General features: G+C 72.5%; 43 protein-coding genes, 1 other RNA gene and 1 pseudogene (2 of these 45 only partly in view). 29 read left to right on the top strand and 16 right to left on the bottom strand.

What is annotated here, in order from left to right; translation table 11 throughout:
• Nucleotides 1–170, top strand: partial view of an AraC family transcriptional regulator gene (locus tag DEI86_RS00810; protein WP_111048566.1) — the 3' portion only. 790 nt of this gene lie to the left of the window's left edge; only the last 170 of its 960 coding nucleotides appear in the window; its start codon lies off the left edge, out of view; its stop codon occupies nt 168–170.
• 21 nt (nt 171–191) lie between these two features.
• Entirely contained in the window at nt 192–1,154 is a 963-nt protein-coding gene (locus DEI86_RS00805) for a helix-turn-helix domain-containing protein (protein ID WP_111048565.1), read from the top strand.
• A 48-nt stretch (nt 1,155–1,202) separates the two neighbouring features.
• On the opposite strand, the gene DEI86_RS00800 is transcribed toward DEI86_RS00805, so the two are convergent.
• The gene (locus DEI86_RS00800; RefSeq protein ID WP_111048564.1) at nt 1,203–2,069 is read right to left on the bottom strand and encodes an oxidoreductase; all 867 of its coding nucleotides are present in this window, start codon (nt 2,067–2,069) and stop codon (nt 1,203–1,205) included.
• Between the two features lie 165 nt (nt 2,070–2,234).
• On the opposite strand from DEI86_RS00800, the gene DEI86_RS00795 reads away from it, so the two are divergent.
• Nucleotides 2,235–3,143: a helix-turn-helix domain-containing protein gene (locus tag DEI86_RS00795; RefSeq protein ID WP_111048563.1), complete on the top strand. Its 909-nt coding sequence runs from the start codon at nt 2,235–2,237 to the stop codon at nt 3,141–3,143.
• On the opposite strand, the gene DEI86_RS00790 is transcribed toward DEI86_RS00795, so the two are convergent.
• A complete protein-coding gene (locus DEI86_RS00790) occupies nt 3,130–4,602 on the bottom strand; it encodes an aminotransferase class I/II-fold pyridoxal phosphate-dependent enzyme (protein WP_111048562.1) in 1,473 nt (490 codons plus the stop codon). The two genes, DEI86_RS00795 and DEI86_RS00790, sit on opposite strands and share 14 nt — an antisense overlap.
• A 192-nt stretch (nt 4,603–4,794) precedes the next feature.
• On the opposite strand from DEI86_RS00790, the gene DEI86_RS00785 reads away from it, so the two are divergent.
• Nucleotides 4,795–5,877, top strand: a complete 1,083-nt coding sequence (locus DEI86_RS00785; protein WP_258376425.1) for a glycerate kinase — start codon at nt 4,795–4,797, stop codon at nt 5,875–5,877.
• A 25-nt stretch (nt 5,878–5,902) separates the two neighbouring features.
• Here DEI86_RS00785 and DEI86_RS00780 read toward each other — a convergent pair whose 3' ends face one another.
• Nucleotides 5,903–6,202 (bottom strand): glutaredoxin family protein, encoded by a 300-nt coding sequence (locus DEI86_RS00780; protein ID WP_181434645.1) that lies wholly within the window; start codon nt 6,200–6,202, stop codon nt 5,903–5,905.
• A gap of 10 nt (nt 6,203–6,212) precedes the next feature.
• Complete coding sequence (locus DEI86_RS16395; RefSeq protein ID WP_181439665.1) at nt 6,213–8,195, bottom strand: sugar phosphate isomerase/epimerase and 4-hydroxyphenylpyruvate domain-containing protein; 1,983 nt, start codon at nt 8,193–8,195, stop codon at nt 6,213–6,215.
• A 320-nt stretch (nt 8,196–8,515) separates the two neighbouring features.
• Between DEI86_RS16395 and DEI86_RS00770 the strand changes: the two genes are divergently transcribed.
• Nucleotides 8,516–9,772: an FAD-dependent oxidoreductase gene (locus DEI86_RS00770; RefSeq protein WP_111036373.1), complete on the top strand. Its 1,257-nt coding sequence runs from the start codon at nt 8,516–8,518 to the stop codon at nt 9,770–9,772.
• Between the two features lie 19 nt (nt 9,773–9,791).
• Here DEI86_RS00770 and DEI86_RS00765 read toward each other — a convergent pair whose 3' ends face one another.
• Nucleotides 9,792–10,667, bottom strand: coding sequence for a UbiA family prenyltransferase (locus tag DEI86_RS00765; protein WP_111048561.1), 876 nt, complete (start codon nt 10,665–10,667; stop codon nt 9,792–9,794).
• Nucleotides 10,668–10,801: 134 nt separating this feature from the next.
• On the opposite strand from DEI86_RS00765, the gene DEI86_RS00760 reads away from it, so the two are divergent.
• The 3 genes from DEI86_RS00760 to DEI86_RS00750 are packed head-to-tail and all read left to right on the top strand — an operon-like array spanning nt 10,802 to nt 13,523.
• A complete protein-coding gene (locus DEI86_RS00760) occupies nt 10,802–11,875 on the top strand; it encodes a heavy metal-binding domain-containing protein (RefSeq protein WP_111012525.1) in 1,074 nt (357 codons plus the stop codon).
• Nucleotides 11,872–12,696 carry a heavy metal-binding domain-containing protein gene (locus tag DEI86_RS00755; RefSeq protein ID WP_111008766.1) on the top strand — a complete coding sequence of 275 codons (825 nt, stop codon included), beginning with the start codon at nt 11,872–11,874 and terminating at the stop codon, nt 12,694–12,696. The genes DEI86_RS00760 and DEI86_RS00755 overlap by 4 nt, the downstream gene beginning before the upstream one ends.
• Nucleotides 12,693–13,523 carry a hypothetical protein gene (locus DEI86_RS00750; RefSeq protein ID WP_111036375.1) on the top strand — a complete coding sequence of 277 codons (831 nt, stop codon included), beginning with the start codon at nt 12,693–12,695 and terminating at the stop codon, nt 13,521–13,523. The genes DEI86_RS00755 and DEI86_RS00750 overlap by 4 nt, the downstream gene beginning before the upstream one ends.
• 21 nt (nt 13,524–13,544) lie before the next feature.
• On the opposite strand, the gene DEI86_RS00745 is transcribed toward DEI86_RS00750, so the two are convergent.
• Together DEI86_RS00745 and DEI86_RS00740 are read right to left on the bottom strand one after the other, a co-directional pair.
• Nucleotides 13,545–14,765 (bottom strand): toxic anion resistance protein, encoded by a 1,221-nt coding sequence (locus tag DEI86_RS00745; RefSeq protein ID WP_111048560.1) that lies wholly within the window; start codon nt 14,763–14,765, stop codon nt 13,545–13,547.
• Between the two features lie 181 nt (nt 14,766–14,946).
• Complete coding sequence (locus DEI86_RS00740) at nt 14,947–17,145, bottom strand: glycoside hydrolase family 36 protein (RefSeq protein ID WP_146244840.1); 2,199 nt, start codon at nt 17,143–17,145, stop codon at nt 14,947–14,949.
• 279 nt (nt 17,146–17,424) lie between these two features.
• On the opposite strand from DEI86_RS00740, the gene DEI86_RS00735 reads away from it, so the two are divergent.
• The 5 genes and pseudogenes from DEI86_RS00735 (at nt 17,425) to DEI86_RS00715 (ending at nt 24,544) form a co-directional block, all read left to right on the top strand.
• Nucleotides 17,425–18,774, top strand: coding sequence for a sugar ABC transporter substrate-binding protein (locus DEI86_RS00735; protein ID WP_111008770.1), 1,350 nt, complete (start codon nt 17,425–17,427; stop codon nt 18,772–18,774).
• Nucleotides 18,761–19,654: pseudogene (locus DEI86_RS16955) on the top strand (carbohydrate ABC transporter permease); the annotation flags it as partial. The gene DEI86_RS00735 and the pseudogene DEI86_RS16955, both read left to right, overlap by 14 nt.
• 226 nt (nt 19,655–19,880) lie before the next feature.
• Nucleotides 19,881–20,693, top strand: coding sequence for a carbohydrate ABC transporter permease (locus DEI86_RS00725; RefSeq protein ID WP_111012837.1), 813 nt, complete (start codon nt 19,881–19,883; stop codon nt 20,691–20,693).
• A gap of 31 nt (nt 20,694–20,724) precedes the next feature.
• On the top strand, nt 20,725–21,753 hold the full coding sequence (locus DEI86_RS00720; protein ID WP_111025996.1) for a LacI family DNA-binding transcriptional regulator: 1,029 nt from the start codon (nt 20,725–20,727) through the stop codon (nt 21,751–21,753).
• A 133-nt stretch (nt 21,754–21,886) separates the two neighbouring features.
• Nucleotides 21,887–24,544, top strand: coding sequence for a phosphoenolpyruvate carboxylase (locus DEI86_RS00715; protein ID WP_111048558.1), 2,658 nt, complete (start codon nt 21,887–21,889; stop codon nt 24,542–24,544).
• Between the two features lie 91 nt (nt 24,545–24,635).
• On the opposite strand, the gene DEI86_RS00710 is transcribed toward DEI86_RS00715, so the two are convergent.
• A complete protein-coding gene (locus DEI86_RS00710; RefSeq protein ID WP_181439664.1) occupies nt 24,636–25,943 on the bottom strand; it encodes a PP2C family protein-serine/threonine phosphatase in 1,308 nt (435 codons plus the stop codon).
• 195 nt (nt 25,944–26,138) lie between these two features.
• Between DEI86_RS00710 and DEI86_RS00705 the strand changes: the two genes are divergently transcribed.
• From DEI86_RS00705 to rnpB, 5 genes are all read left to right on the top strand, one after another.
• On the top strand, nt 26,139–27,710 hold the full coding sequence (locus tag DEI86_RS00705) for a protease pro-enzyme activation domain-containing protein (RefSeq protein ID WP_111048556.1): 1,572 nt from the start codon (nt 26,139–26,141) through the stop codon (nt 27,708–27,710).
• 89 nt (nt 27,711–27,799) lie between these two features.
• The gene (locus tag DEI86_RS00700; RefSeq protein WP_111048555.1) at nt 27,800–28,909 is read left to right on the top strand and encodes a hypothetical protein; all 1,110 of its coding nucleotides are present in this window, start codon (nt 27,800–27,802) and stop codon (nt 28,907–28,909) included.
• Between the two features lie 148 nt (nt 28,910–29,057).
• Entirely contained in the window at nt 29,058–29,939 is an 882-nt protein-coding gene (locus DEI86_RS00695; protein WP_111048554.1) for a Nif3-like dinuclear metal center hexameric protein, read from the top strand.
• Entirely contained in the window at nt 29,936–30,670 is a 735-nt protein-coding gene (locus DEI86_RS00690; RefSeq protein ID WP_111008777.1) for a zinc ribbon domain-containing protein, read from the top strand. Before DEI86_RS00695 ends, DEI86_RS00690 begins: the two co-directional genes overlap by 4 nt.
• A 95-nt stretch (nt 30,671–30,765) precedes the next feature.
• Nucleotides 30,766–31,130: RNase P RNA component class A (gene rnpB / locus DEI86_RS00685), an RNA gene on the top strand.
• Between the two features lie 152 nt (nt 31,131–31,282).
• Here rnpB and ppgK read toward each other — a convergent pair.
• Nucleotides 31,283–32,035: a polyphosphate--glucose phosphotransferase gene (ppgK, locus tag DEI86_RS00680; protein WP_111008778.1), complete on the bottom strand. Its 753-nt coding sequence runs from the start codon at nt 32,033–32,035 to the stop codon at nt 31,283–31,285.
• Between the two features lie 29 nt (nt 32,036–32,064).
• On the bottom strand, nt 32,065–32,928 hold the full coding sequence (gene map, locus DEI86_RS00675; protein ID WP_111008779.1) for a type I methionyl aminopeptidase: 864 nt from the start codon (nt 32,926–32,928) through the stop codon (nt 32,065–32,067).
• Between the two features lie 56 nt (nt 32,929–32,984).
• On the opposite strand from map, the gene DEI86_RS00670 reads away from it, so the two are divergent.
• Entirely contained in the window at nt 32,985–33,170 is a 186-nt protein-coding gene (locus tag DEI86_RS00670) for an SPOR domain-containing protein (protein WP_111012513.1), read from the top strand.
• Between the two features lie 201 nt (nt 33,171–33,371).
• Nucleotides 33,372–33,530 carry a hypothetical protein gene (locus DEI86_RS16390; RefSeq protein WP_181434642.1) on the top strand — a complete coding sequence of 53 codons (159 nt, stop codon included), beginning with the start codon at nt 33,372–33,374 and terminating at the stop codon, nt 33,528–33,530.
• A gap of 69 nt (nt 33,531–33,599) precedes the next feature.
• On the opposite strand, the gene DEI86_RS00665 is transcribed toward DEI86_RS16390, so the two are convergent.
• Nucleotides 33,600–35,363: an NAD+ synthase gene (locus DEI86_RS00665; protein ID WP_111012836.1), complete on the bottom strand. Its 1,764-nt coding sequence runs from the start codon at nt 35,361–35,363 to the stop codon at nt 33,600–33,602.
• Between the two features lie 38 nt (nt 35,364–35,401).
• Between DEI86_RS00665 and DEI86_RS00660 the strand changes: the two genes are divergently transcribed.
• From DEI86_RS00660 to DEI86_RS00640, 5 genes are all read left to right on the top strand, one after another.
• A complete protein-coding gene (locus tag DEI86_RS00660; RefSeq protein WP_111008781.1) occupies nt 35,402–36,739 on the top strand; it encodes a glutamine synthetase family protein in 1,338 nt (445 codons plus the stop codon).
• 77 nt (nt 36,740–36,816) lie between these two features.
• On the top strand, nt 36,817–39,777 hold the full coding sequence (locus DEI86_RS00655) for a bifunctional [glutamine synthetase] adenylyltransferase/[glutamine synthetase]-adenylyl-L-tyrosine phosphorylase (protein ID WP_111048553.1): 2,961 nt from the start codon (nt 36,817–36,819) through the stop codon (nt 39,775–39,777).
• A gap of 564 nt (nt 39,778–40,341) precedes the next feature.
• Entirely contained in the window at nt 40,342–41,919 is a 1,578-nt protein-coding gene (locus DEI86_RS00650; RefSeq protein WP_111012511.1) for a glycosyltransferase, read from the top strand.
• Complete coding sequence (locus DEI86_RS00645) at nt 41,912–43,471, top strand: glycoside hydrolase family 26 protein (protein ID WP_111036388.1); 1,560 nt, start codon at nt 41,912–41,914, stop codon at nt 43,469–43,471. The genes DEI86_RS00650 and DEI86_RS00645 overlap by 8 nt, the downstream gene beginning before the upstream one ends.
• Entirely contained in the window at nt 43,468–44,901 is a 1,434-nt protein-coding gene (locus DEI86_RS00640; RefSeq protein WP_111048552.1) for a UDP-glucose/GDP-mannose dehydrogenase family protein, read from the top strand. Before DEI86_RS00645 ends, DEI86_RS00640 begins: the two co-directional genes overlap by 4 nt.
• A gap of 217 nt (nt 44,902–45,118) precedes the next feature.
• Here DEI86_RS00640 and glnA read toward each other — a convergent pair whose 3' ends face one another.
• Nucleotides 45,119–46,543, bottom strand: a complete 1,425-nt coding sequence (gene glnA, locus DEI86_RS00635) for a type I glutamate--ammonia ligase (protein WP_111008786.1) — start codon at nt 46,541–46,543, stop codon at nt 45,119–45,121.
• Between the two features lie 138 nt (nt 46,544–46,681).
• Here glnA and DEI86_RS00630 point away from each other — a divergent pair, with 138 nt between their 5' ends.
• A complete protein-coding gene (locus DEI86_RS00630; RefSeq protein ID WP_111012509.1) occupies nt 46,682–47,122 on the top strand; it encodes an RDD family protein in 441 nt (146 codons plus the stop codon).
• A gap of 202 nt (nt 47,123–47,324) precedes the next feature.
• Here DEI86_RS00630 and DEI86_RS00625 read toward each other — a convergent pair whose 3' ends face one another.
• From DEI86_RS00625 to DEI86_RS00600, 4 genes are all read right to left on the bottom strand, one after another.
• Nucleotides 47,325–48,038, bottom strand: coding sequence for a DUF4191 domain-containing protein (locus DEI86_RS00625; RefSeq protein ID WP_111008788.1), 714 nt, complete (start codon nt 48,036–48,038; stop codon nt 47,325–47,327).
• 1,374 nt (nt 48,039–49,412) lie between these two features.
• A complete protein-coding gene (gene sucB / locus DEI86_RS00610; protein WP_111048549.1) occupies nt 49,413–50,942 on the bottom strand; it encodes a 2-oxoglutarate dehydrogenase, E2 component, dihydrolipoamide succinyltransferase in 1,530 nt (509 codons plus the stop codon).
• A gap of 70 nt (nt 50,943–51,012) precedes the next feature.
• On the bottom strand, nt 51,013–52,386 hold the full coding sequence (gene lpdA / locus DEI86_RS00605) for a dihydrolipoyl dehydrogenase (protein ID WP_111048548.1): 1,374 nt from the start codon (nt 52,384–52,386) through the stop codon (nt 51,013–51,015).
• Between the two features lie 146 nt (nt 52,387–52,532).
• Nucleotides 52,533–54,023: a leucyl aminopeptidase gene (locus DEI86_RS00600; protein ID WP_111048547.1), complete on the bottom strand. Its 1,491-nt coding sequence runs from the start codon at nt 54,021–54,023 to the stop codon at nt 52,533–52,535.
• Between the two features lie 105 nt (nt 54,024–54,128).
• On the opposite strand from DEI86_RS00600, the gene DEI86_RS00595 reads away from it, so the two are divergent.
• The 3 genes from DEI86_RS00595 to DEI86_RS00585 all read left to right on the top strand — a co-directional run.
• Nucleotides 54,129–55,067, top strand: coding sequence for a proteasome assembly chaperone family protein (locus DEI86_RS00595; RefSeq protein ID WP_375342158.1), 939 nt, complete (start codon nt 54,129–54,131; stop codon nt 55,065–55,067).
• Nucleotides 55,068–55,132: 65 nt separating this feature from the next.
• A complete protein-coding gene (locus DEI86_RS00590) occupies nt 55,133–56,473 on the top strand; it encodes a nitrate/nitrite transporter (RefSeq protein ID WP_111048545.1) in 1,341 nt (446 codons plus the stop codon).
• A 284-nt stretch (nt 56,474–56,757) separates the two neighbouring features.
• A protein-coding gene (locus DEI86_RS00585) for an RNA polymerase sigma factor (RefSeq protein ID WP_111048544.1) crosses the window boundary here: on the top strand, nt 56,758–57,671 show its 5' portion. It continues 406 nt past the right edge of the window; 914 of the gene's 1,320 nt are visible here — the first part of the coding sequence; the start codon lies at nt 56,758–56,760; its stop codon lies beyond the right edge, outside the window.

The following is a 57,671-nucleotide window of genomic DNA, read 5'->3' as shown; positions in this document are numbered from 1 at the left end:
GCGCGCGACTCGCCGGGGCGCACCGGGACCTCATCGCCGCCGAGCCGGGTGACGACGGGCTCATCGACACGATCGCGGCGCGCTGGGGACACGCGTCACCGCGACGGTTCGCGACGCGGTACCGTGCCGTGTACACCGTCGGTCCCGAGGACACCCTCAGGGCCGAGTGAGCAGGACACCCTCCTTCCGCGATGCGCAACGTCTTCTTCAGCTCCGGGCGGTCCGTCCGTGTCGACACCGACTCGGCGGACCGTGCCCTCGTCGCGCTCCGGGACGCCTTCGACGTCGAGCGCGTCGAGGTCGACGACGGGCCGTTCCGGTTCCGGCAGGAGGTCACCGGGCAGGGGCGGTTCGCGGTCGCCCGGGTCCGCGTGCAGGGTCGGCTGGTCATGGAGTCCCAGCCGCTGCCGTTCTGGTCCGTCATCGCGCTCGACGCCGGACGGGTCGAGGTGAGCACCGCCGCCGGCACCCTCGTCCGGTCCGACGCCACGCCGCTCCTGTTCCCCCGCGACGGACGCAAGCGCGTGGTCTGGGAGGACGCCGAGTTCCGCCAGATCGTGCTCCGCGAGGAGGACGCGCGCCGGGAGTTCGACACGATGGGGTTGCCGCCCGGTGCCCTGCGCGTGCACGACGCACCGGACGGCGAGGTCGCCCGACTGCACTGGCAGGCCGTCGCCGACCACGTGCGGCAGGTCACCGCGAGCGGGATGCTCGTCGACAGCCCGATCGTGCGCGCGGCCACGTTCCACGTCCTGGTCGCCGCGTTCGTCGAGGCCTTCGTCGACCGGCAGGCCACTCCCGTGCCGGTCGACCCGGGAGCGGGTTCGCCCATCGGCGTGCGCCGGGCCCTGCAGTTCATCCAGGCCCACGCCGCCGAAGAGCTGTCCGTCGACGAGATCGCGGCCTCAGCCGGGATGAGTCCCCGGGGTCTGCAGGCGGCGTTCCTCCGGCAGCTCGGCCACAGCCCGATGACCGCGCTCCGTCGTGAGCGACTCCGGCGAGCCCACGAGGCACTCCTGCTCGCGCGGGACGGCTCCGGCACGACGGTCGCCGCGGTGGCCGCGCACTGGCGGTTCAGCAACCCCGGCCGGTTCGCCACGCAGTACCTCCGCGAGTACGGGCGGTCGCCCCGCGAGACCCTGCGCGCCGACTGACGACGGCGTGCCCGGGGCGCCCGGGAGACCCGCCGCCAGCCCGTTCGGTCAGCCAGCGATCGCGTCGAGTTCGCGGACGGCGTCCTCCGGCAGGTCGAGCGCCGCGCCCGCCACGTTCTCGCGCAGGTGGGCGACCGAGGACGTACCGGGGATGAGCAGCACGTTCGGTGACCGCTGCAGCAGCCAGGCGAGCGACACGGCCATCGGGGTCGCGTCGAGGCGGTCAGCGACCGAGGCGAGCACGTCGGACTGCAGGGGCGTGAACCCGCCGAGCGGGAAGTAGGGGACGTAGGCCGCACGGTGCTCCGCGAGCAGGTCCACGAAGGCGTCGTCCTGTCGATTCGCGATGTTGTAGAAGTTCTGCACCGTGACGACCGGGGCGATCGCTCGGGCCTCGTCGTACTGCTCGCGGCTCACCGTGCTCAGCCCGAGGTGGCGGATGAGCCCCTGCTGCTGCAGGTCGGCCAACGCGGCGAAGCGCTCCCCGATCGATCCCGGCTCGGGGGAGTCGAAGCCCCCGACGCGCAGGTTGACGACGTCGAGGGTGTCGACGCCGAGCCGCTCGAGGTTGTCGTGGACCTGGGTGCGGAGCTGGTCCGGTTCGTTCGCGTGGATCCAGGCACCGTCGTCGCCACGGACGGAGCCGACCTTCGTGACGATGGCCAGCTGCTCCGGGTAGGGATGCAGGGCCTCCCGGATCAGCTCGTTGGTCACGAACGGTCCGTAGAAGTCCGCGGTGTCGATGTGCGTGACGCCGAGCTCGACGACGGTGCGGAGCACCGCGATCGCCTCGTCGTGGTCGCGGGCCGGGCCGAACACGTTCGGACCGGCGAGCTGCATCGCGCCGTACCCGAAGCGGGTGAGTTCGAGGTCGTCGGCCAGGCGGTAGGTGCCGCCGGGAAGTGTGGTGGTCATGATGGGTCCTCTCCGGACGAGGACGTGCCGGCCGGGGCTGGCGCGGTCGTCCCCTCGTCCGTGGACCATGCTGGCCGTGTCGCCCGTCCGGCGGGAACGTCCCTGCGTTCCTGGGGACGGCAGGACCAGGAACGCGGTCCGGGAGGACGACTAGCGTTGCCGGACATGGACGACGGCAACCCGCTCGGCGAGTACCTCCGCGCGCGACGGGAGCAGGTCCGACCCGAGGACGTCGGTCTCACCGTCCGCGGCCTCCGCCGCGTCCCCGGGCTCCGGCGTGAGGAGGTCGCGATGCTCGCCGGCGTCAGCGCCGACTACTACCTGCGGCTCGAACAGGGTCGCGACCGCAACCCGTCGGCCCAGGTGCTCGCGGCGCTGGCCGACGCGCTCCGCCTGGACGCGCCCGCGACCGATCACCTCATGTCGCTCGCGGCGCAGCGCGCACACCGTGCTCCGACCCGTCGCACCGGACCGGACCGGGTCCCCTCCGGGGTCGCGATGCTCCTCGAGTCCCTCGGTATCCCCGCGTTCGTCGAGACCCGGACGTTCGACGTGCTCGCCGCAAACCGGCACGCGTCAGCCCTCGCCCCTGGCTTCCGGCCCGGGCGGAACCGCCTGCTCGACGTGTTCCTCGACCCGGCCGAGCGGGAGCTCTGGTGCGACTGGGACCGCGCGGTCGCCCGCCTCGTCGCCGGGTTCCGCGCCTCCGTGGGAGCGGCGACGGACGATCCCCGGTGCGTCGAGGTCGTCGGGGAGCTGTCGCTCCGCAGTCCGCTGTTCCGCACGCTGTGGGCGCGCCACGACGTCCGCCCGGTCGAGGGTGCCCCCACCGAACTCGTCCACCCCGAGGTCGGGCCGATGACGCTGCTGCGCGAGAAGCTCGCGGTCACCGGCACGGACGGTCAGGTGCTCGTCCTGTACCACGCGGAGCCGGGGTCGACATCGGAGGCCGCGCTCGCGCTGCTCGGATCGCTCGCCGCGACGACGGCGCCCGCGACGACGACGACCGCCGCTGCGGCCGGGCCCGTCGCTGCGGCCGGGCCCGCCGCAGCGGAGGACCTCACTCGACCATGACCCGGATCGTGCCGAGGCTGCCGTCGGTCGGGTCGGGGAGCACCATGCCCGCCTCGAGCCCGCTCCTGAGGTAGTCGATCACCTCGGCGGTCAGGCGTTCCCCGGGCACGTACGCGGGGACGCCGGGCGGGTACGGGGTCGCCTGCTCGGCGGCGATCCGCCCCGCGGCCTCCTCGGCGGGGACGTTCTCGCACTCGCCGAAGAACGCCCGGCGCGGGCTGACGACGGACTCGAGCAGCAGCTTCGACGGGTCGGGGATCCGCACCTCGGGCGACCGTGGCAGCTCCGACGCCGACGCGGCCAGGGACTCGAGCCCGTGCACGAGCCGGTCGGTCGTGAACGCGTCGTCGGCGACCGAGATGTCGATGCCGAGGTGCCGGTGGTCCGACAGGCCGAGGTCGATGCGGTGGTGCTCGCGGAGCCAGTCGAGTCCCTGGTACCCGGTGATCCCGAGCTCGTGGACGTCGAGGAGCATCCGCATCGGGTCGAGCTGGTGCGACGCCTCGGCGCCGAGGAGCTCGTCACGGAGCACGTGGATCCCGTCGATCGCCTCGATGCGGTCCCGCGTGCGGTCGGCCAGGTCGACGGCGCTCCGGATGAGGCCCGCCCCGTCCCGCACCATGTGCCGACGCCAGCCGTCCATCGCCGCGTAGATGAGCACGTTCGGGCTCGTCGTCATGAGCATGTCCGCGCACGCCCACAGGTGGTCGTGGTCGACGAGGTCGCCCTTGAGGTGGAGCACGGACCCCTGCTCGAACCCGAGACCCATCTTGTGCACGCTCGTCACGCACACGTCCGCGCCGGCGTTCATCGCCCACGTCGGCAGGAGTTCCGAGAACGGCAGGTGTGCTCCCCAGGCCTCGTCGACGATGAGCGGCTTGCCGAACTCGTGGCACACGGCGGCGATGCCCTCGATGTCCGCGCAGGTGCCGTAGGGCGTCGGGCTCACCACGAGCGCGCCCGCGGCGTCGGGGTGCTCCTGCCACACGGCGCGGTAGTCCTCGGGGGAGGCCGGGTGCGAGATGTGCTGGTCCGTGTCGAAGCGCGGCGTCACCCAGTACGGCTGGAGTCCGGAGAACACCAGGCCCGCGGTCACGGACTTGTGCGCGTCCCGCGGCACGATGATCCCGCCGTCGACACCCGCCACGGCGAGCATCGCGGCCTTGACCGACAAGGAGCTGCCGCAGGTCGAGAAGAACACGCTGTCGGCGTGCACCGCCTGGGCCATGAGGGCCTCGGCCGTGGGCAGGTAGCCGTTCGACGAGGTCCGGTCGTCGAGGCCGCCGCTCTCGAGCACGTCGTCGCGGAACGGGTCCTTGCCGAGCACGGCGAGGGTGTCCGCGTCGATCCCGCGGCCCTGCCGGTGCCCGGGCGGCGAGAACCCGTAGCGGTCGCGGCCGTGGTAGTCCCGGAGGGCGTCGAGGAACGGTGCGTCGGCCTGGTCGAGTTCGTCGCTCATGCCTCCCGTCTACCGTCCGCCCGGCGACCACGACCCAGGAACCGTCCCGGGCCCTCGCCCGAGGGACGCACCAGCGCGCGTGAGGAACGCACCAGCGCGCGCCCGAGGGACGCACCAGCGCGCCGGCAGTAGCGTGTGCCACGTGAGCGACGGCGCGAGCGGCGGCAGCGGACCCGACCGGGGTCGGCCCTGATGCGCGTGCTCGTCGCTCCGGACGCGTTCAAGGGCACGGCGTCGGCGGCGTCCATCGCCCGTGCGCTCGCCCACGGATGGCGCGCCGAGCGGCCCGGTGACGTCCTCGACCTCGCACCCATGGCCGACGGCGGCGAGGGCACGATCGACGCCTTCGCCACCGCGTTCCCCGACGCCGAGCGCGTCCCGGTCGTCGTGCGCGGCCCCGACGACCGGCCGGTGCACGCCGAGTGGCTCCGGCTCCCGGACGGCCGAGGCCTGGTCGAACTGGCGTCGACGAGCGGCATCACCCTGCTCGACCACCCCCGGCCGGACGCCGCCCACACGCACGGCTTCGGGGCCGCGATCGCCGCCGCACTCGGGGCGGGAGCGCGCGGAGTCGTCCTCGCCATCGGGGGGAGCGCCTCGACGGACGGCGGTCTCGGCGTGCTGCGGGAACTCGGACTCCGCCTGCGCCCACCGCTGGGGCCGGACGACACCGGCGGTGCCGCGCTCGACCGGATCGAGGCCGTGGACCGCGCCACGCTCCGTCCGACCCCGGAGGGCGTCCGGATCCTGACCGACGTCACCGCCCCGCTGCTCGGGCCCCGGGGCGCCGCCGCCGTGTTCGGACCGCAGAAGGGCATCACACCGGATCGCGTCCCCGTGCACGAGTCACGGTTGCGCCGATGGGCCTCGATGTTCCCCGACGTCGACCCGGACACCCCGGGAGCGGGAGCCGCGGGCGGCACCGGGTTCGGCCTCCTGGCCTGGGGCGGGACCATCGCACTCGGCGGCGAGGCGGTGGCCGAGGTCCTCGACCTGGCCGACAGCGTGCTCCACGCGGACCTCGTCGTCACCGGCGAGGGACGGTTCGACGGTCAGACCGCGGGCGGCAAGGTCGTGGCCGTCGTGCAGGCGCTCGCCGCGGCCGCACGGCGCCCGGTCGCGCTGGTGGCGGGGGAGATCGCCGTGGACCCGCGTGGGTTCGCGCACGCCGTGGCGCTCACCGACCTGACGGACCGGGCGTCGGCGATGCGGGGCGCGCTCGCGTGGTCTCGCACGGCCGGGGCGCGGCTGGCGGTGGCAGCGAGCGCCGCATGAGCGGCGCGCGCGCCACGTCCGTGGGTCAGGCCACCGGCTCCACGACGCCGGCCGTCGCGAGCTCCTCGGTCAGCTCGGCGTCCGACGGCTCGACCACGTGCCGGCCGTTCGGGAACACGATGACGGGGATGCTCTTCCGGCCGCTGATCGCCTCGGCCCGGGTGGCGCCGTCCGCCACCGCCTCGAGGTCGACGTACTCGTAGTCCACCGCGAGCCGGTCGAGCAACGCCTTGGAACGACGGCAGTCCGAGCACCAGGCAGCGCCGTACATGGTGACGCGGTCGGGAGTGGTCAGGCGGGCGTCGGGTGCTGCGGCATCGGTCATGCCCCCGACGTTACGCGCGACGTGTCCGCCGCGCGACCCCGCGGCGGTCGACCCCGCGGCGCTGTCCGTGGTGCTCGACCATCGCCGCGACGACCGCCGCGTCGCCGACCCCGGAGCCGTCGTACCCGCCCCGCCGCTCGACGACCTCGAACACGACGCCACCGAGCGGTTCGACCACGGCGTGCAGGTACGTCCCGGATGCGTCCACGTCCACGAGCACGGCGGCGTCGCGGAGCCGCGTCACCGTGACCTCGTCCAGGCCGGTCCGCGCGGCGAGGTCGTCGTGGTAGTTCGGCGGCGTCGGCAGGAACCGCACCCCGGAGTCCCGCATCCGGGTCACCGTGCCCACCACGTCCGCGCTCGCGAGCGCGACGAGTGTCGGTGACGGCGCGTCGGACGAGGGCGCTGGGGTCGTCACCGCGATCCGGACGGTCGGACCGGACGTCGTCGTCGCCCCGGTCGCGAAGAGCCGCCGTCGCGCCAACCCGTCCGTCCTCGGGGCGTCCGCGGCCGCGGGACCGTCCACCCCGAGCACGGCCCGCAGGAAGCCGGTCGTCTCGTCCGTGCGGTCCCACGGCACGGTGATCCCGACCAGGTCCACACCGAGCAGGTCCGACGCCGCCGCGGACGCCCGTTCGCCGGTCGGTGCGAAGTCCCGGGACCAGGACGGTGTCCCGTCCGCGCTGCGGCCACCGAACGCCACGCCGGTGCCCTCCGGGGTGGGCACCACGTACTCGTCGGTCCCCTCCGGCACGGACCCGTGGGGCAGCACCGGCGCCCCGAGCGCCCGGGCCCGCGTCGCTGCCGCCGCCGCGTCCACCACCCCGAGGCCGACCGCCGCGACCCGCGCGGCCAGCCCGGCCTGCGCGCCGTCGACGACGACCCGGAGGCCGCCCGCCTCGAACAACTCCGTCCGACCGGTCCGGTGCCGCCCCACGCAGGCGAGACCGGCGCGGCGGAGCAGCGCGACGAGCGCTCCCTCCGCGTCCGGCGCGAGCACGACGTGGGTCGTGACCGGCTCCGGGACGGCGGGCAGGGCCTCCAGACCGTGCGCTGACCATCCGACCGCCGCCGGCCGGGAGGACCGACCCGGCTCCTCGGCGCCGCGCCCGGTGTCGCCCCGTTCGTCCATGTCGTGCCGCGGGTCCGCGTCCACGCGGGCCCGGTCGGGCGCCGACCGCAGGACCCGCGTCGCGTCCTCGAGTGCCCGCAGCGACCGGCGCGCCGCCCGTGCCGTGACCGTCGGGTCGGTCTGCCGGTACACGTCGTTGAACACCTCGAGCGACAGCGTCCCCGCGAACCCGGTGTCGAGCACGTGCGACAGGAACCCGGCCAGGTCCCAGTCGCCCTCGCCCGGGAACAGCCGATGGTGCCGGCTCCAGCGCAACACGTCCATGTCGAGCACCGGCGCGTCCGCCACCTGGCACGACATGATCCGCTCACCGGGGATCTCCGCGATCGTGCCGAGGTCCGTGCCGCGGGCCAGGATGTGGAAGCTGTCGAGACAGATGCCGAGCGCCGGGTGGTCGACCTCGCGGACGATCCGCCAGGCGTGGTCGTAGGTCGACACGTTCCGGCCCCAGGCGAGCGCCTCGTACGCGACCGTCACCCCGTTCCGCTCCGCGAGCTCCGCCAACGCCCCGAGCTGGTCCACCGCCAGGGCGTCGTCGTCCGACACGGCCGTCGCGACGTTGGAACACAGCAGCATCGTGGAGATCCCGAGCCGGTGCATGAGGGCGAACCGCTGCTCCGCGCGCCGCAGGTTCGCACGGAACACGTCGTCCGGCACCTGCTCGAGGTCCCGGAACGGCTGGTAGACGTCGAGCTCGAGACCGAGGTCACGCGCGCGTGCGGCGACCTGCTCCGGACGCAGCCACCCCGTCACGAGGTCCTGCTCGAACAACTCGACGCCTCGGAACCCGGCGGCGCTCACTGCCTCGAGCTTCTCCTCGAGCCCGCCACCGAGGCTCACCGTCGCGATCGCGGCCCTCACGACCGGACCTCCGCGGGGACGTGCACGGACCGGGGCGGCACCGCGGCGCCCGCACGCACGCGCGCCGAGGGAGGCGGCACGGCCGTGGGCAGCACGGAAGGGGCGTGCGTCGTCATCTGGTGCTCCCGTTCGGGTTCGGGGCGTGTGGGGACGGGTCGAGCGACGCTGCTCGTGTCCGGACCGGACCGGCTGCCGGATTCGGGGTCCGGACGGGTCGAAGGCGAGCATGGTCTGCCCGTGTGGCTGAAGATAGCCCGTCCGGACCACCGAGGTAAAGCGGCCCGGCACGGCCGTGCGGTCCCGTCACTAGGCTCGGCGACATGTCGCAGGAGCGCACGGACGTCCTCGTCGTCGGCGGCGGTCCGGTCGGCCTCTTCCTCGCCGCGCTCCTGGCGCAGGCCGGCGTCGACGTCGCGGTGTGGGAACGGCGCGCCGGAGCGCCGTCCGGTTCCCGCGCGATCGGGATCCACCCGCCGTCGCTCGACGCGCTCGCCGCGGTCGGCGCGACGGCACCGGTGCTCGCGGAGGCGGCGCGGGTGGACCGCGGAACGGCGCGGAACGGGGGGCGTCCGATCGGCTCGCTGTCGTTCGCCCGAGCGTCGTCGACCCATCCGTTCGTCGCGACCCTCGACCAGCACCGCACGGAGGCGATCCTCCGGGAGCGTCTCGCGGCCCTCGCCCCGGGATCGCTCCGCACGGGCACGACACTCACCGCACTCGAACGACGGCGGGACCGCGTCACCGCGCAGGGGAACGGCCCGGAGGGGCCCGTCACGCTGACCGCACGGTTCGTCGTCGGAGCGGACGGCGCCCGGAGCGTCGTCCGCGACCGCATCGGGGTCCGCAGCCACGGGCGGGACTACCGCGACCGGTACGTCATGGGCGACTTCGCGGACGCCGAACCCCCGTGCTCCGGTCGCGGCGGCTCGGGCCCGTCGCCCGCGACCACCGCACTCGTCGACGTCGGTCGGCACGGGGTCGTCGAGTCGTTCCCGCTGCCCGGCGGTCGCCGCCGGTACGTCGTGCTCCGCTCGGACCCCGCGGACCGGCACGCGCTGGACGGCGCGTCACTGGATCGGGACGCGCGCGCGCCGGGCCGGCCGCTCGACCCGGACGACCCCGACCCCCGCGCCGCCGCACACCTGGCGCGGACGATCCGGGAGCGCACCGGCACCGAGGCGGACCCGGAGACCTGCACCATGCTCAGTCCGTTCCGGGTGCGCCGCCGCACCGCCGAGCGGGTCGGGGTGGGCCGGGTCGTGCTCGTCGGCGACGCCGCCCACGAGATCAGTCCGATCGGCGGGCAGGGCATGAACCTGGGATGGCTCGACGCGGCCGCGCTCGCACCGATCCTCGCCCAGGCCGTGGCCACCGGCAGCGCCGGCCCATGGCCCGAGTACGCGCGGCACCGACAGGCCGCGGCGCGTCGGGCCGCGCGGCAGGCCGAGCTGAACATGGCGCTCGGGCGACCGGCTGCGGGCCCCGCGCTCGCGGTCCGGGAGGCCCTGCTCCGGACGCTCCTGGCCCTGCCGACCGCGGACGCCCTGGCCCGCGTCTACGCCATGCGGTGGGCCTGAGGGCGAGGTCCCAGGCGGGTCACGCCGCGAGTCGTGCGCCGGAGAGCGCCAGCTGCACCACGACCACGAGCGACGCGATGATGACGAGGCGGAACAGCGTGCGCGTCGGGGGACCGGTGAGCACGAGGCGGATGCCCACCGCGGCGAGGACGACCACCGTGACCGCGCCCGCGACCGCCAGGGCGAGCGCCGGACCCCGCGCGGGGTCGTCGCCGGTCGTCTGTCCGACGAGCACGAGCCCGTCCGCCACGACGAGCGCGGCGAACGCCAGGACGCCCGACGCGTGCAGCCCCAGACGATGCGGGAATCCCCGGACCCCGGTGGCGGCGTCGTCGACGAGGTCCGGCAGCACGTTCGTGCAGTGGATCGCGACGCCGAACACCGCGCCGGTGGCGATCGCCCAGGGCGCCGGCCACATCGCTGGCATCCCGCCGGGCCCGAGGCCGCTGTCGGCGGACACCGCCACGACCGGCAGCAGCCCGAACGCGACGACGAACGGGGCGACGGACCACACGCGGCGCTTGAGTCCGGCGTCGTACGCCCACCCCGCGGCGACGAGGACGAGGTGCGCGGCACCCGCGACCAGTCCGAGCGGTACGGACAGCAGCACCGCGGCGACGGCGGTGCCGATCGCCGCGCGGCGGACCGTCGTGACGGGCACGAGCCCGCGCGCGACGGGCTTGTCGCTGCGGCCGACGGCACGGTCGCGGTCGGCGTCGATCCAGTCGTTCGCCAGGCCGATCGACAGCTGGCCCGCGAACACCGCGAGCGCGACGAGGAGCACGCTCCACACCGGGTGTCCGACGGCGACGGCGATCACCGTGGCGAGCACGGTCACGGCCACGGTCGGACCCGGGTGCGACGCGGCGAGGAGCAGACGCACCCGGGAGGTCACGGCGCCAGCCTACGGACTGCCCGGAACCTGAGCGTTCTCGCCGTTCCCAGCGCGCCCCGCGCCTGGCATGCTGGCGGGGTCTCCCGTGTCCGCGCGCCGTCCGCGCGCCGAACCGGGCCGACGGAGGGGAACGCATGGACGGCTGGGCCGGGGGGCTGCCGCCCGCCGCGCACGACCGCATCGAACGCCAGCGGTCGAGCGGCGTGGCCGGGTCGTTGCTGTCCGCCGCCGGCGCGGCCGCGATCCGCGCGGTCGACCTCGCGCCGGTCGGCGAGGTCTTCGGGTGCGTGGTCGAGCAGCTCGCCTACGCCGGTGGCGGATGTGGCATCTGGTCGTCGGGGCTGAACATCCCGTTCGGCGGCGGGTACTCGGCCTTCCCCAACGGTTCCGGCACGGCGACCCTCGGACGCTCGGGACCGTTCGGCTCGGGCGGCTTCGGGTCCGGACCCTTCGCCTCGGGTCCGTTCGCCTCCCAGCCCGGCGGGTACGTCCCCTGGACCTCGCCCGTGCTCACCACGGGGAGCGACGGCCGGAACGCCGGCTTCGGCTCCTACGTCCACGCCGTGCAGGAGGCCTGGCACGGGGCGCTCGACCGGATGATCGCCGAGGCTGCGGCCCTCGGCGCCGACGGTGTCGTCGGTGTCCGCATCCGGCGCACGCGGCTGGAGACCGCGACCCACGAGTTCACGGCGACCGGCACCGCGGTGCGCACGCTCGACGCCTCGGTCTCGCCGCACGCGCGGTCGGCACGCGACGTCTGGGCGGCCGGGTCGACCGCCGAGGAGGTCGCGGCCCTCATCCGCTCGGGCTGGGTCCCACGCGGGATGGCGTTCGGCGTCTCCATCGCCACGAAGCACGAGGACCCGCTCCTCAAGTCACAGCGGAGCGTCTGGTCGGGCAACGTCGAGATCGAGGGCCTCACCGAACTCGTGAACGCCGCCCGTCACGACGCCCGGGTGCAGCTCACCCGTCGCGCCGCACCGCTGAACGGCTCGGACATCGTCATCACCGGCAGCAGCCTCGGTGAGTTCGACACCCCGTGCGGCGAGGAGGCCGACCTCCACGCCGAAGCGACGTTCACCGGCACCGTCATCGCGCCGGGGCCCATGCACGCGTTCCGCGACCACTCCGCGACCGCCGCCGCCCGGCGCGACGTCACGACCGTGATCCCGCTCCGCGACACCACGAGAGGAACCACCCGCCGATGAGCACCACCGGACCCGACCTGTCCCGTGTCCCGCTCCCCGCCGACGCCACCGCGCGCCTCGACGAGGGACGGCGCCGCCTGTTCACGTCGGACCTGTCGGTCAACGAGTTCCTGCTCGTGCGGCAGGCCGGGTTCCGTCCGGTCGGCCTCGTCCTCGGCTCGAGCGTCTACCACGTCGGGATCCAGACCGGACGCTGGAGCAAGAACATGGAGCTCGACAAGCTCAGCCAGGCGATGTACCACGCCCGGGAGCTCGCCATGACGCGCATGGAGGCCGAGGCGGACCGACTCGGTGCCGACGGCATCGTCGGTGTCCGGCTCGAGATCGAGTTCAAGGAGTACGGCAACGACCTCGCCGAGTTCGTCGCGGTCGGCACCGCCGTCGTCGCGGACGCCCCGCCGCCCACGGGCAAGTGGCGCAACACCCGGGGCCTGCCGTTCACGTCGGACCTGTCCGGGCAGGACTTCTGGACCCTCATCCAGGCCGGGTACGCGCCCCAGGGCCTCGTCATGGGCACGTGTGTCTACCACATCGCCCACCGCGGCATGATGGCGTCGCTCGGCACGATCGGCCAGAACACCGAGATCCCGCAGTACACCGAGGCCCTCTACGACGCGCGGGAGCTCGCGATGGGCCGGATGCAGACCGAGGCCGAGTACCTCGACGCGGAGGGCATCGTCGGCGTGCAGCTCCTGTCGCTGCCGCACCGGTGGGGCGGCCACACGACGGAGTTCTTCGCGATCGGCACCGCGGTCCGGCCCCTGCGCGAGGACCACGTCATCGCCACGCCGGGGCTCGTGCTGCCGCTCACCGACCGATGACCGTGTCGCTCCCGGTGCCCCTGCCGTCCGCGGACGAGCCGCAGGCGCTCGTCGAGGCGCTCGCGGTGAACGCCGCGCGCGCACTCGGCCCCGCGGCCGACGCGGCGCTCTCGGTCGAGCGCGACCGGTCGCTCGGCGATCGCCTCGCCGGGCGTCCCGGGACGGTGACCGCCCTCCGGCTCGAGGGCGTGGACGCGCGCATGACGTTGCGCCTCGAGCGGCACCGACTCACGGGGGAGGCCGCGCAGGTCTCGGGCGGCGTCGTGATCGCGCGTCGGGCGATGCCGCTCGGCGCATGGCTCCAGGCGTTCGCGGGCGAGGTCGCCGCGGTGGCCGCGGACGCCGCCGGCGACGCGGCCGTGGCCGCACGGGCGCTCGCAGCCCTCGGTGTCGCCCCGGCCGCCGACGTCGTGCGCGTCGACCCGTCGGACGTCGCCGGCGGTCTGCTCCCGCTCCGCGCGGCCGTCGCCGGACGCGTGCCCGAGCCGGCCGCCGCGATCGTCGACCGGATCGCCACGGCCCTCCAGGAGGCCCTGCCGCGCGTCACCGGCACCGGCGAACCCGAGGTCGTGGTCACCCGGACGGCGACCGACTACCTGCCCGAGACGCTGCGGGCGTACCTCGCGCTCCCCGCGGAGTGGGCGGCGCACCACCGGCTGTCCGACGGCCGGACCCCGGCCGAGGCGCTCGTCCAGCAGCTCACCGCGCTCGAGCAGGCGGCCGCGCGGATGCGCGACGCGGCCGTCGAACGCGACGCCGACGCCCTCCTCGTCAACGGGCGCTTCCTCGACGACCGGTTCCGGACCTCCCGGCTCGACCTGCCCTAGCCGCCCGGCCTGCCACGCGCGTCAGGCGGTCCGGCTCGCGTCCTCGGCGTGGGAACGAGCGAGCGCTCCGCGGGCACGCTCGACCTGCGCGCCCAGCGCGTCCACCGTCGTCGCCATGGACTGGACGGCACCCGCTCGGTAGGCGTCGATCGCGTCCATCGTCGCGAACACCTGGTCGAACGCGTGCTGGAGGGTCTCGACGCTGACCCCGGACGACGTCGCCTGCTCGTGCACGGCCGCGGTCTGCTGCCGGAGCAGGTCGCTCGTCCGGCCGATCATCGCGTCGGTCGCCGAGTTGAGCGCGGCGACCTGTTCGAGGACGAGCCGCTGCTGCCCGAGCGCCTGCGCGACGACGATGGCCGTGCGGAGCGCGGCGACGGTGGTCGTCCGTGCGCGGTCGACGCCGCGGATGAGCTCGAGGTTGTTCTTGCGGATGAGGTCGAGCGCCAGGTACCCCTGCACGGACACGGCGATCTGCGTCGCGAGGTCCTGCCGCCGCTGCCGCACGGGGAACAGCGCGTCGGCGACCAGCGCGTCCGCCGCGCGGCCGTCCGAGGCCCGGAGCGCCTCGGCCTTCGCGCTGATCGCGTCGTCGAGGGCGGCCGCCAGCGTCGCGTACTCCGCGAGTCGTCCCATCGTGGCCCACAGCTCCGCCCGCTCCTGCTCGATGGCGGCGTTGTCCCGGCGCAACGAGTCCTGACCGGACACGAGCGCCGTGATGATCGCGTCGAGCTGCTGCTGCGCGGACTCGTACTTGTGGAAGTACCGGGCGATCCGGTTCGCGCCCGGCAACCGACCGAGCAGGCGGCGGGCGCCGGTCAACTCGGCGCGCGCGGGGTCGAGGTCCGTGACGGTCTCGCGGAGGTCCTGCAGCGTCCGGGCCACCGCCGCCTGCGGATCACCCGCCGGGCCCTGGCCCTTCGCGGCGGCGAGCGACGTGGCGGGCCGCTCGAGCATGCGGCTCGACACCTGCGACGCCGACCGGATGTCCTGTTCGCCCATCCGCACGAGGTCGTCGACCCGCTTCGTGAACTCGGGGCTGCCGGGCTGCTCGGCGGCGAGTGCATCGGCGAAGGCCCGGGCCTTGTCCTGCAGTTCCGACCGCTTGTCGGCGGGGACGGCCACCATGCCGACGGCCTGGTCCGGCTCCACCTCGGGCACGGCGGCCGGCGGCGTGAGCTGGAGTTCCTGCCCGGTCGGCTCCGGCGGGGTCAGCGGTGCGTCGAGGTCGAGTTCGGACATGCAGTGTTCCCCCTCCGGCGACCGGCCGTCGGCGCCCGCGCCCAGCGTAGGGCCGGCGGCGTGGTGTGCGCCGGACGGCTCCCTGAGAAGACGGTCATCGTCCAGGGCCGACGGGCGCAGCGCGATCCGGGCGCGGCGGCCCGCTCCTGGCGGGGCGGCCCGCCGTCGCGGCCGTTCCTCCTCAGACCGTCAACCGGTACATCCGCGCCTGCGCGTTCCCCGCCTCGGTGCCGATCGTCAGCCCGGCGGTGGTGGGCGTGACGGACCAGGGCGCGCCGACGCCGGCGGGCGGGTAGACCTGCTCGACGGTCGGCACGCTGCCACCCAGGTGCGGCAGGGCGAGCTCGACGTCGCCGGCCGCGGCCGGGAGGCGCCACACCACCAGGAGCGTCTCGTCACCGGCGTCGAACGCGACCGACAACCACTGGTCGTCCCACGTCGGCAGCCCGGTCGGGAACCGGGGGACCGCGCGGGCGAGGGTGTGCTTGGTGGCCTGGTGGGCCTCCACGGCGGCACCGACCAGGGCGAGCTGGTCGTCGTCCATGCCGCTGAGCACGCCCGCGAGGTACAGGCGACCGGCGAGCCCGGCAGCCATCGCGAACACGATCTCCTCGTCCGACATCGTCGGCTGCGGGTACGCCCAGTTGCCCGCCTGCTCGGGCAGCACGTGTGCGAGGGCCCCGACGGCGATCGCCGGGTACAGGAGCGGGTCCTGCTGGTCCGAGGTGGACTGCAGCTGCAGGGTGCCGAGCATGGCGGGATCCGAGCGCATGGCACCGGATCCGCAGTTCTCGATGACCAGGTCCGGGTGGCGGTCGAGCACGTCGCCGAGCCACGCCAGCAGCGCCCGGTCGTGTTCGAGCAGGCCCTGGCCCGCGGACTCGGCGCCGACGTCCGTGCCGGCGCCGGGCGTGACGTTGTAGTCGAACTTGAAGTAGCCGATGCCGAACTCGGCGATGAGCCGGTCGACCGCCTCGTCGAGGTGTGCGCGTGCCGCCGGGGAGCGCATGTCGAGGAAGTACCGCTGGTGCTCGCGGATCCGTTCGCCGTGCCGTCGGAGGAACGCCTCGTCGGGGAGCGTCTCGGCCGCGGTGCTCGTGACGCCGACCACCTCGGGTTCGAGCCAGACCCCGGGCACCATGCCACGGTCCCGGATGTGGTCGACGACCGCGCCGAAGCCGTCCGGGAACCGCAGGGTGGACGGCCGCCAGTCGCCGACGCTCGCCCACCATCCGGCGGAGTCGTCGTACCAGCCGGCGTCGATGCAGAAGTACTCGGCACCGGCCCGCGCTGCTGCGTCGACGAGCGGCAGGAGCTTCGCCGTGGTCGGGTCGCCCTCGAGCGTGTTCATGTAGTCGTTGAACACCACGGGCAGCGTGTCACCGACGGGGTGCGGTCGTCGGGCCGCGCGTCGATGTGCGGCGAGGTTCCCGAGGGCGTCCTCGAACGACGCCGCGACGGTCACGGTGACGGGCACGGTCGTGAACGTCACGTCGGGGGTCAGGGTGAGCGACCACTGGTGGTCGGCGTCCTCGGGACCGAGCAGCGCGACGTAGGCGCCGTCGTGCGAGCGGTCGCCCTTCGGTGGTCCGTACGGCTCCGGCGCGCGGACCCGGTCCTCGATCGGCACCGCGCCCCGGTTCCAGTCGGGGTCCTCGCCGACCTCCCAGTGCCAGGCGCCGTTGTGCTCGATCTGCCACGCGAGCGTTCGGCCGGTGCTCCGCGCGACGGCGGCACCCGCGGGGTTGTACAGGCCGGACGACCACGTCGAGGTGCTCGTGGCGGCGATGCGGTTCCGGCTCGTCTCGCCGCGCGCCCCGGGGTCGATGGACGGCAGACCGGGAGCGCGGAGCGGGGTGGGCGCCCACCGGTTCTCGGCGGACCACCCGGTGCGCGCCGACCAGATGTCGAGGTCGTCGATGTCCTCGGAGACAACGGCCCCGGTGGCGAGACTCGTGACCGCCCAGAGCGTGAGGGGAGCCGCGCCGTCACGGAGCGACACGGTCGTCGCGGTGCGGACGGCGGGCGCTCCGCCGACGAGCTCGAACCGCGAGGTCACGACGAGCCCGTCGGGGTGCTCCTGGCGGATCTCGAGGCACTCGCGCCCGGGCCGTCCGTCGGTCGCGGGCTCGGTCGTCGCGACGTGCGTGACGTACCGGAGGCCCGCACCGAGTTCGGTGCCGTCGAACCGGTAGCTGTTGTTCCGCCGCCCGTACCGGGGCGCGAGCACCTCGACGAGGGGCTGCGTGGGCAGCAGGTCGTCCTGGATCCGCGGCGCCGGAGCGGCCGGACCCGCCAGTGACACGAGCCGGACCGGCCCGTCCTCGTCGGCGGCGAACGTCAGGGTGAGGGATGAGGGTTCCCAGGAGAAGTGCGTCACGGTGCTTCCTCGCATCGGTCGGACGGGTCGGTCAGCGGCGACCGTAGCACCGCGAGAGCGGTTTTGGTAACGTTTACATTCGTTATCATCCCGTTACCGAACGCGCTTGACCGGCTTCCCGGCCGCCGGACATGATCGTCCCCACGTTCCGGAGCCGAGCAGCCCGGGACCGACATCCGGCCCAGGCGGACACCCCGTCCGCGGGGCCCCATCGGCGATGGCGCCGGTGGTCCGTCGGCGTGCCCGCCGGCGGTCTCGTCAGGACTCGAGGAGGCGTCCGTGAACGATCAGAAAGCCCAGCCCGGAGACGACGGACGGCTCTCGCGCCGTGGGTTCGTCGGCATGGGCGCGGCCATCGCGGGCGGGGCCCTGCTGTCCCCCCTCGCCGCCGCCGGCGTGCCGTCCGGCGCCGCCGAGGCCGCCGTCCCGAAGAACGTGAAGGCCGACCTCGTCCTGTCGACGTGGGACATCGCCGCGGACCTCGTCACGTACGCGAAGTTCGCCGCGGCGTACAAGAAGACGCATCCCGGGGTGAACATCAAGATCCAGAAGACGCCCGGCGGCGACTTCAACCAGTGGTTCACGACACAGCTCAGCGGTGGGAGCGCGCCCGACATCGTCCGCGTGACGTGGCAGTCGTTCGGCCGGTACGCCGAGAACGGCGGCCTCATCGACCTGTCGAAGTGGGTCCCCGCGCGGTACGGCAAGGGGTTCCAGAAGAGCTTCTGGCAGGCGTCGCTGCTCGACGGCAAGCCGCACGCGATCCCGCAACACACCGACACGTTCGCCACCTACTACCGCAAGGACGTCTTCGCGGCGATCGGCGAGCAGCCCCCGGCGAGCATCGGGCAGGCGTGGTCGCTGTCCGAGTTCCACGACCTGCTCGTCAAGGTCAAGAAGCAGACCGGCAAGTACGGCATGGTCTACGGCTTCGGCGGTCCGAACACGGCCTACCGCTGGCTCCCGTTCCTCTACATGATGGGCGGCCGGTTGCTCGACAACGACCTGAAGAAGCCGATGATCAACACCAAGAAGGGCATCGCCGCGCTCGACTGGTTCCAGGGCCTGTACAACGACGGCCTCATCCCGAAGTCGAACACGATCAAGGCCTCGAACGACGCCTCGACGCTCAACAGCTTCACGACCGGTCAGGTCGGCGTCATGCTCTACGGCGACTGGCTCATGGGGGACGTCGGCAAGGGCCTCGACCAGTCGAAGTGGGACGTCACGTACATGCCGAAGGGCAAGAAGGCCGCGTCCGACCTCGGCGGGAACCTGCTCGGCGTCTCGAAGTCGTCGAAGCACCCCGACGTCGCCGCCGACTTCATCAAGTTCGTCTGCAACCAGGCGAACATGGAGTACTTCTGCGAGAACGACCTGTTCCTGCCGATCCGCACCGCGCTCGACGCCGACTCGCTGCACTTCAGGTCCAACAACGACCAGATGAAGACGTTCGTGGAGCAGGTCGCCACGATCCCGACGAACATGGCGAAGATCGAGACGAGCCCGCAGTTCAACCAGATCAACGAGGTGCTCGCCGACCAGCTCGACCTCTGCTTCATCGGGACGCAGACCCCGAAGGAGACGGCGAAGAACATCTCGGACGGGATCAGCCGTGTCGTCGGCTAGCGAGGTCGCCGCGCGCGGGGTGGTCGGGTCGGTCGACGTGCGACCGTCGTCCCGCACCGGCGGGCGGCCGCCGCGTCGGGGCGGGCGGCGTCGCGTCCCGGTCGCCGTGCCGTGGACCTTCGTCGCCCCGTCGCTGCTCCTCTTCGTCGTGTTCGCGTTCGGACCGATCATCGTGTCCGTCGTGCTGTCGTTCCAGGACGTGCAGACGTTCGGCGGCGGGAGCTGGATCGGTGGGAAGAACTACGCCGACATCCCGAGCGACCCGGTGTTCTGGACGAGCGTGTGGAACACCGTCGTGTTCACGCTCGGCACGGTGCCGACGTCGGCGGCGATCGGGCTGCTGCTCGCCGTGCTCCTCAACCGCAGGCTCCCGGGCCGCGGCGTCATCCGCAGCCTGTACTTCCTGCCGATGGTCGTGTCCGGCGTGGCCGTGTCGCTCGTCATGGCGTGGATCTTCAACGCCGACAACGGGATCGCGAACGCCGCGCTCCAGGCGCTCGGGCTCCCGCGGATCACCTGGTTGTCGTCGCCGCACTGGGCCATGGCCACGGTCATCCTCACGGTGGTCTGGGGACGGATCGGGTTCTGCATGGTGACCTACCTGGCGGCGTTGCAGAACATCAACCCGAGCGTGCTCGAGGCGGCGAGCGTCGACGGTGCCGGCAGCGGCAAGCGCTTCTCGAACATCGTCTGGCCGCTGCTGCGACCGACGACCTACATCCTCGTCGTGCTCAACGTGGTCTTCTCGATCCAGGCGTTCGACGTCATCTACGTGCTCACCGGTGGTGGTCCCGGGTTCTCGACGACCGTGCTCGTGCAGTACATCTTCCGGGCCGCGTTCACGCAGGGGACGATGGGGTACGCGTCCGCCGTCGGCGTGCTCCTCGTGCTGACGCTGCTCCTGCTGACACTGGTGCGGAACGTCCTCGCACGCCGCACCGAGGAGGACCAGGCTGAGCACGTCGACATCGCGTCCCGTCGAGCGGGTCGGCAGCTCCACCGCCGTTCCCGCCCGTGCCGTCGGACGCTCCACGGCCGGTCGTCCGGGAGGCACGGCACGCGTCGTGCGCACCCGTCCCGACCGGCGCGTACCGATCCAGGACCGGATGACCCCCGCGCGGTGGGTCATCTGGGCGGCGATGGTCCTCGGGGGACTCGTCATGGTGTTCCCGGTCTACTGGGTGTTCGTCACCGCGATCAGCCCGGGCGGCCTCGCCCAGACGTCGGGGTTCTCGCTGTGGCCGCACCGGGTCGACCTCGGGGTGTTCGCCAAGGCGTTCGCGGACCAGCCGGTGCTGACGTGGCTGGTCAACTCGGTGGTCATCGCGGTCGCCGGGGTCGTCATCTCGGTGTTCATCAGCGTGCTCGCCGGGTACGCGTTCGCGAAGTTCTCGTTCCGCGGACGGAACCTGCTGTTCGGCGCGATGCTCGTGACGATCATGGTGCCGATCCAGGTGGTCATGGTGCCCGAGTTCGTCATCATCTCGAAGCTCGGACTCGTCGGCACCCCCTGGGCGGTGATCCTGCCCTCGGCGGCACAGGCCGTCTCGATCTTCATGGCCCGGCAGTACATCCAGGCGATCCCGACCGAGCTCATCGAAGCGGCTCGGGTCGACGGCGCGGGGGAGTTCCGCACCTTCCGGACCGTCGTGCTGCCGGCGTGCGGCCCGCTCGTCGCGGTCCTGACGATCCTGACGTTCGTGTGGCGGTGGAACGACTTCGTCTGGCCGCTCGTAGCCCTGCAGAAGCCGGAGAGCTACACGATCTCCGTGGGCTTGTCCTCGCTGAACGGGTCCTACTCGCACCCGTGGGACGAGATCATGGCGATCACGCTCATCTCGATGATCCCCGTGATGATCGTGTTCTTCGTCTTCCAGCGGCAGTTCGTGCAGGGCATCGCGGAGTCCGGCATCAAGTGACCGGCGCGTGGTGTCGGGATAGCATCGTCCGATGGTCGAGCGTCCGCCCCGCGCGCCGGGCATCGCGGACGTCGCCCGGATGGCCGGCGTCTCGGTCGCGACCGTCTCCCGCGTCCTCAACGACCCGGGGGTCGTGAGCGAGCGGCGTCGGACCGCCGTGCAGGACGCCATCGTCCGACTGGGCTACCGGCCGAACGAGGCGGCCCGCGCGCTCAAGTCGGGTCGCCAGAAGATGATCGGCGTCATCACCGGGAACACGACCCGGTACGGGTTCGCCTCGGTGCTCCGGGGCATCGAGGAGGCCGCGCGTGAGGGCGACTTCCTCGTCACGATCACGGTCGTCGAGAACGGGGACCCCGACCACGTCCGGTCCGCGGTCGAGCTCGTGCTGTCCCAGCCGTTGTCCGGGATCATCGGCATCGAGTTCGACGAGTTCGTGACGGCGGCACTGGCGCGGATCCCCGCGACCATGCCGACCGCCACCGCGGCGATGGTCGGCACGAACCGGTCGGGCCTGCCCTACGCATGGCTCGACGACGAACTCGGTGCGCGACTGGCGACCGAGCACCTGCTCGCGCTCGGTCACCGCACGGTCCACCATCTCGCCGTCGACTACCCGAACGACATCGGGCACGGCCGGACGTACGGGTACCTGGCCGAGCTCGCCGCCCGCGACGCGCCGGTGCCGCCCGTGGTCGCCACGGACTGGGCCCCGATGAGCGCCCGGGCCGCCGCGATCGAGCAGCTCCCGGACGACGCGACCGCCGTGTTCTGCTTCAACGACGAGGTCGCGATGGGCGTGCTCCGGGCGATGGCGGACCAGGGCCGCGCCGTCCCCGGCGACGTCAGCGTGGTCGGGTTCGACGACATGCCCCTCGCCGAGGTGTGGACGCCCGGGCTCACCACCGTCCGGATGGACTTCGCCGGGCTGGGCCGCGCCGCGTTCGAGGTCCTGCGCGCGACGATGGCGGGTGCCCCGCCCCCGACCGCGCGGGCGATCCGGCCCTCCCTCGTGGTCCGCGGCTCGTCGGGCGCACCCCGCGCCGCCGCGCGACCGTGACGCGTTCGACAGTCCCCGCTCGGACGCTCCCGCCGGGCCGACCCGGGCCTCCCGGCGTCACGCGAATCGCGCCCGGCGAGCACGATGTGGTACTCACGTGTGTGCACCCCGCCCATCCCTCGGAGGAACGACGATGACCACGATCGACGGCACGGCCCGCCACGACCGGCCACGCGACGACGTCCGGGGCGAGGTCGACGACGACCTGCGCGGCGACGTCAGCTTCCTCGGGAACCTGCTCGGGCGGGTGCTCCGCGAGACCGGCGGCGAAGCCCTGTTCGCCGACGTGGAGGCCCTCCGCGCCGCCGTGATCGACGCGTACGAGGGCACGGACGACCGGGCCATCGACCGGGCGCAGGAGATCGTCGAGGGCTTCGACCAGGACCGCGCGGAGCAGGTCGCACGGGCCTTCACGTGTTACTTCCACCTCAGCAACCTCGCCGAGGAGCACCACCGCGTCCGCGTCCTCCGACGCCGTGGTGACGTGGGGGGCACGCCGGGGGACTCGATCGCGGCGACCCTCGCCGGACTGCGTGACGCACTCGGCGAGGACGAGGCCGCCGCCCGCCTGGCGGCCCTCCGGTTCCACCCGGTGCTCACGGCGCACCCGACCGAGGCCCGACGCCGAGCCGTGGCCACGACGATCCGCCGGATCAGCGACCTGCTCGACGCACGGGACGCCGTCCGGAACGCCGTCGACGGTGCCGAGAACGCCCGCCGCCTGCTCGAGGAGGTCGAGACGCTCTGGCGTACCTCGCCCCTCCGGACCACGCGTCCCACCCCGCTCGACGAGGTCCGCACGGCGATGAGCGTCTTCGACCAGACGCTGTTCGAGATCGTGCCGGCGGTGTACCGGCTGCTCGACGACCGCCTCCTCGGCGACGACGCCGGGCGCCGTCCGGTGGCCGCCCCGGCGTTCATCCGCCTCGGCAGCTGGATCGGCGGCGACCGCGACGGCAACCCCCACGTCACCGCCGAGGTCACGCTCGAGGCGGCCCGGATCCAGTCCGAGCACGTGCTGCTCGGGCTGACCCGCGCCGCGACCCGGATCGCCGACGCGCTGACCCTCGACGACGGCGGCACCCCGCCCACGGCCGACCTCACCGCGCTCGACGACGCCCAGCAGGCGCTCGACGCCGAGGTCGCCGCCCGCATCGCGGTCCGCGCGCCGCAGGAGGTCCACCGCCGCGTGCTCCTGTTCGTCGCGGCCCGCATCGACGCGACCCGGCGCGAGGACGTCCCGCTCGCGTACGCCTCGCCCGAGGACCTGCTCGCCGACCTCCGGACCGTCCAGGGCTCGCTCGCCGCCGCCGGCGCCGAGCGCGCGGCCCACGGCGAGCTCCAGAACCTGATCTGGCAGGTGGAGACCTTCGGCTTCCACCTCGCGGAGCTCGAGGTCCGGCAGCACTCGCAGGTGCATCGAACCGCCCTCGCCGAGGTCCGTGCCGGCGTCGAGCACAGCCCGATGACGGACGAGGTGCTCGCGGTGTTCCGGGCGATCGCGTCCCTGCAGGCGCGGTACGGCGTGCGCGCGGCGTGCCGGTACGTCATCTCGTTCACGCAGTCGTCCGAGGACATCGCCACGGTGTTCGAGCTCGCCGAGGCCGCACTCGGGTCCGCCGAGGCCGCGCCGGTGCTCGACGTCGTCCCGCTCTTCGAGACCTTCGCCGACCTCGACGCGAGCACGCGGATCCTCGACGAGGCCGTCCGCCTGCCCGCGGTCGAACGTCGACTCGCCGCGACCGGGCGCCGGCTCGAGGTGATGCTCGGGTACTCCGACTCGTCGAAGGACGTCGGTCCGGTGTCGGCGACGTTCGCGCTGTACGACGCCCAGGCCCGGATCGCCGCGTGGGCTGCCGACCACGACATCGAGCTGACGCTGTTCCACGGCCGGGGCGGTGCGCTCGGCCGCGGCGGCGGTCCGGCGAACGAAGCCGTGCTCGCGCAGCCGCCGGGGTCGGTCGACGGCCGACTCAAGATCACCGAGCAGGGCGAGGTCATCTTCGCCCAGTACGGCGACAAGACGATCGGCGCGCGGCACCTCGAGCAGATGGCCGCTGCGACCCTGCAGGCGTCCGCGCCCTCGAACGAGTCCGTGACCGCCGCGGCCGCCGATCGCTTCGCGGACGTCGCCGCCACGATGGACCGCGCGTCGCGCGCGGCCTTCTTCGACCTCGTCAAGGCGGACGGGTTCGCGCCGTGGTTCGCCACCGTCACGCCGATGGAGGAGATCGGGCTCCTCGCGCTCGGTTCCCGGCCGGCCCGTCGCGGCTTGTCGGTCGAGTCCCTCGAGGACCTCCGCGCCATCCCGTGGGTGTTCTCGTGGACCCAGGCGCGCATCAACCTGGCCGGCTGGTACGGGCTCGGGTCGGCGCTGGCCGCGGTCGGCGACGTCGACCTGCTCCAGGACGCCTACCGGTCCTGGCCGCTGTTCTCGGCGATGATCAAGAACGTCGAGATGTCCCTCGCGAAGACCGACGAGGCGATCGCGAACCGGTACCTCGCGCTCGGCGACCGTCCGGACCTCGCCCGCATGGTCCTCGACGAGATGGCTCTGACGCGCGCCTGGGTGCTCCGGACGAGCGGCTCGTCGGACGTCCTCGAGGACCGGCCCGTCCTGAGCCGCGCCGTCCGCCTGCGGAGCCCGTACGTCGACGCCCTGTCGCTCCTGCAACTCCGGGCGCTCCGTGGCATCCGGACCGCGAATGACGGCGACCCGCAGGACGCCGACCACCGACTGCTGCTCCTCACCGTGAACGGCGTGGCCGCCGGTCTGCAGAACACGGGTTGATCCCGTCGTCCCGACGGCGGACGGGAGGCACGGGGGATCGCGGTCCCCGTGCCTCCCGTCGTCTCCGTGGAGGCGTCCCTCCCGGGCGGGATCAGACGCCGACGGTGATCGCGCTGGTCGGCACGGCGGTCGCGGCGGTCGCGACGGGTTCACGCCGGAGCGCCACGACCGTGACGTCGTCGTCGTGCCCGGCGGTGCGGGCCATCGCGACGAGGGCCTCGACCACGGCGCCCGGCCGCGGATCCCGGCGGGCGATCGCGGCGACCTGGTCGATCGTGTCGAGTCCACCGCCGAACAGGTCGAGCACGCCGTCGCTGAAGGTGACGAGGACGTCCCCGGGCGCGATGGCGATCTCCATCGTCTGCCAGGCGTCGTCGATCCCGAGACCGATCGGCAGGTGCGCGGTGGTCAGGCGCTCGTGGGTCCCGTCCTCGCGGACGACGATCGACAGGCCGTGTCCGGCGTCCGCCCAGCGGAGGACGTCCCCGCTGAACCGGGCGTGGAAGAGCGTCGTGAAGGCCGTCGACTCGCCTCGGTCCGCGACGTCGGTCGAGAGCCCTTCCGAAGCGCGCACGATCGCGGCCGCGGGGTCGGGATCACGCCGGGAGCTGCGGACCACGGCCCGCACGGCCGCGGCGATGAGCCCGGCGCCGACGCCCTTGCCCATGACGTCGCCGAGGGTGATCGCGATCCCCTCGTCCGTGCGGTACCAGTCGAAGAAGTCGCCGCCGACCGTGGCCGAGGGCAGACAGGTCCCCGCGACGGAGTAGCCGGGCAGCGAGCAGAGGGGCTGGGGGAGAAGCGAGCGTTGCACCGCGGCGGCGCGGTCGATCTCGTCCGTGACGGCTGCCTCGCGCTCAGCGGCGAGGCGCAGCTGCGTCGCGTGCTGCCGGGCGAACTCGTTGACGACGAGCGCCACGGTCGTGTAGACGACGAGCACGACGACGAGGCGGATGAGCTCGGTGACCCGGCCGCTGCCGCTGATCCCGAAGACGAACGGCGTGAGGATCACGACCGCGGTGCCGAGCATCGCGTAGAGGACGTGCCGTCGGCCGTCGGTGGCGGCGAACCACACGACGGGCAGGACCACGAGGGCGGTGAAGATCGACGCCGACGAGCCCGTCGCCCATCGGAGGACGCCGAGCGCCACGAAGTCGACCGCGGGCACGAGGAGCGCGAGGGCACCGAGCCGCTCGCTGCGCGCGGTCACCACGCTCGCCCAGAGCGTGGCGATCGCGGTGAGCACCAGGCTCACCGCGAGTCCGGTGTGGTCCGACACGGCGAGCTGCGGGACGGCGACCGAGAGCACCGCCGCCAGGGCGACCAGCACCGCGATCGGTGCCTGCTTGAGGAACGGTGTCACCGAGTACCGGTGGATGAACCGACGCACGCTGGTCATGGGGGGTGCCTCCGGTCCGCGTCCACGAGAGTGATCGTGACGACGATAGGTGTCGCGGCTCCCGCTTCCCACCCCCAGAACGGGCACGGCGGCGGATGGGCGCCACGCCGGAGCGGGTCGCCGCTGCATGGTCGTCGGCGTGCATGCGCCGTCCGGGACACGGGCGACGTCATGGGTGCGGAGTAGACCGGTGCCATGACCGACAGCTCGAAGGACCCGCAGCTCGTTCCGCTCGCCGGCAGCGAGCGTCCGTCCGCCCCCGGCGTCCGCGCCGCGGCGGCCCTCCCGCCCGACTCCCCGGTCCAGGCGACCGTGGTGGTGCGGCGCGCGAACCCCGTCGCGCCGCTCGACGGCACCGCCGTCCCGATGGACCGCGCCGCGTTCGTCAGTGCGCACGGGGCGACCGAGGCCGACCTCGACCTCGTCCGCACCACGCTGGAGGCCCTCGACCTGACCGTCCTCAGCGCCGACCCCGCCACGCGTCACGTGCGCGTCGAGGGGACGACCGCGGCGATGGGCCGGGCGTTCGGCACGGACCTCGAGACCGTCACGAGCGACGCGCCCGGCGGTGGCAGTGCCCAGCACCGGCACCGGTCGGGGGGCCTGAGCGTCCCCGCGGCACTCGACGGCGTCGTCGTGGCGGTGCTCGGCCTCGACGACCGCCCGCAGGCGCGGACGCAGTTCCGTTCCGTGCCCGCCGCCGCCCGCTCGACCAGCTACTCGCCCGTCGAGCTCGGCACCGCGTACGCGTTCCCGCCCGACACCGACGGCTCCGGCCAGACGGTGGCGATCATCGAACTCGGCGGCGGGTACGTGCAGTCCGACCTCGACACCTACTTCTCCGGTCTCGGCGTGGGCTCCCCGTCGGTGACCGCCGCGGGTGTCGACGGCGCCGAGAACGTCCCGGGTGGGGATCCGAACGGCGCGGACGGCGAGGTCATGCTCGACGTCGAGGTGGTGGGGGCGCTGGCTCCCGGAGCGGCGATCGTCGTGTACTTCGCCCCGAACACCGACGCCGGCTTCGTCGACGCCGTGGCCGCCGCGGCGCACGCGACTCCGACCCCGACGGCCATGAGCATCAGCTGGGGACAGAGCGAGGACGCCTGGACCGCCCAGGCCCGCTCCGCGCTCGACGACGCCGTGGTCGACGCGGTGTCCCTCGGGGTCACCGTGACCGCGGCCGCGGGCGACAACGGCAGCACCGACGGGCAGTCGGACGGCGGGCAGCACGTGGACTTCCCGGCGTCGAGCCCGCACGTCCTCGCCTGCGGCGGGACCCGGCTCGAGGCCTCGGGCACGACGATCACCTCCGAGACCGTGTGGAACGACGGCGCGAGCGGTGGCGCCACGGGCGGCGGGGTCAGCGATGCGTTCCCGCTGCCGACCTGGCAGCAGGGCGTCGGCGTGCCGGGCACCGCCGGGTCATCGGGCGGCCGAGGCGTCCCCGACGTCGCCGCGGTCGCCGATCCCCAGACCGGGTACGAGGTCCTCGTCGACGGCAACCGCACCGTCATCGGCGGCACGAGCGCGGTCGCTCCGCTGTGGGCCGCGCTGATCGCCCGGATCGTCCAGTCGACCGGGCGGCCGCTCGGGCTCGCGCAGCCGGTGCTGTACAGCGCGGCGTCGACCTTCCGCGACGTCACGTCGGGGTCGAACGGCGCCTTCGCGGCGGCTCCCGGGTGGGACGCCTGCACCGGGCTCGGCTCGCCGGACGGCGCTGCGTTGCTCGGAGCCGTGGCCGCGGGCAGCGGTAGCGCTGGCAGGTGACGTCTCCGGACGACACCGCGGCCCCGCTCGGAACGCGACACACCGCCGATCATCCGGGTTCCTCCGCTCCTCCTGCCTACGATTCGGCCATGGAGACCCAGTCCGGAGCACGTCCCGCCCTCGTCGACCCGTTCGGCCGCGAGGTCGAGGCGTGGCTCCGGGACGTGCCGGCGGTCCACGCCCCGTACGTCCCGGACCTCGTCGTGCCGCCGGTGACCGGGCCTGTCGCACTCCCCACCGAGACCGACACGGCGGCCGCTCCGGACGCGGGCGGCACGGACGCGGGCGGCACGGACGCGGGCGGTCCGGAGACGGCGGCCGAACCCGTCGCCGCTGCGGCCGTCGTCGCCGAGCCCGTGCGGGCACTCGACGTCGCTCCGCTGGACGACCCGGCACCCGCCACGCTCGTGGACCCCGCGCCCGCCGCCTTCCGCCGTGATCGCGGACGGCACGCCTCCGCCTGCGCCCCGACGTTCCCCGAGCCCCCGGCCCGGATCTCGCTCCGGATCGGGGACCTCGCCGTCGAGCTCGCGACCGCGACCGGCCGGAGCACCGTGGAGCGCATCTCCCTGCTCGAGGAAGAACTGCGCCGCCGCGACGAGGACCGCGCGCGCTTCGCCGCATGGGAGGCCCGGATCGCCCGGTCCTCCGACCCCGAGGTCGCCGCCGCCCGGGCCTGGGCCACCGAGGTCTTCGCGGACCTCCTCGCCGCCGCCGTGGTCGCCCGACCAGCCCGCACCGCCGTCTCGCCCCGGGCCACCACCACGCCGGCCCGGGGCGACGCACTCCCCGCCCTGCAGTCCGTCCTCGCCGACGCCCTCGACCGCGAGGACCTCGACGTCGAGTCCGCCAGCGCGCCGGTCGCTCCGGTGGCCGCGGTGACGCGTCCGACGCCGCTCGTGCCGCCCGCCACGGGCCCGAGCGCGATCGACCACGAGGCCTTCGTCGCCGCGTTGCGCGCCCACACGGGTGCCGACGCCGGTGCGGCGACCGCGTTCCCGCTCGGTCTGGTCCGGTCCGGGTCCGACACCGCGGTCGAGGCATCTGCCGGGCCGCTCGCGGGCACCGACACCGACGAGCAGCACCGTTCCGACGTGGCGGCACCGGGGGAGCCCGTGCCGTCCGACGTCGCGGCGACCACGCCGAGCTGGTGGGCACGCGTCGTCGCCCGCCTGCTGCGGGTCCTCCGCCGCGCCTGACGTGCCGCTCGGGGCTGTCCTGCCGCTTGGGGCTGTCCTGCCGCTCGGCGCTGACGTGCCGCTCGGGGCTGACCTGCCGCTCGGGGCTGACGTGCCGCTCGGGGCCGACGTGCCGCTCGGGGCCGACGGCCCTCGGTAGACTGGGCCGATGCCGACCCTCCGCGCCGTCCTCGCCGCCGCCGAGGCCCTCTGGCCCGCCGACGGCGCCGAGTCGTGGGACGCCGTCGGACTCGTGTCGGGCGACCCCGATGCCGAGGTCCGTCACGTGCACCTCACCGTCGACGCCGTCCCCGAGGTCGCGCGAGAGGCCGTCGCGCTCGGCGCCGATCTGCTCGTCGCGCACCACCCGTTGCTCCTGCGTGGTGTGACCACGATCGCCGAGACCACGTACAAGGGGTCGGTCCTCGCCACCCTCGTGCGCGGCGGCTGCGCGCTCCTCGCCGCGCACACGAACGCCGACGTCGTGACGACCGGGACCTCCGCGGTGCTCGCCGACCGCCTCGGTCTCGTCGAGCAGCGCCCGATCGAACCGGGCGCCCGACCGGGGACCGGGATCGGCCGGGTGGGCGTCCTCGCCGCCCCGATGACGCTCGGGGCGCTCGCGCGGCACCTCGTCGACGTCCTGCCCGCCACGGCGTCGGGTGTCCGCGTGTCGGGCGAGCACGACCGCCCGGTCCGGACCGTCGCACTCTGCGCGGGTGCCGGCGACTCCCTGCTCGGTGCTCCCGAGGTGCTCGCCGCCGACGTCTACGTCACGAGCGACCTCCGGCACCATCCCGCGTCGGAGTTCCGGGAGCGCGCGATGCTGTCGGACGGTCCGGCACTCGTCGACACGTCGCACTGGGCCACGGAGTGGCTCTGGCTCGACGTCGCCGCCGCGCAGCTCGCCGACGCCACGGGCGTCCGGGTGACCGTGAGCGACATCCGAACCGACCCCTGGGACTTCGCCGTCCTCCCGTCGTCCGCCCCGCATGCCGACGGGACCGACGAGGGGCCCCAGTCGACCGACCCGGAAGGAGCCGCCGCGTGAAGGCAGCCCCGGAGGCACAACTCCTCCTCCTCGATCTCCAGCGCATCGACAACGACGTGACCCGCATCGGCCACCGCATCACCGGACTCCGCAAGGGGGAGCACCTCGCGGAGCTCGGGCGGCGTGCGGCGGTGCTCCGCAGCGACCTCGCCGCGGCGACCGGCAGCGTGGAGGACGCCGAACGCGAGCTCGCGCGCCTCGAGTCCGACACCGCGACGGCACAGGCCCGGATCGACCGCGACACCACCTTGCTCCAGGCGGCGAAGAACGCGAAGGACGCCGCCGGGCTCGAGAGCGAGCTCGCCAGCCTCACCCGGCGCATCAACGACCTCGAGACCACGGAGCTCGAGGTCATGGAACGGCTCGAGGTCGCGCAGGCCCGCCTCGGCGACGTCCAGGCGCAGCTCGCCGAGATCGACGGCGAGCACGACCGGCTGCTCCACGAGCGGGAGGCCCAGGTGGCCTCGCTCGAGCAGGACCTCGGTCACGTGCGGGCGAACCGCGAGACCGTCGCCGCGCGCGTCCCCGCGGACCTCCTCGCGCTGTACGAGCGGCAGCGGGCGCGGTACGGCTTCGGCGCGAGCCTGCTCCAGGGTGGGGTCTCGACCGCGTCCGGTGTGTCGCTCACGGCCTCGGACCTCCAGACCGTCCGCGCGGCCGCGCCGGACGAGGTCCTGCTCTGCCCGGACAGCGACGCGATCCTCGTGCGGACGGCCGAGTCCGGGCTCTGACCACCCGGTGCGACCGCCGCGGTGGCCGTGCTGAGGGCCGTCCGAGCGGCGACGACTGCGATCTCGGCGATCGGGCCGGTAAGGTGGACGCGCGAATGGGTCGGTGAGACGGTCGCGTCACCCCTCGGGGTGCCGAGGAACGTCCGGGCTCCACAGAGCAGGGCGGTGGGCAACACCCACCCGGGGCAACCCGCGAGACAGTGCCACAGAGAACAGACCGCCGTCGGGGCAACCCGGCGGTGAGGGTGAAACGGTGGTGTAAGAGACCACCAGGGATCCGGGTGACCGGATCTGCTCGGTAAACCTCGCCCGGAGCAAGGTCAGACAGAGGACGACGAAGCTGCTCGCTGAGTCCTCGGGTGGACCGCTGGAGGCCGACGGCGACGTCGGTCCGAGATAGATGGCCGTCACCGCCGCGCGAGCGGCGGGACAGAACCCGGCGTACGGCCGGCCCATTCGCACCGACGTCGTCAACGGCCGACGAACCGGTACCTTCCGGTTGAACACCGGCATGCCGCGGTTCCACCGGAAGCAACCGGTTCAACGGGGCGGGACACGGCAGGACCGACGGACGGGAGGGGCGGTGCCAGGCGGCGCCGCCCCTCCCGACCGTCACTCCTTGCTGTCCGCCGCCAGCTTCGCGGCCCCGATGATCCCCGCGTTGTTGCGGAGCGTCGCGGGGATGATCTTCGCCTGGAGATCGAGCAGCGGCAGGAACTCCTCGTGCTGCTTCGAGATGCCGCCACCGACGACGAACAGCTCGGGGGACAGGTACGCCTCGAGGTGGGAGTAGTACTTCTGCAGGCGCTTGGCCCAGTGTTTCCAGGAGAGGTCGTCGCGCTCCTTCGCCGCGTACGACGCCTTCGTCTCGTAGTCGACCCCGTCGATCTCGATGTGTCCGAGCTCGGCGTTGACGATGAGCACCCCGTCGTTGATGAGGGCCGTGCCGATGCCGGTGCCGAGCGTCGTCATGATGACGAGGCCGTCGACGCCCTTCGCCGCACCGAACTGCTGCTCGGCGAACCCCGCTGCGTCGGCGTCGTTGACGAAGTGGATCTGCCGCCCGAGCCGCTTCTCGAACAGCTCCTCGGCCGGGAAGCCGATCCACTTCTTCGACACGTTGGCCGCGGACATGGTCCGGCCGTCCTTCACCACGGCGGGGAAGCAGATGCCGATCGGCTCGTCGTTCGTCATGCCGAGCTCGTTGATGATCTCGACGACGACCTCGGCGATGTCGTCCGGCTTGCCGCCCTCGGGCGTGGCCTTCTTGATCCGGTCGCTCGTGAGCGCGCCGGACTCGACGTCGACGATCGCGCCCTTGATGCCGGTTCCGCCGATGTCGACGCCGACCGCGAGTTGTGCCATGGGGGGAGTGCCTTCCGGTGCTGGTGGGTTCAGGAAACGGTGAGGAGCTCGGCGCCGCGTTCGGTGACGACGAGGGTCTGTTCGAACTGTGCCGTCCAGGACTTGTCGCGGGTCGAGACCGTCCAGTCGTCGGGCCAGATGTCCGCGTCGATACCACCGAGGGTGAGCATCGGTTCGATCGTGAACACCATGCCGGGCTCGATGACGGTGTCGTACTGCGGGGCGTCGTAGTGGGGGATGATGAGCCCGGAGTGGAACGCCCGCCCGACGCCATGGCCGGTGTAGTCACGGACGACGCCGTACCCGAACCGCTTGGCGTAGGACTCGATCGCCCGCCCGATGACGTTCACCTGGCGTCCGGGAGCGACGGCGCGGATGCCACGGCGCATGGCTTCCTCGGTCCGGGTGACGAGGTCCTGGACCTCCTGGCTCGCGGTGCCGACGACGAAGGTCCGGTTCGTGTCCCCGTGGACCCCGTCCTTGTACGCCGTGATGTCGATGTTCACGATGTCGCCGTCCTGCAGCACCGTGTCGTCCGGGATGCCGTGGCAGATGACCTCGTTGACGCTGGAGCAGAGCGACTTCGGGAACCCGCGGTAGCCGAGCGTCGACGGGTATGCGCCCCGCGCGACGATGAACTCGTGGCCGACCCGGTCGAGCTCGTCGGTGGTCACCCCCGGGCGGATGGCGGCGGCGACCGCGTCGATCGCCTGCGACGCGATACGGCCCGCGGTCCGGATCCGCTCGACCTCGTCGGGCGTGTACGTGTCGCCCAGGCCGTGCTCGTGCGGTTCGACGTGGCCCACGTACTCCGGTCGGGCGATGTCCGCGGGGACGGGGCGGGTGGGACTGATGCGGCCGGCAGTGAGGTGTCCGTGTTCGTCCCGGGGCATGCTGCCGAGTCTATCCGGCGGTCACGGGCCCGATCCTCGCGCGTACGCTCGCGGTCATGAGCGACGAACGGATCGAGTCCCAGTTCTGGTTCAACACCACCACGCACCAGGTCGAACAGGGCATGCAGTCCCCGAACCGGGACCGCATCGGGCCCTTCGACACGCGCGAGGAGGCGCAGGCGGCACTCGAGCGTGTCCGTGCGAACAACGCACGGTGGGACCAGGAGGACGCGCAGGGCTGACCGTCCCGCCGCTGCCCCGCCGATGTCCGGTTCGCGCGAGCGGAGGTCCGATGTGCGCAGGACCTCGTCCGGCTCGCGCAGTCCGATCGCGTCGCGACCCCGTCGGACGTACCGTCGGAGCGGGCGGGGAGGCTGACCACGGCGACCCACCGATGCCAGCATCCGGTCCGGTGTCCTCGCTCCGTCGAGAGGAGGCACCAGATGAGCCTGTACGAGTCCCAGTCCGGCGTGGAGCCGGCCCGCATCGCCACCTACCGCCGGCTCCGGCAGCAATGGCGCCGCGGCACGCTGACGAGCAGCGGTGGCCCACGGTACGAGGACTTCTTCAGCGACGACGCGTCGTCGCTGGTCGATCGCTAGCCGACACGAGGAACGGCCCGGCACCCATGGGGTGCCGGGCCGTTCGTCATCCGGCCGGGAGGCCCGGCCTCAGCGGTACTGCTGCGGCCGGTACGTGATCGGCAGACGACGGTCGCGTCCGAACGCCATGCCCGAGATCTTCGGGCCGATGGCACCCTGCCGGCGCTTCCACTCGGAGCGGTCGACCAGCCGGGTCACCTCGGCCACCGTGTCGGGGTCGTGACCCTCCGCCACGATGTCGGCGGCACCCAGGGCCCGGGTGATGTACCCGTCCAGGATGCTGTCGAGCACCTCGTACGGCGGGAGCGAGTCCTCGTCCTTCTGGTCGGGACGGAGCTCGGCCGATGGCGGTTTGGTGATCGAGTTCTCGGGGATCGGCTCGGTCTCGCCCCGTCCCGCGGCGAACCGGTTGCGCCACGTGGCGAGTTCCCACACGAGGGTCTTGGGGACGTCCTTGATCGGTGCGAAGCCGCCGACCGAGTCACCGTAGATGGTGGAGTACCCGACCGACAGCTCGGTCTTGTTCCCGGTCGTGAGCACCAGGTGACCGTCGAGGTTCGACAGCCCCATGAGCACGAGCGCCCGGGCGCGGGCCTGGATGTTCTCGGCGGCGAGCCCGGTCAGGTGGAGCTGGTCCTCGAAGGGGCGTACGAGGTCGGCGATCGCCTCGGTCCGGTAGTGCAGGCCGAGGCGTTCGGCGACGTCGTCGGCGTCCGAGCGGGAGTGCTCCGACGACCACTGCGACGGCATCGAGACGCCGTACACGCGGTCGGGGCCGAGGGCGTCGACCGCGATCGCCGCGCACACCGCCGAGTCGATCCCACCGGACAGGCCGAGGACGACCGAACGGAAGCCGTTCTTCTCGACGTAGTCGCGTGTGCCGAGGACGAGCGCGTTCCAGATCTCCTCGAGGTCGTCACGGGGTTCGGCGACGTCGCGGGGGAGTGCCGGGCGTTGGCCGTCCAGCGCCATGCTCCCGGGGGTGGTGTCCGGGGTGTCGAGGAGGACCCGGTGGACGTCCTCGGTCACGACCGGGTCGGTCGCCGGCGCGGGGTCGAGGTCGACGAGGAGCAGGTGCTCCCGGAACTGTGGGGCGCGGGCGAGGACCGTCCCCGCTTCGTCAACGACGAGGCTGTCCCCGTCGAAGACCAGGTCGTCCTGGCCGCCCACGATGTTGACGTAGGCGACGATCGTGTCGGACTCCGTGGCCCGCCGGGTGACGAGCGGGAGGCGGACCTCGTCCTTGTCCGCGATCCACGGCGAGGCATTGACGACGAGGAGCAAGCCGGCGTCGGCGGCGAGCACCCGGGCGACCGGACCGCCCTCGCGCCAAAGGTCCTCGCAGATGATGATCGCGACGTCGACGTCGGCGATGCGCGCGACGAGCAGGTCGTCGCCCGGGATGAACACCCGGTACTCGTCGAACACCGAGTAGTTCGGCAGGTGGTACTTGGCGGTCGTGGCGATGACCCGCCCGTGCTGGAGCACGCTCGCGCAGTTCTGGGCGATGGCGCTCGGCGCGGTGGTGACGTCCACCGAGCGGGGCTCGAACGGGCCGTCCGGGTGGCCGACGACGACGGCGACGTCCCCGAGGCCCTGGTCGGCGAGGCGGCGTGCGAGGGTCTCCACGGCCTCCCGGGCGGCGCGGAGGAACGACGGGCGCGAGGCGAGGTCCTCGATGGGGTACCCGGAGATCGCCATCTCGCCGAAGGCGACGAGGTCCGCGCCCTGCTCGGCGGCCGATCGCGTGGCCGTGATGATGCCTGCCGCGTTGCGCTCGAACGCCCCGACGACCGGGTTGGTCTGTGCGAGCGCCAAGCGGAGTCGGGGCATGGCCACTACCCTAGTGACGACCATCAGAAAGGGCGTGCATGGACAAGCAGACGGACTTCGTGCTCCGCACCATCGAGGAGCGCGGCATCAAGTTCATCCGACTCTGGTTCACCGACGTCATCGGCACGCTCAAGTCCGTCGCGATCGCCCCCGCCGAGGTCGAGGGTGCGTTCGCCGAGGGGATCGGGTTCGACGGCTCCGCGATCGAGGGCCTCACCCGCTCGTACGAGGCCGACGTGCTCGCGCACCCGGACCCCTCGACGTTCCAGATCCTGCCCTGGCGCGGCGAGGTCGACCCGACCGCCCGCATGTTCTGCGACATCACGACCCCGGACGGGCAGCCCGCGGTGGCCGATCCGCGCAACGTCCTCAAGCGCACGCTCGCACGTGCCGGCGAGCGCGGCTTCACCTTCTACACGCACCCCGAGGTCGAGTTCTACCTGCTCAAGAGCCTGGCGCTCACCGACGGTCGCCCGGAGCCCGTCGACCAGGCCGGGTACTTCGACAACGTGCCCGGCGGCAGTGCCCACGACTTCCGGCGTCGTTCGGTGCGCATGCTCGAGGACCTCGGCATCTCGGTGGAGTTCTCCCACCACGAGGCCGGCCCGGGCCAGAACGAGATCGACCTCCGCTACGCGGACGCCCTGACGACCGCCGACAACATCATGACCTTCCGCACCGTCGTGAAAGAGGTCGCGATCGAGCAGGGCGTCTACGCCACGTTCATGCCGAAGCCGCTGTCGGGTCGGCCGGGTTCCGGCATGCACACGCACGTGTCGCTGTTCGAGGGCGACCAGAACGCCTTCTACGAGCCCGGTGGCGAGTACCAGCTGTCGACGATGGGCCGTCAGTTCATCGCGGGGCTGCTCCGACACGCGCCCGAGATCACCGCCGTCACGAACCAGTTCGTCAACTCGTACAAGCGCCTCTGGGGCGGTGACGAGGCTCCGTCCTTCGTGACGTGGGGGCACAACAACCGCTCGGCCCTCGTCCGCGTGCCCCTGTACAAGCCGAACAAGGGGCAGTCGAGCCGGGTGGAGTACCGGGCGATGGACTCCGCCGCCAACCCCTACCTCGCGTTCTCGCTGCTCCTCGCCGCGGGGCTCAAGGGCATCGAGGAGGGCTACGAGCTCCCCGCGGAGGCCGAGGACAACGTGTGGAGCCTCACGGACGCGGAACGCCGTGCGCTCGGCTACAACCAGTTGCCGGCGAGCCTCGACCACGCGCTGAGCCTCATGGAGGACTCGGAGCTCGTCGCCGAGACACTCGGCGAGCAGGTGTTCAACTTCGTGCTGCTCAACAAGCGGCAGGAGTGGAAGGCCTACCGCGACCAGGTGACGCCGTTCGAGCTCGAGACGAACCTCGAGCGGCTCTAGCCGGACCGGACCACGAGCGGGTCCGAGCGCACGGTGCTCCGGGCCCGGAACCACCGCCGAGCAGGACCAGGAACCGCATGAGCGACACGACGACGACGTCGCGGAGCGTGTTGGCGCGCCTCGGGTTCGCGGACCTCGGGACGGCACAGGAGCGGATCGCGGCCCTCGGCGGTCGGGTTCCCGTCGCCGAGGCCGCGTCGACCTGGGGGGCCACGGCCGACCCCGACGGCGCACTGCTCGCGGTCGAGCGGCTGCTCGACGCCGCGCCGGAGGCCGTCGCCCCCGTGCTCGCCGACCGAGCAGCCACCGAGCGCCTCATCCGCCTCGTCGGGGCGTCGGCGGGGCTGGCGGAGTTCCTCGTCCGCCGGCCCGGGGAGCTCGCCCTGCTGCTCGACCCCGTCGCACCGCCGGACGACGCCGACACCTACCGGCAGGCGCTCGAGCGGGCGGTCGACGGCGCGGTCGGCGAGGACGCCCGGGTCCGGCTCCGGGTGCGCTACCGCAGCCTCCTGGCCCGCATCGCGCTCCACGACGTCATGCACCCGGACGCGACCGAGGCGTTCCCGGCCGTCGCCGCGGGACTCGCCGACCTCGCTGGCGCCGCCCTCGACGTCGCCGTCGCGATCGCCCGGCGCGAGGTCCCGTTCCCGGAGGGCGACGTCGCCGCGACTCCGCTCGCCGTGATCGGCATGGGCAAGGCCGGCGCCCGCGAGCTCAACTACGTCAGCGACGTCGACGTCATCTTCGTCACCGAGCCCACCGAGGGCGTCGGCACCGACCGCGCGGTCCTCATCGCGACGCGCATCGCGATCGCCGCGACGCACGTCATCACGGATCTCGCAGCGGAACCGCCCCTCTGGGAGGTCGACGCGAACCTCCGCCCCGAGGGCAAGGACGGCGCGCTCGTGCGGACGCTCGACTCGCACGTGGCGTACTACGCCCGGTGGGCCCGCGAGTGGGAGTTCCAGGCACTGCTCAAGGCGCGGCCGATCGCCGGTTCGCGCGACCTCGGCGAGCGGTACGTCGCGGCGGTCGCGCCGTTCGTGTGGGAGTCGTCCGACCGGCCCGGCTTCGTGGAGTCCGTGCAGCGGATGCGCGAACGCGTCACGGCGGCGATCCCGGGCGACCAGGTGGACCGGCAGATCAAGCTCGGACCGGGTGGGCTGCGCGACGTCGAGTTCACGGTGCAGCTCCTCCAGCTCGTGCACGGTCGCACGGACCCGACCGTCCGGCAGCGTGCGACGCTCGATGCGATGGCAGCCCTCACCGACGCCGGGTACGTCGGGCGTCCCGAGGCGGCGCGGTTCGGGCCGGACTACGCGTTCCTCCGGGTCCTCGAGCACCGCATCCAGCTCCGGGGGCTGCGTCGCACGCACCTCATGCCCGCCGACGAGTCCGACCTGCGCGTGTTGGCGCGGTCGACCGGGCTCGCGACGAGCGCCGAGCAGCTGCTCACCCGGTGGCGCTCGGTCAAGCGCGAGGTCCGCGGCCTGCACGAGCGGCTGTTCTACCGACCGCTGCTGTCGGCGGTCGCCGCGACGTCGGCGGACGGCATCGTGCTCACGAGCGACCAGGTGCGGCAGCGCCTCGCGGCGATCGGGTTCGTGGACCCGGACGGCGCGTTCGAGCACATCCGCGCGCTCACGCAGGGGGTGTCGCGACGGGCGACGATCCAGCGCACGCTCCTCCCGGTCCTCCTGCGGTGGATGGCCGAGGGTCCGGCACCGGACCGCGCCCTGCTCGCGTTCCGACGGCTCAGCGACGCGCTGGGGGAGTCGAACTGGTTCCTCCGCATGCTCCGTGACTCGGACGGCGCCGCCTACAGCCTCACCGTCGTGCTGTCGGAGTCCGCGTTCCTGGCCGCTCTGCTCGAGCGGACGCCCGAGGCCGCACGGTGGCTCGACGACCCCGACGAGCTCCTGCGACCGCGTCCACGTGCCGCGCTCGTCGCCGAGGCCGAGGCGACCGTCGCGCGCCACGCGACGGACGACGTGGGCGCCGCCGCGGTCCTCCGCGCTGCCCGTCGGCGCGAGACGCTCCGGCTCGGCATGGCCGCGGTCATGGGGCGGATCCGGGTCGAGGAACTCGGTGAGGCGCTGACGGACGTGTCCGAGGCCATGCTCACGGGCGCGCTCGAGCTCGCGCGCCGGGGGACCGCGCCGGGGCTCGAGTTCGGCATCGTGGCGATGGGCCGGTTCGGCGGCCGCGAACTCGGCTTCGGCTCCGACGCCGACGTCCTGTACGTGTACCGCGCGGACGGCTGGGACCGCGAGGCCGCCGCACGTGCCGCCCGCCGCATCGTGACGCGCCTCGGGACCTGCACCGAGGACGCCCTGTTCCCCTTCGACCTCGACATCGGACTGCGGCCCGAGGGTGTGAACGGCCCGGTCGTCCGGACGCTCGAGTCGTACGCCGCGTACTACGCCCGCTGGTCCCTGACCTGGGAGGCGCAGGCGCTCCTCCGCGCCCGCGGTGCGGTCGGCGACGACGCACTGCTCCGGAACTTCGAGCACCTGGCCGACCTGACGCGGTACCCGGAACACCTCGACGACCGCGAGGTCCGCGAGGTCAAGCGCATCAAGGCGCGCGTGGAGTCGGAGCGGCTGCCTCGCGGCGCGGACCCCGCTCGGCACCTCAAGCTCGGGCGGGGATCACTCAGCGACGTCGAGTGGTTCGTACAGCTCCTCCAGCTCCGGCACGCACTCGCGATCCCCGGGCTCCGGACGACGTCGACCCTGCGGGCACTGCGCGCCGCCGAGCGCGCCGGGCTGGTCACGACGGACGACGCCGAGCGCCTGGCCGACGCGTGGCTCCTGGCATCGCGGGCCCGCAGCGCGCTGGTGCTCTGGACGGGCCGCACGACCGACGTGCTCCCCGTCGAGCGAGCCCAGCTCGAGGGCGTCGCACGGTTGCTCGGGTACCCGCACGGGTCGGCGTCGCAGCTCGAGGAGGACTACCTCGCGACGACGCGCCGCGCTCGGCAGGTGTTCGAGCGCGAGTTCTACGGAGGACCGGACCGGAGCCCCGTCGAGGGCTGACATTCCTGCGGACGAGAGCCGCCGGGCGACAGCCGGTGCTCCCGGGCCGGCAGACCACTCGGATCTGCGCCCGACACGCCCGAGATGCAGATCTCGCGGGTGATGCGCCCGCCGATCACGGGTGATTTCGTGTTGGCGCGGATCGTCCCCCGACCTGGGAACGGTGTACCCCGGCGCTCAGGGACTGCGCGGCTCCGGCGCGGCGCCGCCCGCGGTTCGACGCAGTGGTCCCGGTCCGGCCCCCGGGCGACACCTGTCGAGGACGAAAACAGGCTGTGACCAGGGAATCATGCGAGACGGACCGAAGCGGCGAACGGCCGTTCCGGCGCTGGAACATCGGCTCGATGCGGAACCGTCGGTCCCCCTTCCTGCTGTCGGGCGGACGGCGGACACGTCGGGTAGGGCGAACGACCGACCCCGATGTACCCCGTAACGCGCGTGAAACACCCCCGGACGGGGGCCGCGTTGCGGACTCCGGCACGCTCTGTCAGAAATGAAGCACCCGAACTGACCCTGGTTCCCCGATGGCGCGGAATCCCACCTCGAACGCCGAAGCAGGGATCGATGTTCACTTTCATCCTCCAAATCCGCCAGATGGTCGATGGACACCCGGAGTTCTACTTGTTCACCGTGTACTCGGCGATCATCTGGCTCCTCTGGATCGCCAAGGTGGTGATCTCCGCCCGGTACCGGCCGTACACGGGCACGTTCACGGGGACGACGAGCGTCGTCGTCCCCGTCGTCGACGAGCCACTCGACCTCTTCCGCGACGTCATCGGCCGCATGGTCGAGCAGCGTCCGGGCGAGATCATCGTCGTCATCAACGGCGCGCCCAACGCGGGGCTCGTGCAGGTCTGCGAGGAATTCGCACCCCTCGTGACCTGGACGCACACCCCGATCCCCGGCAAGCGCAACGCCGTCAAGATCGGAACCGAGCTCTCGCGCGGTGACATCACGATCCTCGTCGACTCGGACACCGTCTGGACCCCCGGCACGCTCGACGAACTCGTCAAGCCGTTCGCCGACGAGTCCGTGGGCGGCGTCACGACGCGCCAGCGCATCCTCGAACCCGAGCGCAGCTGGATCACCCGCTGGGCCGACTGGCTCGAGAACTCCCGAGCCCTCTACTCGATGCCGGCGCAGAGCGTGCTCGGGCAGATCGGGTGCCTCCCGGGCCGGACGATCGCGTTCCGCCGCAGCATCCTCATGCGCGTCATGGAGAAGTTCATGACCGAGAAGTTCATGGGCGTGTTCCTCGAGGTGTCCGACGACCGGACGCTCACGAACCTCACGCTCAAGGAGGGCTACCGGACCGTCTACCAGTACACGTCACTCGTGTACACGGATGCGCCGCTCAAAGTGAAGAAGCTGTTCAAGCAGCAGCTCCGCTGGGCGCGTGGTTCGCAGTACAACACGCTGCGGATGCTCCCGTGGATGATCGGCCACGCCCCGATCCTCGCGCTGTTCTTCGTGACCGACATCATCCTGCCGTTCATGCTCTTCGGTGTCATCGCCGGCTGGGTGTACCGCGCGTTCACCGGTCAGGGCCAGAACCTCTACCAGGGCATCCTGCACCAGTACGGGTTCTCGACCGGCTTCGTCTACGTCGCCGCGCTCATGGTCGTCTCGAGCGTGCTCAGCATGGCGATCCGGCAGATGCGGCACCTCGCCGAGAAGCCGTCCGACTTCGTCCGCCTGCCGATGTTCATCATCGTCTCGACGTTCTTCCTCATGCCGATCCGGCTGCTCGGGTTCTTCCGCCTCGCGCACGCCTCGGGCTGGGGAACGCGCGCCGGTGCGTACGCGGGCGGACCGATGGAGACCGAGCCCGCCGTACCCGTCCCCGGCCACGACAGCACCCCGCCCGTCAGCCCCATCGACCGGGTCGACGAGGTCCGCTCCGAGGACGTCGACCGCGAGTTCGAGCAGATGTTCCAACTCGGCTCCTCGACCGGCGCCGACGCCACCAGCACCTCCACCTCCACCACCACCGTCCTCGCGACGCGTCGGGACACCGTCCGGGACGCCCGCATCTCGCGCAAGGCGGCGGCGACGCCCGCCAAGCGCGTCAACCCCTACGCGGTGATCCCGTACCTCATCGGTGTCGCGATCTTCGCCCTGGAGGCACTCACCATTGTCTGAATCCATCCGCCACTCCGGAAGCTGGTGGGCCCCGTCGAGCAAGCACGCCAAGCGCACCGCCGTCGGGACCACCGCCATCGTCGTCGCCCTCGCACTCATCACGTGGGCCGTCTGGATCTCGCCCGGCAACGTGGTCAGCACCGCCGTGCACCACGCGCTGGGCGTGAAGACCCAGGCCCAGAAGACCGCGGACGCCACAGCCGACGCGGCGAAGCTGCAGGCGAAGCTCACCGCCGCGCAGCACCGCATCTGGAAGCTCGAGGGGCAGCTCCAGTCCGCGAATGCCTCCGGCGCCTCTCGCGCCGAACGTCTCGCCTCCTTGCAGGCGCAGCTCAAGACCGCGTACGCCAAGCTCGGCACGGCCGAGTCGGCGGCGTCCGGTGGGACCACGACCGCGTCCGGATCGACGTCGGGCGGGTCCGGTTCCGCCAGCGCCTCCAACGGGTCCGGCGGGTCCGGTGCCGCCCCCGCGGCCGCCGGGAACCCGGCCAAGGCGTCGTCGACCTCGACGGCGGCCGTCGCGGCCCCGACGAAGGCCGAAGTCCTCGCGCAGACGTCCCGCTGGTACGGCCTGTACACGCCGCAGTCCCCGTTCAACTGGGCGGACTACGACGCGATCGAGCAGAAGGTCGGTACAGCGGCGAACATGGCGGGGTACTTCCAGGGCTTCGACCAGGCGTTCAACGCGACTGCCGTGCAGCGGTCGTGGGCGAACGGCCGCCTCCCCGTGATGACTTGGGAGACCGCACCGTCGCAGACCGGCAACGACAGCCCCTACATCGCGGGGTACTCGAACGCGGACATCATCAACGGCAACTTCGACGCCTACATCAAGCAGTACGCCGACGCCGTCAAGGCGAATGGGATGCCGCTCGTGATCCGGCTCGACCACGAGATGAACGGATCCTGGTACAACTGGTCCGAGAACATCACGAGCCTCCCCGCGAACGAGCGCAACGCGACCCACAGCTACACCGACATGTGGAAGCACGTCTGGACGATCTTCCAGAACGAGGGTGCGAACGCCGACGTGATCTGGGACTGGTCCCCGACGCGCATCGACAACCTGTCGCCGAACGCGAATTCGGTGAAGATGACGCAGGGGTACCTCAACGAGTACTACCCGGGCGACCCGTACGTCGACTGGGTCGGGATGAGCGGGTACTACCGCGACGCGTCCACGCCGGCGACCTTCGACGAGACCTTCGCCGGGACGCTCAAGCAGATCCGCGCGCTCCCGCACACAGAGGGCAGCAAGCCGATCTTCCTCGCCGAGATCGGCGCGACCGAGACCGGCGGCAGCATCGGCTCGGCCAACGCACCGAGCCAGAAGGCCGCGTGGATCACGTCGCTCTTCGACGCCCTGGCCGAACCGCAGAACAAGGACATCATCGGGTTCTCGTACTTCGACGAGACCGCGACGACGATCGCGGACGGCGTCCGCAGCACCAACGACTGGCGCATCGACTCGCGCTCCGACAGCCTCGCCGCGTTCACGGCGGGCATCGCACGCACCGACATCGACTACGACCTGCAGGAGGTCAGCAAGTGACGAACAGCAACAGCGAGCACGCCGCCACCGGGCTCGACACCCGCCCGGCGCCCCGGATCAGCGTCATCGGGACCGGGTACCTCGGTGCGACGCACGCCGCGGCCATGGCCGAGATGGGGTTCGACACCATCGGCGTGGACGTCGATCCGTCGAAGCTCGCGGCCCTCGCCGCGGGCGAGGTCCCGTTCTACGAGCCCGGGCTCCCCGAACTCATCACCAAGCACGTCGCGAGCGGCAAGCTCCGCTTCACGGCGGACCTCGCCGAGGCAGTCGCGTCGAGCGATGTGCACTTCATCTGCGTCGGCACGCCCCAGCGAGCGGGTAGCCACGCGGCGAACCTCAGCTACGTCGAGAGCGCCACCCGGTCCGTCGCGGAGCACCTGACGCACCCGGGCCTCATCGTGGGCAAGTCGACGGTCCCGGTCGGTACGGCGGCACGGCTGCGCGCCCTCGTCGCCGAGTTCTCGCCCGCCGGCATCGACGTCGAGCTCATCTGGAACCCCGAGTTCCTCCGCGAAGGCAAGGCGGTCGAGGACACGCTGCACCCGGACCGCCTGGTCTGGGGCGGTGCCTCCGCGGCGGCGGACGCCGTCATCCGCGAGGTCTACGCCGCACCGATCGCCGAGGGCACGCCCGTCATCGCGACGGACCTGCCGACCGCCGAGCTCGTCAAGGTGAGCGCGAACGCGTTCCTCGCCACGAAGATCTCGTTCATCAACGCGATCTCGGAGCTGTGCGACATCGCCGGCGCGGACGTCACGACGCTCGCCGACGCCCTCGGGCACGACGTGCGCATCGGTCGCAAGTTCCTGAACGCGGGCCTCGGCTTCGGCGGTGGCTGCCTGCCGAAGGACATCCGTGCGCTCATGCACCGCTCGTCCGAACTCGGCGCGAACCGGGTCGTCGGCCTCATGCAGCAGGTCGACGAGATCAACATGGGCCAGCGCCAGCGCGTCATCGACATGGCGATCGAGGCGGCCCAGGGCTCGGTGCTCAACCGGCGCATCGCCGTCATCGGCGCCGCGTTCAAGCCGCTCACCGACGACGTGCGCGACTCCCCGGCGCTCAACGTCGCCGCGGCCCTGCACCTCCGCGGCGCGCAGGTCTCGCTCTGGGACCCGGAGGCCATGGAGACCGCCAAGCGCAGCTTCCCGACGCTCACCTACGCGGAGAGCATGGAGGCCGCGGTCGAGGGTGCCGACATGGTGCTCGTCCTCACCGAGTGGGACGACATCGTGCAGGCCGACCCGTCGAGCCTCCGTGCGCTCGTCGGTCGCGCGATCGTGATCGACGCGCGCAACTGCATCCCGGTCACCGACTGGGTCAAGGCGGGGTGGTCCGTCCGATCCCTGGGCCGGACCGCCTCGGTCGCGGGTGCACCCGTGAGCATCGCCGCCGGGACGAACGACTTGATGGCCACGAGTCGCTAGCCCCGCGGGGAACCGGAGGGCCCGTGTCGGCGGACACGGGCCCTTCGCCGTTCCCGCACACGGCCGGGAGGTCCGTCCCGCGTCGCGCGCTGCGGTGACGTTCGCGGGCGGCCCGCCCCTGCCCCCCAATCCGTGCCTCCCGGCCGTCCTCCGCGGTGACGAGACGACGAGAGGCCCGCACCCTGCCGGGTGCGGGCCTCTCGCGAGCGGCTGCGACTCAGACGCCGAAGTACATCTCGTACTCGAACGGGTGCGGGCGCTGCGCGTACGGGAGGATCTCCTTCTCGTACTTGTAGTCGATCCAGGTGCGGATGAGGTCCTCGGTGAAGACGTTGCCCTTCGTGAGGAACTCGTGGTCGGCCTCGAGCGCGGCGAGGGCCTCCTGGAGCGACGACGGCACCTGCGGGATGCCCTTGGCTTCCTCGGGCGGGAGCTCGTAGAGGTCCTTGTCGACCGGCTCGTGCGGCTCGATGCGGTTCTGGATGCCGTCGAGCCCGGCCATCATCTGCGCGGCGAACGCGAGGTAGGGGTTCCCCGAGGCATCCGGTGCACGGAACTCGATGCGCTTCGCCTTCGGGTTCGTGCCCGTGATCGGGATGCGGATGGACGCCGACCGGTTGCCCGCCGAGTACACGAGGTTGACGGGGGCCTCGAAGCCCGGGATGAGCCGGTGGTACGAGTTGATCGTCGGGTTCGTGAAGGCCAGGACCGCCGGGGCGTGCTTGAGCAGCCCGCCGATGTACCAGCGGGCGATGTCCGACAGACCGCCGTAGCCGTTCTCGTCGTAGAACAGCGGCGAGCCGTCGCTCCACAGCGACTGGTGCGTGTGCATGCCCGAGCCGTTGTCGCCGAACAGCGGCTTCGGCATGAAGGTCGCGACCTTGCCCCATTGCTCCGCGGTGTTCTTGACGATGTACTTGAACTTCAGGATGTCGTCGGCCGCGTGCACCATCGTGTCGAAGCGGTAGTTGATCTCCTGCTGCCCGCCCGTGCCGACCTCGTGGTGGGCGCGCTCGAGCACGAGGCCCGAGTCGATGAGCTTGAGCGAGATGTCGTCACGCAGGTCGGCGGTCTTGTCGACCGGCGACACCGGGAAGTACCCGCCCTTGTACGCGGTCTTGTTCGCGAGGTTCCCGCCCTCTTCGCGACGACCGCTGTTCCAGGCGCCCTCTTCGCTGTCCACCTCGTAGAAGCTGCTGTTCTGCTTCACCTCGTAGCGGACGTCGTCGAAGATGTAGAACTCGGCCTCGGGAGCGAAGAACGCGGTGTCCGCGATGCCCGTGGACGCGAGGTACTTCTCCGCCTTCTTGGCGACCTGACGCGGGTCACGGGCGTAGATCTCGCCGTTCCGCGGGTTGTAGATGTCGAAGACCATGATCAGCGTCCGCTCGGCCCGGAACGGGTCGATGTAGGCCGTCGTCACGTCGGGGATGAGCTGCATGTCCGACTCGTGGATCGAGGCGAACCCGCGGATCGACGAACCGTCGAAGAGCTGCCCGACGGCGAAGAAGTCCTCGTCGACCGTGGAGGCGGGGATGTTGAAGTGCTGCTGGACACCGGGCAGATCCGTGAAGCGGATGTCGAGGAACTTGACATCCGTGTCCTTGATGAACGCGAGCACCTCGGAGGAATCACTGAACATGTGAGTCGTTCTCCAATGGTTGGTGATGGCGGGGGCCAGGAGGCTACCTCCGTCGAGGCTATTGACCCGGCATTTCCCCGACGTGACTGCACTGTTTCCGGCAGGTTACGTGGCGGTCGGCCCAGTACCCTGGGTGGTATGCCCGGTCCGACCAACTCAGCCCCCGCCGCCTCGTCGGACACCTGGCCCGGGAAGGACCTCGGGCTCCCGGCTGAAGGGTCCCGGAGCGTCGCTCGGCTCGGTCGTCGGATCGCTGCCCTCGCGATCGACGGTGTCCTGGCGGACCTGGTCGCCGTGGCGCTCCACGTCTACCCGTCCGGCCGCGACGTCGCCGAGGGCTGGTGGGTCCTCGGGATCTTCGCCGTGCTGCAGATCGTCTTCATCGCCGTGCTCAGCGGCAGCTTCGGTCACCTGTGCGTGGGGCTGCGGGTCGTACCTGTTCGACCCGGGTACATCGGCGTGGTTCGGCCGGTGGTCCGCACGGTCCTGCTGTGCATCGTGATCCCCGCGTTCATCTTCGACCGGGATCAGCGTGGGTTGCACGACCGGATCCCGGGCACCGTGCTCGTCCGCCGGTAGCCGAGCGCGCCCTCAGGGGACGAGGCGGACGCGCGAATTCCGCCCCCGCGAGCGGAGGGAGCCAACGTTTCGCCCCGGGAGCGGAGGGCGCCGACGTTTCGCGCCGGGAGCTGAGGGGCGCCGACGATTCGCCCCGCGAGCGAAGGGGGCCGACGACGAAGGCCCCGCAGTCGAGCGGGGCCTTCGTCGTGATCCGGGGTGCTCAGCGAGGTCGCCCGGCACGCATGCGCGTCGGGTCCATGCCCTTCGGGATCGCGGACGCGGGGTTCTGGGTCAGCGAGTCGAGCCGGTTCGCGACGGCGACGACCTCGTTGCGGTTGAGCGAACGCTTCAGACGGTTCATCCGCCGTGGCAGCCGGTGCAGCGTGACGGCGTCCTCGCCGTCGCCCACGGCGATCACGTGGAGCGCGACGTTCGGCACGATGCGGTGCACCTTGCGTCGCTCCTCCTCGACCAGGCGGGAGAGCGTCGCCGTCCGTCCCTCGGTGATGAGGACCACGCCGGGAGTCCCGACGGCGCGGTAGACCGCGGCCTGCGACCGGGCATGCACGGCGACGGGCATCTCGCTCGACCGCCAGTTGCGGCGGAGGGAGTTCGACAGGACGGCGCCGACCGCGCCGGGCTGGCCGTCGATCTGCGAGTACGCCGCCCGCTCGGCGAGACGCCCGAGCACGATGAGGAACAACAGGACGCCGAGCAGCACGCCCGCGACGATCCAGAGGATCTGGGCGAAGACGGTCTGGTTCGGCAGCAGGAACGCCAGCAGGACGCCCGCGAGCACGGGAACGCCGAACGCGAGGATGAACCACCCGAGCGACGTCGGGTCGGCGCGCCGCGTCATCTGGAAGACCTGGAACATCTGCTTGAGACGTCCGGGCTCCTTCGCCGTCGGCTCCGGGGTCGTGGTGCGTGCCATGCGTCCAGGATACGGCCTGCCCGGACACCGGCGATCCCGAGGTCGGCGCTGTGGGCGAACGAACCGTCCTGGTCCGTGTGGAGGGCGCGGGAGCCGTCGTCCACATGTGCCTGGCCGCCGGATCGTTCCCCTGGTGGATTCCGTGGCCGGCCGTGGCGGCGTGGGGACCGTGATGCTACGGGGCATGGACGGATGGTTGCGCGGAAGGAACGGGCGACGGAACGGCCGGATCGCGCCACCGCAGGTCCGGATCACCCGGAGACCCGACCGGCGTACCCCGCGCGTCGACCGTGGACGGGGCCACGGTACCGAAGCGGACGGGGGTACGGACGTCGCCGAGGCGGTCGTGCTGGACGACCAGGGGCGGCCCGGCTCCTGGATCCCGTGCGTCGACGTGGACGCGGCTGCTGGCTTCCTCGGATGGGTGGCAGCGAGAGGTGTTGACGGGGACCGCCACCTCGTCCGCGTCTCCGCGTTGGCGGCCGGTCCGGACGGCCTCCCGATGGCGTTCGTCCGTCAGGTGGAGGGTCTCCCGCTGCCGATCGCGCTCGACGTGCTCGGCGGACTCACGGTCGGTGTCGCGGTGACGCTCGGGCTGCCGCTCGTCCGCCTCGCCGTGCGCGCCGCCGTGTCGGGCAGCACGCCGGTCCTCCTGCCGTTCGGCCCGGTACGCCCGTCGGACGTGCTCGTGGACCGCTCGGGGGCGGTCGTCGTCGCCGAGCCGCCCCCCGGCGCATCCGGGGGTCCGCCGCACCTGCCCGGTTCCGGCACGGAGAGTGCCATGATGCGTTCCTCGGCGGCGGGACGTCGCCACCGCGCGCCTGCCGGTGTGGACGGCCTGCTCGTGGCGTGCCGCGTCGTGTGGGAGCGGGCGGACCCGCGTCTGCCCGAAGTCGACCGCGTGTTGCGCGCGCTCGACGAGGCGCGCGCCGACGTCGACGGCTGGACCGATCGCGTGCCCGCGGCGATGGTCGCCGCGGCGGTGCCTCGCCCGGTCCGATGGCCTCACGCGACGTTCCCGGGCACGGTCGCCACCGACAGGGCCTCGCCGGCTTCGGTGCATGGGGGAGCGACGCGGTGGGGCGCAGGGGGAGCGGTGCGTGCCAGCGCGGGCCACGGCGACGGCGCGTCCGCGTCGCTCCCGAGCCGCGTGGGCACGATCGTCGGCGCGTTGTCGGCCGGTCTACCGGTACCCGGGGGTCGGCGGCTCCCGCTCCGGGTGGCGATCGGCGTCCTCTTGGGCGTGGTCGGGCTCGTCACCGGGCTCGTGCTCACGGGCGGGCCGCGTGCGGCGACCGCGATGCCGGTGTCGCCCGGTGCGGGCACGACAGCGGCCCCGGTCCTCGTGCGAGGACCGGGGCCGCCGTGGTCGCGTCAGTACCCGAGGTGCGCCGTGAAGTCGCCCGCCTCGAGCCGGTTCTTCACCGCGACGAGGTACCGCGCGGCGTCGGCACCGTCGATGATCCGGTGGTCGTACGACAGCGCGAGGAACACGGTCGATCGGATGGCGATCGCGTCCTGACCGTCGACGGTGATCACCGCCGGCTTCTTGACGACGATGCCCGTGCCGAGGATCGCCGACTGGGGCAGGAACACGACCGGGGTGTCGAACAGCGCACCACGCGAACCGGTGTTCGTGAGCGTGAACGTGCCTCCGGAGAGCTCGTCGGGCTTGAGCTGGTTGTTGCGCGTCCGCGCGGCCAGGTCCGCGATGCTGCCGGCCAGTTCCGCCAGGCTCAGCTCCGCCGCGTCCCGGATGACCGGGGTCAGCAGCCCGCGCTCGGTGTCCACCGCGATCGACAGGTTCTCGGTCTCCGGGTACACGATCTCGTCGCCCTCCACCGTGGCGTTGAGCTTCGGGTGGGCCTTGAGGGCTTCGGCGGCGGCCAGGGCGAAGAACGGCATGAAGCTGAGCTTCGAGCCGGTCTTCTGCTGGAACTCGGCCTTGTGCGCGTCACGGAAGCGGGCGACGTTCGTCACGTCGACCTCCACCACGCTCGTGAGCTGGGCGGTGGACTGCATCGACTGCACGGCCCGCTCGGCGACGACCTTGCGCAGGCGCGTCATCTTCTCGCGGGTGCCGCGGAGCGGCGACACCTCGGCGACGAACGGTGTCCCGCTCGCAGCCGGAGCCCTGGTCGACGCGGTGGAGGCCGCCGCTGCGGCAGCGGCCTCGGCGGCCGCGAGGACGTCTTCCTTGCGGACACGCCCGCCGACACCGGAGCCGGTCACGGTGGCGAGGTCGACGCCCTTCTCGTTCGCGAGCTTGCGGACGAGCGGGGTGACGTATCCGGAGGTGCCCGACGTGGTCGGGTTCGGGACCGTGGCCGACGTCGCCGGGGACTGCGGCGCCGCCGCGGGGGCTGACGGCACGGCGGCCGGAGGAGCGGGGACCGGCGCCGGCGGCGCGGGCACGGCGGCGGGCGGCGCCGGCACGGCGGCCGGCGGAGCGGCGGGAGCGGCCTGCGCGGCCGGCATCGGCTGGACGGCGGGCGGCGCCGGCGGTGCCGGGACGGGCGCGGGAACCTCGTGGTCCTGCTCGTCCGTCGGGGCGGCGAACGGGGCCTCCTGGTCGGCGGCCTGCTCGTTCTCGGGCGCGACCGGCTCGTTCGACTCGACGGGCGCGGCATCCTGCGCGGGGGCGTCGTCGGACGCGCCCTGGTCGGAACCGTCACCGATGCGGACCAGCGGCGTCCCCACCTCGACGGTCTCGTCCTCGCCGACGAGGATCTCCTCGACCACACCCGCGACCGGTGACGGGATCTCCGTGTCGACCTTGTCGGTCGAGACCTCGAGCAGCGGCTCGTCGACCTCGACGCGGTCGCCCACGTTCTTCAGCCATCGGGTCACCGTGCCCTCGGTGACGCTCTCCCCGAGCGCCGGGAGGTTGACGGATTCGCTCATCAGGTGGACTCCTCTTCGAAGGCGTGGTGGTGTGGTGGTGCGGTGGTGCTCGACCGGGTCCGGCGGAGCGTCACAGTGCGTGGAGGGGCTTGCCCGCGAGGTGCAGGAACGCCTCGCCGAGCGCCTCGTTCTGGGTCGGGTGTGCGTGGACCAGCGGGGCGACGTCCTCGGGGTGGGCTTCCCAGTTCACCGCGAGCTGGGCCTCACCGATGAGTTCGCCGACGCGCGCACCGATCATGTGCACGCCGACGACCGGACCGTCGACCACGCGCACGACCTTGATGGAGCCGGACGTGCCGATGATGTGGCTGCGGCCGTTCCCGGCGAGGTTGTAGTCGTACGCGTCGATCTTGTCGGCGCCGTACTCCTGCTCCGCCTTCGCCTGGGACAGCCCGACCGAGGCGACCTCGGGGTCGCAGTAGGTGACCTTCGGGATGTTCTTGTCCTCGGTGATGACGGGGCTCAGCCCCGCGATCTCCTCGGCGACGAAGATGCCCTGCTGGAACCCGCGGTGCGCGAGCTGCAGGCCGGGGACGATGTCGCCGACGGCGAAGACGCCGGGGACGCTCGTGCGGAGCCGGTCGTCCGTGAGCACGTACCCACGGTCCATCCGGATGCCGGTTTCCTCGTAGCCGAGCCCGGCCGTGACGGGACCGCGGCCGACGGCGACGAGCAGCAGGTCGGCCTCGACGGTGGACCCGTTCTCGAGCGTCACGACGACGCCGTTCTCGTGCTGCTCGACGCCCTGGAACCGGACGCCGAGCGAGAACCCGATGCCGCGCTTGCGGAACGCCCGCTCGAGCTGCTTCGACATCGCCTCGTCCTCGTTCGGGACCAGGTGCGGCAGCGCCTCGATGATGGTGACGTCGGCGCCGAAGGACTTCCAGACGCTGGCGAACTCGACTCCGATGACACCGCCGCCGAGGATGGCCACCTTGTTCGGCACGTAGTCCATCTGCAGGGCGGTCTCGGAGGTGATGACCCGCCCGCCGATCTCGAGACCAGGCAGGCTGCGCGAGTAGGAACCGGTCGCGAGCACGACGTTCTTGCCGGTCACGGTGCGGTCGCCGACCTGCACGGTGGTGGGGGAGGTGAGTCGACCGGAGCCCTCGACCACGGTGATGCCGCGCGCCTTGATCAGCCCCTGCAGGCCCTTGTACTTCGAGGTGATGACGCCCTCGCGGTACTCGATCACCTTCGGGACGTCGATGCCGTGCAGCTGGGCCCTGACGCCGAAACGCTCGGCGTCACGGGCGCCGTCGGCGATCTCGGCCGCGTGGAGCAGTGCCTTGGTCGGGATGCATCCGCGGTGCAGGCAGGTCCCGCCGAGCTTGTCCTTCTCGACGAGCGCGACGCTCATCCCGAGCTCCGCGGCCCGGAGCGCCGCGGCGTACCCGCCGCTGCCGCCACCGAGGACCACGACGTCGTAAGTCTCTTCCGTCACCTGGTGCAACTCCCTCGTGCGAGAGGGCCGATCGGGCCCTCGTGGAACGCCGCGCCGCGGCGGCGCCCGGCGGTCGGTGCCCTGGTTCGGGTCCCGTGCCGTGTGTGAGCAGTCGGCGGATGACAAGCGCATCCGCCGGAACGACCCTACTCCTCGGACTGCAGCTGTTCTGCGAGGGCGACGAGTGTCCGGACCATGACGCCGGTCGGACCCTTGCCGAGCCAGCCGTACCCGCCACCCTTGTTCTCGGCGGGCCCGGCGATGTCGAGGTGGGCCCACGGGATCGTGCTGCCGTCCGGGCGGGTGCCGACGAACCGCTCGAGGAACCGGCCCGCGAGCAGCATCCCGGCGGCCGGTTGCCCCGGCGTGGCGTTCACCATGTCGGCGACCTCGCTCGCGAGCCGCGCGTCCAGCTCGTCGGGCAGGGGCATCGGCCAGACGAGCTCGGAGACGGATTCGGCCACCGCACGGACGCGGTCGACGAGGTCGTCCGATCCCATCAGCCCGGACGTGCGGTCACCGAGGGCGACGACCTGCGCACCCGTGAGCGTCGCGACGTCGACGATCGCGTCCGGGATCTCGAGCGACGCCGCGGCGAGGCCGTCCCCGAGGACGAGGCGCCCCTCGGCGTCGGTGTTCGTCACCTCGACGGTCTTGCCGTTCTTGAGCGTCAGGACGTCGCCGGGGCGCGTGGCGGACCCCGACGGCATGTTCTCGGCCAGGCACAGCCACGCCGTGACGCGGACGTGGAGCCCCAGGCGGGCGGCGGCGACCGTGGCGGCGAGCACGGTGGCGGCGCCGGTCATGTCGTCCTTCATGCCGTTCATGCTCGCGGCGGGCTTCAGCGAGAGACCCCCGGAGTCGAAGGTGATGCCCTTGCCCACGAGCGCGAGGTGCTTCGACGCTCCGTCGGGCGCGTACCGCACGACCACGAGCCGGGGCGGCCGGACGGAGCCGCGGCCGACCCCGAGGATCCCGCCGTAGCCCTGCTCCTCGAGCGCGGCGACGTCGAGCACCTCGACGTCGAGGGGGAGACCGCGCGCTGCGTCCTGGGCGGCCTCGGCGACGTCCTCGGGTGCCATGTCGGCGGCAGCGGTGTTGACGAGGTCACGGACGAGCGCCACCGCGTCGGCGACGATCGCCGGTCGGACCGTGGCCTCGGCCGGGGCGGCCGCGAGCACCGTGATCCGCTGGTCGCCGCGGACCGGTCCGGTGGTGCCGGTGCCGCGGTGCCGGGTGAACGTGTAGGTCCCGAGGGCCGCGCCCTCGAGCGCTGCGTCCACCAGGTCCTCGTGATCGGTCGGGAGGCCCATCGCGATCGAGACGACGTCGTGCAGCTGTCGGACGGCGCTGCCCGAAGCCGCACGGATCGACGCCGCGTCGACCCGGCTCCCCAGGCCGATGAGCGCCACGCTGCGCGCGGCGAGGCCGGGCGCCGGCAGCCGGACCAGCTGGTCCTTCGTGCCGCGGACGCCGAGCGCCGCGAGGTCGATCCCGAGGTCGACGACGGTGCCGTCGGCGGTGGGGGCGACGACGGCGGGCGAGCCGTCGGAGCCCGGGCGGACCCCGAGCACGAGGACGTCGGCGTCGACGCTGTCGGGGCGGTCGGAGGTGGTGTCGAGCGTGGGGCGGACCATACCCCCAACCCTACTGACGCGCTCGTGCCGGACCGTCGGAGCTGTTCGCTCTGGGCGTGCAGCGGCGGTCGGGGGTGTCCGACGGCCCCGCCTAGCATGGTCGGGATGAACCCCGAAGACCTGTACACGCTGACCGCGGCAGCGGCGGACGTCCCGCCCGGTCTGCATCTGGTCGCGGGCCTGACGGGGTTCGCCGACGCCGGCACGGCGGTCGGTCAGGTGACCGAGACGCTGCTCGCCGGTCCGGGGGCGGTGCTCGTCGCGGAGTTCGATCCGGACATCCTGCTCGACTACCGGGCGCGCCGCCCGGTGATCACGTTCGACCGCGACCACATCGCCGAGGTCACGCCGTCCCGTCTGACGCTGCACCTCGTGCACGACGAACTCGGTCGCCCGTTCCTCTTCCTCTCCGGGTACGAGCCGGACTTCCAGTGGAACCGGTTCGTCCGCGCGGTGGTCGACCTCGCCGAGGACCTGGCCGTCACCGACACGACGTGGATCCAGTCCATCCCCATGCCCGTCCCGCACACCCGTCCGATCGGGATCACGGTGAGCGGGACACGCGCGGACCTCGTCGAGTCGATGAGCATCTGGAAGCCGCAGACCCAGGCACCGGCGAACGTGCTGCACCTCGTCGAGCACCGCATGAGCGAACTCGACCGCCAGGTCACCGGTCTCGTGCTGCTCGTCCCGCACTACCTGTCCGACACCGAGTACCCCGACGCCGCCGTCGCCGCGCTCTCCGGCATCGCGGTGGCGACCGGCCTGATCTTCCCGACGGACCGCCTCCGCGAACTCGGGCGCGACTTCCACAACCGCGTCGACGAGCAGGTCGCGGGCAACGGCGAGCTCGAGCACCTCGTGCAGGCACTCGAGGAGCGGCACGACACGTACGTCGAGGGCAACCCGGTGTCGTCGCCGCTCACCGGTGCCGACGGTGAGGTCCCGACGGCGGACGCGATCGCGGCCGAGCTCGAGCGCTTCCTGGCGGACCGCCGCCCGGACGGCCCCGACGGGGTCGCGGGCGACGCCACGCTCGACTGAGCCGCACGACGTCGGCAGCCGGAGCCGCACGGTCCGGAGGGCGGCCGCTGGATACGCTGGCGGGGATGAACTCCCGCCGCTCGTGGACCGTCTGGTCCGTCGCCGTGCTCGCCTACGTGCTGGCCGTGCTGCAGCGGTCGTCGCTCGGTGTGTCGGGCGTCCAGGCGCAGGAGCGGTTCGCCGTGTCCGCGGCCGTGCTCTCGACGCTGGCGGTCGTGCAGATCGCGGTGTACGCGGGCCTCCAGATCCCGGTCGGGATCCTGCTCGACCGGGTCGGGCCACGTCGGCTCGTCGCCGCCGGCGCGGCGTTGCTCGCAGTCGGTCAGGCGGTGGTCGCGATGTCACCGACGATCGGTCTCGCGATCGGCGGTCGGGTGCTCGTCGGCGCCGGCGACGCCATGACGTTCATCTCGGTGATCCGGCTGTTGCCGATGTGGTTCACCGGGCCGATCCTCCCGCAGATCTCGCAGTGGACCGGCAACCTGGGGCAGCTCGGGCAGATCGCTTCGGCGTTCCCGTTCGCGGTCCTGCTCCACGCCTCCGGGTGGAGCGCCGCGTACGGCGTCGCGGCCGCGGTGAGCCTCGCCGGGTTCGTGCTGGTCGCCGCGTTCGTCCGCAACGGTCCGATCGCGGTGCGGACGGACGCCATCCCGTTGCCCGGCTCGCGGCGCGGCGCGTTCTCGACGTTCGGGCAGGCGCTCCGGCGTCCCGGGACCCAGCTCGGCTTCTGGTCGCACTACGTCACGCAGTCGTCGGGGACCGTGTTCAGCCTGTTGTGGGGCGTGCCGATGCTCGAGCGCGGGCTCGGGTACTCCGCGACCGTGGCGGCGGCGTTCCTCACGGTGATCGTGCTCGTCGGGTTCGTGGTCGGCCCGGTCCTCGGGGTGCTCTGCGCACGCTTCCCGTTCCGGCGGTCGAACCTGGTGCTGACGATCGTGGGCGTCATCTTCGCCGCGTGGACGGCCGTGCTGCTCTGGCCCGGCGCTCCGCCGACGTGGCTCGTCGTCGTGCTCGTGGTGGTCCTCGGCGTGGGTGGCCCCGGGTCCCTCATCGGCTTCGACTTCGCGCGGACCTTCAACCCCGTCGGGTCGCTCGGTTCGGCGAACGGCGTCGTCAACGTCGGCGGGTTCCTGGCCGCCTTCGTCATGATGTACTGCATCGGCGTCGTGCTCGACGCGGTCCACGACCACACGGGCGCGGCGGTCTTCGCGTGGTCGTCCTTCCGGGTCGCCCTGCTCGTGCAGTACGTCGTGGTGGGGTTCGGCGTGGTGATGCTCCTCGTCGCGCGGCACCGCACGCGAGCACGGATCCACGCCGAGGACGGAATACGCGTCGGCCCCCTCTGGGTTGCACTGGTGCGGCGTATGCGCGCCGGCCGTACGACGGACGGGCCGACCAGACCCTGACATCGCATCCCACCCGACCACGCATCGTGCGTTCGATCGAGCTCGAGCGGACGACACGCGTCGGGCGGCGGCGGGACGTGCAATAATGGCGTACGGACCCGTTCGGGTCCTGGTACGCCGATCAGCGGCGAGCTCCGGCTCGTGGTGATCGGGGCACGAGGACTTGACATGGGTCCTCATGCTGCCCGGAACGCAGGGTCCTGACGTCGGTCCGCCGACGGCGGGGGCAGGACAGCGAGGGGCCGTCACGACCCAGAACGTGACACGACGAGAGAGGTGATCGCATGGCTGCCCGGAGCACGACGATCGATGCGACGAAGGCCACGGCCGACGCCGAGACGGTGGAGACCGCGACCGACGAGAACGCGGCACCGGCCGCGCCGAAGAAGCGCGCCCCCGCCAAGAAGGCCGCGCCGAAGAAGACGACCGCCAAGACCGCGCGCGGCAAGGCGGCCGCCCCCGCCGACGACGAGCCGGACACCGACGAGGACGCGCCGGAGGACGCCGTCGACGTCGAGGCCGACGACACCGAGGTCGCGGCCGACTCCGAGGACAGCGACACCGAGGACGGCGAGGAGACCGAGTCCGAGGACAGGGCGACCCCCGCGCCCGAGGCGACCCCTCCGGCGGGCGCGCTCGTCATCTCGCAGGCCGACGACGACGAGGTCCCGGTCTACTCGACCACGATCACGGGCGCCACGGCGGACCCGGTCAAGGACTACCTGAAGCAGATCGGCAAGGTCCCGCTCCTGAACGCGGCCGAGGAGGTCGAGCTCGCGATGCGGATCGAGGCCGGCCTGTTCGCCGAGGACAAGCTCCAGCACGCGACGGGGCTGTCCAAGCAAGAGGAGCGTGAGCTCAAGTGGGTCGCCCGCGACGGTCAGCGCGCGAAGTCCCACCTGCTCGGTGCGAACCTCCGCCTCGTGGTGAGCCTCGCCAAGCGCTACACGGGTCGCGGCATGCAGTTCCTCGACCTCATCCAAGAGGGCAACCTCGGCCTCATCCGTGCCGTCGAGAAGTTCGACTACACGAAGGGCTTCAAGTTCTCGACCTACGCGACCTGGTGGATCCGGCAGGCGATCACCCGCGCCATGGCGGACCAGGCGCGGACCATCCGCATCCCGGTCCACATGGTCGAGGTCATCAACAAGCTCGCCCGCGTCCAGCGGCAGATGTTGCAGGACCTCGGACGTGAGCC

Origin of the sequence: Curtobacterium sp. MCBD17_028 (assembly GCF_003234875.1) — a bacterium.
Lineage (GTDB): Bacteria > Actinomycetota > Actinomycetes > Actinomycetales > Microbacteriaceae > Curtobacterium.
This window is presented reverse-complemented; position numbering and strand designations above follow the sequence as displayed.

Coding starts and splice junctions, on each gene's coding strand:
- map (WP_111008779.1), bottom strand. CDS start 32,928: ATGCCCCGGGACGAACACGGACACCTCACTGCCGGCCGCATCAGTCCC.
- DEI86_RS00590 (WP_111048545.1), top strand. CDS start 55,133: ATGAACTCCCGCCGCTCGTGGACCGTCTGGTCCGTCGCCGTGCTCGCC.
- DEI86_RS00650 (WP_111012511.1), top strand. CDS start 40,342: ATGTTCACTTTCATCCTCCAAATCCGCCAGATGGTCGATGGACACCCG.
- glnA (WP_111008786.1), bottom strand. CDS start 46,543: ATGTTCAGTGATTCCTCCGAGGTGCTCGCGTTCATCAAGGACACGGAT.
- DEI86_RS00760 (WP_111012525.1), top strand. CDS start 10,802: ATGGACGGCTGGGCCGGGGGGCTGCCGCCCGCCGCGCACGACCGCATC.
- DEI86_RS00745 (WP_111048560.1), bottom strand. CDS start 14,765: ATGTCCGAACTCGACCTCGACGCACCGCTGACCCCGCCGGAGCCGACC.
- DEI86_RS00695 (WP_111048554.1), top strand. CDS start 29,058: ATGCCGACCCTCCGCGCCGTCCTCGCCGCCGCCGAGGCCCTCTGGCCC.
- DEI86_RS00805 (WP_111048565.1), top strand. CDS start 192: ATGCGCAACGTCTTCTTCAGCTCCGGGCGGTCCGTCCGTGTCGACACC.
- DEI86_RS00795 (WP_111048563.1), top strand. CDS start 2,235: ATGGACGACGGCAACCCGCTCGGCGAGTACCTCCGCGCGCGACGGGAG.
- DEI86_RS00705 (WP_111048556.1), top strand. CDS start 26,139: ATGACCGACAGCTCGAAGGACCCGCAGCTCGTTCCGCTCGCCGGCAGC.
- DEI86_RS00780 (WP_181434645.1), bottom strand. CDS start 6,202: ATGACCGATGCCGCAGCACCCGACGCCCGCCTGACCACTCCCGACCGC.
- DEI86_RS00655 (WP_111048553.1), top strand. CDS start 36,817: ATGAGCGACACGACGACGACGTCGCGGAGCGTGTTGGCGCGCCTCGGG.
- DEI86_RS00600 (WP_111048547.1), bottom strand. CDS start 54,023: ATGGTCCGCCCCACGCTCGACACCACCTCCGACCGCCCCGACAGCGTC.
- DEI86_RS00800 (WP_111048564.1), bottom strand. CDS start 2,069: ATGACCACCACACTTCCCGGCGGCACCTACCGCCTGGCCGACGACCTC.
- DEI86_RS00790 (WP_111048562.1), bottom strand. CDS start 4,602: ATGAGCGACGAACTCGACCAGGCCGACGCACCGTTCCTCGACGCCCTC.
- DEI86_RS00630 (WP_111012509.1), top strand. CDS start 46,682: ATGCCCGGTCCGACCAACTCAGCCCCCGCCGCCTCGTCGGACACCTGG.
- DEI86_RS00670 (WP_111012513.1), top strand. CDS start 32,985: ATGAGCGACGAACGGATCGAGTCCCAGTTCTGGTTCAACACCACCACG.
- DEI86_RS00720 (WP_111025996.1), top strand. CDS start 20,725: ATGGTCGAGCGTCCGCCCCGCGCGCCGGGCATCGCGGACGTCGCCCGG.
- DEI86_RS00725 (WP_111012837.1), top strand. CDS start 19,881: ATGACCCCCGCGCGGTGGGTCATCTGGGCGGCGATGGTCCTCGGGGGA.
- DEI86_RS00785 (WP_258376425.1), top strand. CDS start 4,795: ATGCGCGTGCTCGTCGCTCCGGACGCGTTCAAGGGCACGGCGTCGGCG.
- DEI86_RS00700 (WP_111048555.1), top strand. CDS start 27,800: ATGGAGACCCAGTCCGGAGCACGTCCCGCCCTCGTCGACCCGTTCGGC.
- DEI86_RS00715 (WP_111048558.1), top strand. CDS start 21,887: ATGACCACGATCGACGGCACGGCCCGCCACGACCGGCCACGCGACGAC.
- DEI86_RS00755 (WP_111008766.1), top strand. CDS start 11,872: ATGAGCACCACCGGACCCGACCTGTCCCGTGTCCCGCTCCCCGCCGAC.
- DEI86_RS00665 (WP_111012836.1), bottom strand. CDS start 35,363: ATGCCCCGACTCCGCTTGGCGCTCGCACAGACCAACCCGGTCGTCGGG.
- sucB (WP_111048549.1), bottom strand. CDS start 50,942: ATGAGCGAATCCGTCAACCTCCCGGCGCTCGGGGAGAGCGTCACCGAG.
- DEI86_RS00750 (WP_111036375.1), top strand. CDS start 12,693: ATGACCGTGTCGCTCCCGGTGCCCCTGCCGTCCGCGGACGAGCCGCAG.
- DEI86_RS00710 (WP_181439664.1), bottom strand. CDS start 25,943: ATGACCAGCGTGCGTCGGTTCATCCACCGGTACTCGGTGACACCGTTC.
- DEI86_RS00625 (WP_111008788.1), bottom strand. CDS start 48,038: ATGGCACGCACCACGACCCCGGAGCCGACGGCGAAGGAGCCCGGACGT.
- DEI86_RS00595 (WP_375342158.1), top strand. CDS start 54,129: ATGAACCCCGAAGACCTGTACACGCTGACCGCGGCAGCGGCGGACGTC.
- DEI86_RS16390 (WP_181434642.1), top strand. CDS start 33,372: ATGAGCCTGTACGAGTCCCAGTCCGGCGTGGAGCCGGCCCGCATCGCC.
- DEI86_RS00660 (WP_111008781.1), top strand. CDS start 35,402: ATGGACAAGCAGACGGACTTCGTGCTCCGCACCATCGAGGAGCGCGGC.
- ppgK (WP_111008778.1), bottom strand. CDS start 32,035: ATGGCACAACTCGCGGTCGGCGTCGACATCGGCGGAACCGGCATCAAG.
- DEI86_RS00770 (WP_111036373.1), top strand. CDS start 8,516: ATGTCGCAGGAGCGCACGGACGTCCTCGTCGTCGGCGGCGGTCCGGTC.